Source organism: Desulfitobacterium sp., assembly GCF_982384815.1.
In genome coordinates this window covers 1-57,671 of sequence record NZ_CEVWNY010000002.1, presented here as the reverse complement: position 1 = coordinate 57,671, position 57,671 = coordinate 1, and the positions used below count along the sequence as shown (strand labels likewise).

51 protein-coding genes, 1 other RNA gene and 2 riboswitches (1 of these 54 running past the window's edge) are annotated in these 57,671 nt (G+C 43.2%); of the genes, 41 read left to right on the top strand and 11 right to left on the bottom strand.

The window, feature by feature from the left end:
- A protein-coding gene (gene glpK, locus AC1U9U_RS00840) for a glycerol kinase GlpK (RefSeq protein ID WP_479958652.1) crosses the window boundary here: on the top strand, positions 1-1,473 show its 3' portion. Its footprint begins 12 nt before the window's first position; 1,473 of the gene's 1,485 nt are visible here — the last part of the coding sequence; the start codon falls outside the window, past its left edge; its stop codon occupies positions 1,471-1,473.
- Positions 1,474-1,540: 67 nt separating this feature from the next.
- Positions 1,541-3,154: a hypothetical protein gene (locus AC1U9U_RS00835; protein WP_479958651.1), complete on the top strand. Its 1,614-nt coding sequence runs from the start codon at positions 1,541-1,543 to the stop codon at positions 3,152-3,154.
- Between the two features lie 107 nt (positions 3,155-3,261).
- Here the strand turns inward: AC1U9U_RS00835 and AC1U9U_RS00830 are convergent, their stop codons facing one another.
- The 4 genes from AC1U9U_RS00830 to AC1U9U_RS00815 all read right to left on the bottom strand — a co-directional run bounded on the left by AC1U9U_RS00830 (position 3,262) and on the right by AC1U9U_RS00815 (position 8,456).
- Positions 3,262-4,593 (bottom strand): efflux RND transporter periplasmic adaptor subunit, encoded by a 1,332-nt coding sequence (locus AC1U9U_RS00830; RefSeq protein ID WP_479958650.1) that lies wholly within the window; start codon positions 4,591-4,593, stop codon positions 3,262-3,264.
- Positions 4,594-4,620: 27 nt separating this feature from the next.
- Entirely contained in the window at positions 4,621-6,996 is a 2,376-nt protein-coding gene (locus AC1U9U_RS00825) for an ABC transporter permease (RefSeq protein WP_479958649.1), read from the bottom strand.
- Positions 6,990-7,694 carry an ABC transporter ATP-binding protein gene (locus tag AC1U9U_RS00820; RefSeq protein WP_479958674.1) on the bottom strand — a complete coding sequence of 235 codons (705 nt, stop codon included), beginning with the start codon at positions 7,692-7,694 and terminating at the stop codon, positions 6,990-6,992. Before AC1U9U_RS00820 ends, AC1U9U_RS00825 begins: the two co-directional genes overlap by 7 nt.
- Positions 7,695-7,799: 105 nt before the next feature.
- A complete protein-coding gene (locus AC1U9U_RS00815; RefSeq protein ID WP_479958648.1) occupies positions 7,800-8,456 on the bottom strand; it encodes a TetR/AcrR family transcriptional regulator in 657 nt (218 codons plus the stop codon).
- 201 nt (positions 8,457-8,657) lie between these two features.
- On the opposite strand from AC1U9U_RS00815, the gene AC1U9U_RS00810 reads away from it, so the two are divergent.
- The 3 genes from AC1U9U_RS00810 to AC1U9U_RS00800 all read left to right on the top strand — a co-directional run bounded on the left by AC1U9U_RS00810 (position 8,658) and on the right by AC1U9U_RS00800 (position 15,189).
- Positions 8,658-8,993 (top strand): mannosyltransferase, encoded by a 336-nt coding sequence (locus AC1U9U_RS00810; protein ID WP_479958647.1) that lies wholly within the window; start codon positions 8,658-8,660, stop codon positions 8,991-8,993.
- Positions 8,994-9,207: 214 nt separating this feature from the next.
- Positions 9,208-9,557: a transfer-messenger RNA gene (ssrA, locus tag AC1U9U_RS00805) on the top strand.
- A gap of 484 nt (positions 9,558-10,041) precedes the next feature.
- Positions 10,042-15,189: an NACHT domain-containing protein gene (locus AC1U9U_RS00800; RefSeq protein ID WP_479958646.1), complete on the top strand. Its 5,148-nt coding sequence runs from the start codon at positions 10,042-10,044 to the stop codon at positions 15,187-15,189.
- 46 nt (positions 15,190-15,235) lie between these two features.
- Here the strand turns inward: AC1U9U_RS00800 and AC1U9U_RS00795 are convergent, their stop codons facing one another.
- Both AC1U9U_RS00795 and AC1U9U_RS00790 read right to left on the bottom strand, forming a co-directional pair.
- Positions 15,236-15,805 (bottom strand): GNAT family N-acetyltransferase, encoded by a 570-nt coding sequence (locus tag AC1U9U_RS00795; RefSeq protein ID WP_479958645.1) that lies wholly within the window; start codon positions 15,803-15,805, stop codon positions 15,236-15,238.
- Positions 15,806-15,835: 30 nt separating this feature from the next.
- Positions 15,836-16,018 (bottom strand): hypothetical protein, encoded by a 183-nt coding sequence (locus AC1U9U_RS00790; RefSeq protein ID WP_479958644.1) that lies wholly within the window; start codon positions 16,016-16,018, stop codon positions 15,836-15,838.
- Positions 16,019-16,455: 437 nt separating this feature from the next.
- Between AC1U9U_RS00790 and AC1U9U_RS00785 the strand changes: the two genes are divergently transcribed.
- The 4 genes from AC1U9U_RS00785 to AC1U9U_RS00770 all read left to right on the top strand — a co-directional run bounded on the left by AC1U9U_RS00785 (position 16,456) and on the right by AC1U9U_RS00770 (position 18,544).
- Positions 16,456-16,686 carry a hypothetical protein gene (locus tag AC1U9U_RS00785; RefSeq protein WP_479958643.1) on the top strand — a complete coding sequence of 77 codons (231 nt, stop codon included), beginning with the start codon at positions 16,456-16,458 and terminating at the stop codon, positions 16,684-16,686.
- A 408-nt stretch (positions 16,687-17,094) separates the two neighbouring features.
- Positions 17,095-17,781: an HAD family hydrolase gene (locus AC1U9U_RS00780; RefSeq protein WP_479958642.1), complete on the top strand. Its 687-nt coding sequence runs from the start codon at positions 17,095-17,097 to the stop codon at positions 17,779-17,781.
- A gap of 11 nt (positions 17,782-17,792) precedes the next feature.
- Complete coding sequence (locus AC1U9U_RS00775; protein WP_479958641.1) at positions 17,793-17,933, top strand: hypothetical protein; 141 nt, start codon at positions 17,793-17,795, stop codon at positions 17,931-17,933.
- 110 nt (positions 17,934-18,043) lie between these two features.
- Positions 18,044-18,544, top strand: a complete 501-nt coding sequence (locus AC1U9U_RS00770) for a hypothetical protein (RefSeq protein ID WP_479958640.1) — start codon at positions 18,044-18,046, stop codon at positions 18,542-18,544.
- Positions 18,545-18,729: 185 nt separating this feature from the next.
- On the opposite strand, the gene AC1U9U_RS00765 is transcribed toward AC1U9U_RS00770, so the two are convergent.
- Complete coding sequence (locus AC1U9U_RS00765; protein WP_479958639.1) at positions 18,730-19,269, bottom strand: cupin domain-containing protein; 540 nt, start codon at positions 19,267-19,269, stop codon at positions 18,730-18,732.
- A gap of 216 nt (positions 19,270-19,485) precedes the next feature.
- Positions 19,486-20,496: a uroporphyrinogen decarboxylase/cobalamine-independent methonine synthase family protein gene (locus AC1U9U_RS00760; RefSeq protein ID WP_479958638.1), complete on the bottom strand. Its 1,011-nt coding sequence runs from the start codon at positions 20,494-20,496 to the stop codon at positions 19,486-19,488.
- 767 nt (positions 20,497-21,263) lie between these two features.
- Here AC1U9U_RS00760 and AC1U9U_RS00755 point away from each other — a divergent pair.
- From AC1U9U_RS00755 to AC1U9U_RS00660, 20 genes are all read left to right on the top strand, one after another.
- Positions 21,264-22,274, top strand: a complete 1,011-nt coding sequence (locus AC1U9U_RS00755) for an MBOAT family O-acyltransferase (protein WP_479958637.1) — start codon at positions 21,264-21,266, stop codon at positions 22,272-22,274.
- A gap of 41 nt (positions 22,275-22,315) precedes the next feature.
- Complete coding sequence (locus AC1U9U_RS00750) at positions 22,316-23,632, top strand: hypothetical protein (RefSeq protein ID WP_479958636.1); 1,317 nt, start codon at positions 22,316-22,318, stop codon at positions 23,630-23,632.
- Positions 23,633-23,776: 144 nt separating this feature from the next.
- Positions 23,777-24,847, top strand: a complete 1,071-nt coding sequence (locus AC1U9U_RS00745) for a PrpR N-terminal domain-containing protein (protein WP_479958635.1) — start codon at positions 23,777-23,779, stop codon at positions 24,845-24,847.
- Positions 24,848-24,925: 78 nt separating this feature from the next.
- Positions 24,926-25,351: a universal stress protein gene (locus AC1U9U_RS00740; RefSeq protein WP_479958634.1), complete on the top strand. Its 426-nt coding sequence runs from the start codon at positions 24,926-24,928 to the stop codon at positions 25,349-25,351.
- 252 nt (positions 25,352-25,603) lie between these two features.
- A complete protein-coding gene (locus tag AC1U9U_RS00735) occupies positions 25,604-25,972 on the top strand; it encodes a type 2 periplasmic-binding domain-containing protein (RefSeq protein ID WP_479958633.1) in 369 nt (122 codons plus the stop codon).
- Positions 25,973-26,051: 79 nt separating this feature from the next.
- A riboswitch (cyclic di-GMP riboswitch) is annotated at positions 26,052-26,135 on the top strand.
- Between the two features lie 100 nt (positions 26,136-26,235).
- Positions 26,236-26,790, top strand: a complete 555-nt coding sequence (locus AC1U9U_RS00730; RefSeq protein WP_479958632.1) for an RNA polymerase sigma factor — start codon at positions 26,236-26,238, stop codon at positions 26,788-26,790.
- On the top strand, positions 26,774-27,523 hold the full coding sequence (locus AC1U9U_RS00725; RefSeq protein WP_479958631.1) for a DUF4367 domain-containing protein: 750 nt from the start codon (positions 26,774-26,776) through the stop codon (positions 27,521-27,523). Before AC1U9U_RS00730 ends, AC1U9U_RS00725 begins: the two co-directional genes overlap by 17 nt.
- Positions 27,524-27,664: 141 nt before the next feature.
- Entirely contained in the window at positions 27,665-28,093 is a 429-nt protein-coding gene (locus AC1U9U_RS00720; RefSeq protein ID WP_479958630.1) for a hypothetical protein, read from the top strand.
- Between the two features lie 273 nt (positions 28,094-28,366).
- Entirely contained in the window at positions 28,367-29,362 is a 996-nt protein-coding gene (locus AC1U9U_RS00715; protein WP_479958629.1) for a M23 family metallopeptidase, read from the top strand.
- Positions 29,363-29,475: 113 nt separating this feature from the next.
- Positions 29,476-30,612, top strand: a complete 1,137-nt coding sequence (locus tag AC1U9U_RS00710; protein WP_479958628.1) for a hypothetical protein — start codon at positions 29,476-29,478, stop codon at positions 30,610-30,612.
- A 326-nt stretch (positions 30,613-30,938) separates the two neighbouring features.
- On the top strand, positions 30,939-31,334 hold the full coding sequence (locus tag AC1U9U_RS00705) for a rhodanese-like domain-containing protein (protein ID WP_479958627.1): 396 nt from the start codon (positions 30,939-30,941) through the stop codon (positions 31,332-31,334).
- A 60-nt stretch (positions 31,335-31,394) separates the two neighbouring features.
- On the top strand, positions 31,395-31,604 hold the full coding sequence (locus tag AC1U9U_RS00700; RefSeq protein WP_479958626.1) for a DUF362 domain-containing protein: 210 nt from the start codon (positions 31,395-31,397) through the stop codon (positions 31,602-31,604).
- On the top strand, positions 31,594-31,806 hold the full coding sequence (locus AC1U9U_RS00695; RefSeq protein ID WP_479958625.1) for a histidine kinase: 213 nt from the start codon (positions 31,594-31,596) through the stop codon (positions 31,804-31,806). The genes AC1U9U_RS00700 and AC1U9U_RS00695 overlap by 11 nt, the downstream gene beginning before the upstream one ends.
- A 159-nt stretch (positions 31,807-31,965) precedes the next feature.
- Positions 31,966-33,114, top strand: coding sequence for an isochorismate synthase (locus AC1U9U_RS00690; RefSeq protein ID WP_479958624.1), 1,149 nt, complete (start codon positions 31,966-31,968; stop codon positions 33,112-33,114).
- 15 nt (positions 33,115-33,129) lie between these two features.
- The gene (menD, locus tag AC1U9U_RS00685; RefSeq protein WP_479958623.1) at positions 33,130-34,782 is read left to right on the top strand and encodes a 2-succinyl-5-enolpyruvyl-6-hydroxy-3-cyclohexene-1-carboxylic-acid synthase; all 1,653 of its coding nucleotides are present in this window, start codon (positions 33,130-33,132) and stop codon (positions 34,780-34,782) included.
- A 24-nt stretch (positions 34,783-34,806) separates the two neighbouring features.
- On the top strand, positions 34,807-35,613 hold the full coding sequence (gene menH, locus AC1U9U_RS00680) for a 2-succinyl-6-hydroxy-2,4-cyclohexadiene-1-carboxylate synthase (RefSeq protein ID WP_479958622.1): 807 nt from the start codon (positions 34,807-34,809) through the stop codon (positions 35,611-35,613).
- 48 nt (positions 35,614-35,661) lie between these two features.
- Entirely contained in the window at positions 35,662-36,501 is an 840-nt protein-coding gene (menB, locus tag AC1U9U_RS00675; protein WP_479958621.1) for a 1,4-dihydroxy-2-naphthoyl-CoA synthase, read from the top strand.
- Between the two features lie 183 nt (positions 36,502-36,684).
- Positions 36,685-38,046: an o-succinylbenzoate--CoA ligase gene (gene menE / locus AC1U9U_RS00670; protein WP_479958673.1), complete on the top strand. Its 1,362-nt coding sequence runs from the start codon at positions 36,685-36,687 to the stop codon at positions 38,044-38,046.
- Positions 38,036-39,142, top strand: a complete 1,107-nt coding sequence (gene menC / locus AC1U9U_RS00665) for an o-succinylbenzoate synthase (protein WP_479958620.1) — start codon at positions 38,036-38,038, stop codon at positions 39,140-39,142. Before menE ends, menC begins: the two co-directional genes overlap by 11 nt.
- A gap of 204 nt (positions 39,143-39,346) precedes the next feature.
- Complete coding sequence (locus AC1U9U_RS00660) at positions 39,347-40,534, top strand: methyl-accepting chemotaxis protein (protein WP_479958619.1); 1,188 nt, start codon at positions 39,347-39,349, stop codon at positions 40,532-40,534.
- Here AC1U9U_RS00660 and AC1U9U_RS00655 read toward each other — a convergent pair.
- From AC1U9U_RS00655 to AC1U9U_RS00645, 3 genes are all read right to left on the bottom strand, one after another.
- Positions 40,524-41,039, bottom strand: coding sequence for a hypothetical protein (locus tag AC1U9U_RS00655; RefSeq protein WP_479958618.1), 516 nt, complete (start codon positions 41,037-41,039; stop codon positions 40,524-40,526). The two genes, AC1U9U_RS00660 and AC1U9U_RS00655, sit on opposite strands and share 11 nt — an antisense overlap.
- A 150-nt stretch (positions 41,040-41,189) precedes the next feature.
- Complete coding sequence (locus AC1U9U_RS00650; protein WP_479958617.1) at positions 41,190-43,409, bottom strand: sensor domain-containing diguanylate cyclase/phosphohydrolase; 2,220 nt, start codon at positions 43,407-43,409, stop codon at positions 41,190-41,192.
- A gap of 146 nt (positions 43,410-43,555) precedes the next feature.
- Positions 43,556-44,659, bottom strand: coding sequence for an aminotransferase class V-fold PLP-dependent enzyme (locus AC1U9U_RS00645; protein WP_479958616.1), 1,104 nt, complete (start codon positions 44,657-44,659; stop codon positions 43,556-43,558).
- Between the two features lie 168 nt (positions 44,660-44,827).
- On the opposite strand from AC1U9U_RS00645, the gene selD reads away from it, so the two are divergent.
- The 12 genes from selD to AC1U9U_RS00585 all read left to right on the top strand — a co-directional run.
- On the top strand, positions 44,828-45,850 hold the full coding sequence (gene selD, locus AC1U9U_RS00640) for a selenide, water dikinase SelD (RefSeq protein ID WP_479958615.1): 1,023 nt from the start codon (positions 44,828-44,830) through the stop codon (positions 45,848-45,850).
- A gap of 107 nt (positions 45,851-45,957) precedes the next feature.
- On the top strand, positions 45,958-46,551 hold the full coding sequence (gene yedF / locus AC1U9U_RS00635; RefSeq protein ID WP_479958614.1) for a sulfurtransferase-like selenium metabolism protein YedF: 594 nt from the start codon (positions 45,958-45,960) through the stop codon (positions 46,549-46,551).
- 10 nt (positions 46,552-46,561) lie between these two features.
- Entirely contained in the window at positions 46,562-46,810 is a 249-nt protein-coding gene (locus AC1U9U_RS00630; RefSeq protein WP_479958613.1) for a putative Se/S carrier protein, read from the top strand.
- Between the two features lie 157 nt (positions 46,811-46,967).
- Positions 46,968-48,740, top strand: coding sequence for an aminopeptidase P family protein (locus AC1U9U_RS00625; protein WP_479958612.1), 1,773 nt, complete (start codon positions 46,968-46,970; stop codon positions 48,738-48,740).
- A gap of 38 nt (positions 48,741-48,778) precedes the next feature.
- On the top strand, positions 48,779-49,531 hold the full coding sequence (locus AC1U9U_RS00620) for an exodeoxyribonuclease III (RefSeq protein WP_479958611.1): 753 nt from the start codon (positions 48,779-48,781) through the stop codon (positions 49,529-49,531).
- 94 nt (positions 49,532-49,625) lie between these two features.
- Positions 49,626-49,736, top strand: a riboswitch (SAM riboswitch).
- Positions 49,737-49,801: 65 nt separating this feature from the next.
- Positions 49,802-50,719, top strand: a complete 918-nt coding sequence (metA, locus tag AC1U9U_RS00615; RefSeq protein ID WP_479958610.1) for a homoserine O-acetyltransferase MetA — start codon at positions 49,802-49,804, stop codon at positions 50,717-50,719.
- A gap of 51 nt (positions 50,720-50,770) precedes the next feature.
- Positions 50,771-51,373 carry an HDIG domain-containing metalloprotein gene (locus tag AC1U9U_RS00610; protein WP_479958609.1) on the top strand — a complete coding sequence of 201 codons (603 nt, stop codon included), beginning with the start codon at positions 50,771-50,773 and terminating at the stop codon, positions 51,371-51,373.
- A gap of 491 nt (positions 51,374-51,864) precedes the next feature.
- A complete protein-coding gene (gene serC, locus AC1U9U_RS00605) occupies positions 51,865-52,953 on the top strand; it encodes a 3-phosphoserine/phosphohydroxythreonine transaminase (protein WP_479958608.1) in 1,089 nt (362 codons plus the stop codon).
- 166 nt (positions 52,954-53,119) lie between these two features.
- Positions 53,120-54,283 carry a phosphoglycerate dehydrogenase gene (locus AC1U9U_RS00600; protein WP_479958607.1) on the top strand — a complete coding sequence of 388 codons (1,164 nt, stop codon included), beginning with the start codon at positions 53,120-53,122 and terminating at the stop codon, positions 54,281-54,283.
- 53 nt (positions 54,284-54,336) lie between these two features.
- Positions 54,337-55,572: a DUF1015 domain-containing protein gene (locus AC1U9U_RS00595; RefSeq protein WP_479958606.1), complete on the top strand. Its 1,236-nt coding sequence runs from the start codon at positions 54,337-54,339 to the stop codon at positions 55,570-55,572.
- 237 nt (positions 55,573-55,809) lie between these two features.
- Positions 55,810-56,463: a DUF1847 domain-containing protein gene (locus AC1U9U_RS00590; RefSeq protein WP_479958605.1), complete on the top strand. Its 654-nt coding sequence runs from the start codon at positions 55,810-55,812 to the stop codon at positions 56,461-56,463.
- A gap of 239 nt (positions 56,464-56,702) precedes the next feature.
- Positions 56,703-57,671 (top strand): PucR family transcriptional regulator (locus AC1U9U_RS00585; RefSeq protein ID WP_479958604.1); only part of this gene is annotated, 969 nt, incomplete at its 3' end.

Sequence of the window (57,671 nt, the reverse complement as noted above, 5' to 3'; positions counted from 1 at the left end):
ATTCTTGCCCTAGATCAGGGAACTACCAGTTGTCGAGCTATCCTCTTTGATCAGGAAAGCCATATCGTAGGTGTAGCCCAAAAAGAATTTACCCAGATTTATCCTCACCCCGGCTGGGTAGAACATGATCCGGAGGAAATTTGGAGCACCCAATATGGAGTCGTCGCTGAGTTACTGGCTCGTTACCAAGTAAACATCGAAGAGATTTCCGGAATCGGGATTACCAATCAGCGGGAGACCACAGTGGTATGGGATAAGCATACGGGAAAACCCATTGCCAATGCTATAGTTTGGCAGTGCCGGAGAACAGCCCCTATCTGTGATGAGTTAAAGACCAAGGGACTAGAGCTTATGTTTAAGGAAAAGACGGGCTTAGTACTTGACGCTTATTTTTCAGGGACTAAAATTCGCTGGCTTCTTGATCATGTGCCCGGGGCCCAAGAAAAAGCCGAGCAAGGAGACTTACTATTTGGCACCATGGATACCTGGTTGGTTTGGAAACTGACCAAGGGCCGGATTCATGTGACCGATTATTCCAATGCTTCGCGGACACTGCTCTATAATATTAATACTCTACAATGGGACACAGAGCTACTCCGAGTGCTCAATATTCCCGCTAAGATGCTCCCCGAGGTTAAACCTTCTAGTTTTATCTACGGAGAAACTGCCCCTGAAGGTTTCTTTGGTTATCAAATACCTATCGCTGGAATCGCCGGAGATCAGCAGGCGGCCTTATTTGGTCAGGCTTGCTTTGAACCGGGGATGGCGAAAAACACCTACGGAACCGGCTGCTTCATGCTTCTTAATACCGGGGAAGAAGTCTATGCATCTCAGCATGGTCTTGTAAGTACCATCGCCTGGGGAATCGATAATAAAGTTGTCTATGCCTTAGAGGGAAGTGTATTTATCGCCGGAGCTGTAATTCAGTGGCTGCGAGATGAACTAAAGCTAATCGAAACCGCGGCGGATTCCGAATATTTCGCTGCAAAGGTTCCCGATAATGGTGGGGTCTATGTGGTGCCTGCCTTTACAGGACTAGGTGCTCCTTACTGGGATATGGATGCTCGGGGGGCGATTGTAGGACTCACCCGGGGCAGCAATAAAAACCATATCATCCGCGCTGCGCTCGAATCCATGGCCTATCAGACGAAGGACATCTTGGAGGCTATGGAAGCTGATTCTAAATTACCACTCCAGCTTCTCAAAGTCGATGGGGGTGCGGTAGCCAATAATCTCCTTATGCAATTCCAAGCAGATATTCTTGGCGTAGAGGTGGAAAGGCCTCATTGCATTGAAACCACGGCCTTAGGAGCCGCGTATCTAGCCGGTCTAGCTACGGGTTTTTGGAGTGATAAAGAGGAGTTAAGGGGAAAGGCAAGGATTGACCGCTCCTTTAAACCCCAGATGAATAAGGAACTTAAGGAGAACTATTATCAAGGCTGGAAAAAAGCTGTCAGGCAGGTCATGGATTAACCGACTAACATTATGAGAAGATTAGGGTCTTTTGGCTATTGCCCAAATGTTAAAGGAGGGGTCCTTCATGGGAGGAAATCTAAAGAAATTGATGCTCGTAGAACGCTTCCTTTTACTTCTTTTTGTTGTTGGCATTCTCACAGTCGCTTTAACTGCTTGCGGCCAACTACAAAAAACACTTCCCCCTGGGGAGCAACAACAGACTAGCGAAGATAGGCAAGAAGGGACTGCGAATCCGGTAGAGGACAAGGTTTATGAAGGCAAAATCGAAGTGGCCAAGAAATATCTCCTAGAAGCAGGGTTAATTCTCCTTGATCCCATTACCCAATCCCCTGAGGGTGATGAAAGAACGATAACCTGGGAGGATTTAGCTACTAAACAGGAAGCAACGATCCTTGATGCATTTTTGGATAAATCAATCCAAAAGGCTTCTGCGAAAAAGGCCTATGGACCAGTCGATCTGCGAACCGTAGCTTTTCAGCTGGAAAATGATCGTCTTGCCGAAGTGTATTTTTATGAGGATAAGATCTTGGGTGGAGTAACCTATCCTAAAAAACAAGCTGGGCTGGAGAAAAGAGATTATCGGACCTTAAAGGGAGAGACCCTGGCCCAAATACGTCAGATCGATTATCCAATATGGCGGGCTGGCGAGGCCCAACCCAGCAAGCCTTCGATCTTTTACCTTCAAGCTGAACAGGCCTTAAAAGACGGCTTTGAACATGCCCTTCAAGTTTTTAGCTTAGGCCAGGGGAAAACTCTAATCGTTTTTAAAAATGAATTAGAAATTCGTGCCTATGTCTACGATCTTAAAACAGGTTCGGATTTTTATACTGGGATATCCACTAGGGATGACTATTTACCCATACGAGTTAAGTCCCTTCAAAATAATCAAATTGCTGTAATGCTTAAAGATAAGATGTTGATCGTCAACCGAGAAGACTTCAGAACCATCAAAGCAATGGATTACCCGGAGAAGGATGTTAGTATAGATGACATAGATATTACTCCCGATGGTAGGACCATTCTCTTTGCTGGTAAAAAGGGCCTAGCAGTCTATGACGGCAATTTTCAAAAGGGCAAAATTATTGTTCCTGCCAAGATCGGAACAGATTCTAATGGTATGGACTCGCAGGCTCCACGTTATCCGGTACTTTCCCCGGATTCCAGCCGCATCCTATATCGTATGTGCGGTTATGAATGGTTAGTGGGAACAGGGACAATTGCCTTAGATGGTTCAGATCATCGCTATTTTGCAGCGGATCAAGAAGAAACCACCTATGTCAAATGGTATGACGATACCCATATTTACAGTATGGGCGCTCCTTTTGCGGGGTACGAAAACCCAGTCATCCGGAATATCAATACTAATGAAGAAACCCGTCTCGTTAAGGATGTTCCTCAAGACAGGAATTTAAGATATTTCCAAGGCAAGGATCAGCAGAAGTTGTTCACCCTTGAAACAGCCTTGGATGAAGACTACAATCCCAAGACCGCAAAGATTGGCTATTATGACCTGGTCAAGGGAACCTGGCACACACTAATAGAGAACAAATCCCTTCATAACTTAGATTGGTACTTTTCAGCCTATGATCCCCAAGAAGATGTGTTTGTTTTTGTTCTAGGTAATCATCCAATGCCATCGAAACCAGCAATCTTGTCAGGACTAAAAGAAAAAACTTAATTTTTTTAAGTTAGGTTAATACATACTAGATACAAATCTGATCAAACAAATAGCCCGTAGCGTCAATTGATTGATAAAGACGCGGCGGGCTATTAATTTATTTTTGGCTATAAGACTTTGATAGCTTTCCCTTCTTTAAGACCAGGCAAATCTGTATCAAGAAGAACCTGATCCCCGCCGATAAGCCCTTCAAGGATAATGACTTCCCGGTCATTTTCCATTCCTTTTACCACCGGTTGAATTTGGGCTTTTCCCTCTCGAAGCACCCAAACTGCTTCGCCATCGGCGTAAGGGAAGAGGGCTGTCTTGGGTACCATGATCTGATCCGCTTCACGATGGGTTGTGAAGCGCACATCCAGAGTGCTGCCGATAATCAAGGGAGATTCGCTGGACAAAAGAATGGTTACCTTAACTCTATTCTCTTTAAGTCCCAGGGGGGAGATGCGTTCTACTGCAGAAGGGTCAATACTTTCCACTTGCCCGGATAGAACTTGCTCTCCGATGCTGCTATCTTGAAGGACTTCTACTGAGTCTCCTGGCTTGATAGCTGCTGCTTCACTAGCTAAAATAAAACTTTCAACCTTATAAGCAGAGTTTTGAAAGAGATTCAGTAAAAGCTGCCCCGGAGTAACCCATTCACCTTGCTTGAGGTTCAAGTCTTTGACCAAACCATCCTCCGGCGCAACCACGCGACTTTGGTCAATCTGACCCTCCAGTTGGGCGATTTGCGCGTTGAGGGCTTCTATTTGACCGCTGAATAATTGCTCAGTGCCTTGTTGAGGCTTATGTTGCTCATAAATCAATTCTAGGGCAGCCTTTTGTTGCTCTAAGAAATTCTTAGCCTTTTCCGCCTGTAGTTGGGCTTCTTCGTATTGAACCAGGGAAAGTGCCCCGGCTTCATAAAGAGCCTTCTGGCGGGTGAGATTCTGTTCTTGAGTCAAATTGTCCTTCTCTGCTTGTGCAATCAGCAGGTTTTGCTGCTTTATCAAGGCCTGATAGGGGTCACTGTAGGCTTGGAGGCGTTGCCCTTCCACGCTCTTTCGCTGTGCTTGCAAAGCCTCCAGCTGATAAGTCAAGTCTTGGGTATCCAACTGTAGAAGAGCTTGCCCTTTCTTAACCTGATCACCATTTTGGACTGGGAGTGCGGTAATTTTAGCGTGCAATGAAGTATAGAGCGGCCACTCCTTGGCAGCTAAAACTTGCCCCTCCTCGGTGAACCCTTTTACAAATTCTTTAGGCTGGATTGTCATAACAGTCCCTTCAAGGGGCTTGAAGCTGGAAAAGGCGACCGCGGCAAGAACGAGTATAGCGATAATTCCATAGATCAGGGCCTTTTTTCGTTTTGATTTTTTGGAGTTAGGTTTCTTAGCTTTGTTGTTAGGGTTTTTCCTAAGCAATGAAAAGGGAAAGTTTTTCGAGAGGGAGGGACGTTCAAGCATAGGATTACCTCCTCAATATATTTACTCTTACTCTTTAGTTGCCAGAATCTCTACAAAAGGCAGTGTCTTAATTTTTCGATAGGCATGGGTTTGCGCAATCCACACCGAAAGCGCTGTTCCAACTACCGCCCCTAACAGAGCAGTTAGCGGAATCTCTGTCGGAAGAGAGTAGAGGTCTGAACTCATGGACTGTCCCATAGCTTCCAAAAGGCCAAAGGAAAGTGGTATACCTAAGAGCACTCCTAAGAGAGTTAATAACCATTGTTCGGAGGTAATGACTTTCAAGACTTCTTGCGGTGTCATTCCCAACACTCGTAAGGAGGCTAGCTCTCTTTGCCGCTCGGAGAGGGAGATGATACTGGAGTTGTAGATTAAAGCGAAACCGGCGATTCCGGCTAATACCGCGAGAAAATAGATGGTAAAGCCATAGGAGCCGATCATTTCCTCAATTTTGGCCGCGCTTTCTTGGACAGATTCAATGTTTCCCACTTGGCCGGCATCGCGATATTTGCTCTTAAGGGCGGGAATGCCTGCGGTATCCATCTCGATGAGCATCGAGGTAGCAATTTTACCTTGCTGGAGAAAATCCTGTAAAGCCCCGATTTCCATAAAGGCATTAAGCCCTACATATTGGGGAATAATCCCCCGCACTATCAACGTCTCCTTTTGTTTTGCATTAAACTCACGGCGCAAAGGGCTATCTACTTGGATAGTATCTCCTATCCCTACTTGGAGAAGGTTGGCTAAACGTTCTGAGAGTAAGATTCCGTCTTTGGAAATAGGTACTTTTTCACCTTTTTGATTCAGGACATTATATAAAGTTGAATCCTGGGTTATGCCAAGCACCGCTGTTTCTTTTTTATGCCATTGATTTTGAAGTGTGGCAGGGATTTCTAAGAGAGGTTCTACCTTCGCTATTCCCGGTTCATGAGCCAAGGTATATTGAATGGAGCGTGAAGCCCCTGGATTATTCAGAGAAATCTTCACGTCATAGGTTTGAACTTCTATAAATTGAAACGTTGTGAGTTTATCGATCATGTTATTCATAGACCAGGAGACAGTCATTAGGCTAAATATTACTGCCATACCGATAATCGTAAAAATACTGCGCACAGGGGAGCGGAAAACATTGCGAATTCCCATCTGACTTTGGGAAGATAAATCCTTCCATAACCAAACCTTCTCCAAGGGTATTTTGCCTGAGGCACTGGGAGCAGCCGGACGCATGGCTTCGGCAGGTTCCAAGCGCAGTATATCTAAGCTGCTCTTAACACCGCTGAGTAGACTAAAAGCCAAGGAAAGGGCCATCCCTAAGAAAAGATATTTCCAAGAAAAGCTGCTTTCCAGACCGGGTAAAGCGAAAAACTCCTCATAGAGAGAGGTTAAAGGAAAAGAAAGGGCGATACCGGCCAATCCGCCAAGAAGTCCTCCGACGCCGCCGATAAAAAGGGGATAGGATAAATAGTGAAGTATTATCTCTCGATTCATAAAACCAAAGGCCTTTAAGGTTCCGATATTCACCCGTTGCTGTTCAATTAGCCGCCGCAGCATCGTGTAGAGAATGATGCTAGAAACTGCTAGGAAAACGAGGGGCAAGGCTTTGGCGGTGCTGCGTAGGGAGCTTAGCTCCCCTTCGAGGATAGCATGGCTGCTCTGGTCTCTACGAGGGAATATACTTTGCAGCCCATAGGGCTTAAGTTTTGTTTCTAATTGTTCTTTACTATCATCAAAACTAGCCCCCGGCTCCAAGGTAAAAACGATATCATTGACCTGCCCCGCTTCTTTCACCAAAGTCTTAAGGGAGCTTTGGGGCACATAGGCGATGCCAAAGGTTTCGGGGTCAGGATAGAGTTCTTGGGCCGAACGCAAAGCATAGATAAACTCCGGACTCTGGGCAGTTCCGACCACGGTAAAAGTGGAGCGTTTACCTTCAAGTATCAAGGTTAATGTATCTCCTAAGGATAGGGAATTAGCTGTAAAAAATTTCGGATCGACAAGGATCTCCAGCTTGTTATCCTCCGGAAGACGACCGCTGAAGAGCTGAATTTGGTTCAGCTCCGGTTGGCTTGATGTATTCCTCGAGACCAAGCGTAAATAACGATTGCTCTCGGGAGCTTCTTCGAAGAGCCGTGCATCTTTTACGATCCGCCCTTCGACTTTTGCTAACCCTGGTAGATTAGCCAGGGCTGATATTTTGCCCTCAGGGTAACCGTTGAGTTTAATAAAACCATCGGCAAAACCGGTTTCTTCGTAAAAACGACTCTGGGCTCCCTCAAGATTTTCTAAGACAATGGACATAGAGGTATAGGTGAGCAGGCCAATCATAATGACCACAATGCAAGCAAGGTAAACGCCTTTGTTCTCTTTGATTTCTCTAAGCAGCTTCTTGCGTAGCACTACCATACTAGTTCCTCCGGTTCTAGAGGTTGCTCGTTGACTTGGACTTTCTCTAGCCTGCCATCCTTAAGATAAAATACACGATGAGCCATCTTAGCTATTTCGGCATTATGGGTAATGACGATGATGGTTTTGTGGTACTCCTGGTTGAGTTTAAGCAAGGCTTTTAAAACTTGGATTCCGGTCTCTATATCCAAGGCTCCGGTAGGTTCGTCACAAAGGAGCAAATCTGGATTTTTGACAATTGCTCGTGCAATTGCCACCCGCTGTTGCTGTCCCCCGGAAAGTTGGGAAGGAAAATGCGCTGCCCAAGCCTCCAGTCCCACATCCTGAAGCACTTCTTCCACGGACAAAGGATCCACGGCAATCTCTGCGGCCAGCCTTACATTTTCCGAGGCTGTTAGGTTAGGCATTAAATTATAATGTTGAAAAACAAACCCCACTGCATTGCGGCGATAAAGGGTTAATCCCTTATCGTCCATATCATGAAGAGGGTGTTCTTGGTAGTAAAGTTCACCTGAAGTGGGAGGAGTCATCCCGCCGATAATATTGAGAAGGGTCGTTTTACCGGAACCGCTCTGCCCAAGGATAACGATAAATTCCCCGGCCAGAATTTGAAAATCAAGTCCTTTTAGCACTTCTAATTCAATTTCCCCGGTTTGGTATACTTTGCGGACTTTTTTAGCTTCCAGCAGAATCATTATTACGCCGCCTCCTCGAGTCTCACGCAAATTTTGCTTTATTTGTCGTACTCTGCTCTTTATACAAATCACATTCAGGTTACTTTACTATGTTTTTCAACTCCGCCCTTACCCACCCGTAGTGCCCTTTTTCTTTAGACCCTGGGCAAAGAGGTAAAGAATCTTATCAACTAAGTCTAGGTAACTGCTATCTGCTAAGATCGCCTCTTTACTATCTAAGCCAAGGGCCAGGTAAGCGTCTGTAAAAGCGGTGTGTAAAGCTTGCATGGTAAGGAGGGCAGCGGTGAAATCTGTAGTTGGGTCTAGCTGCCCCAACTCATAGCCTTTGCGCAACATTTCCCCATAGATATTTAGAGATTTGGGGTTTTGCTCAGCAAGCACTTCTTCACGAAGTTGTAGATTATTATCTTTAATAAACCTATCTCCCAGTGCTAAAAGTTCTGGGTGTTCGCGGGCAAACTCGATTCCCACCACAAAAAGTCTATGCAGGGTAGAGAAGAAGTCAAAGCCATCACCGTGCAGATCCGGAACTCTATCCTCGAAGTACTGGAGCTTTTTTTCTACCGCCAAATTAAAAACATACTTATATAAATCCTTAAGGTTTTTGAAATATTGGTAAAAGCTTCCGCGCGGGATTTCTGCCTGCTCAATTATCCTGGCGATACTTGCTTGAGCAAAGGGATATGCGGCAAACTCTTGGATAGCTGCTTCGATTATCCGCTCCCTTTTTTCGTTTGGAAGATTAAAGAATGTTTGAGTAGGCAAGGTCTCTTACCCCTTTCTTTCTAAACTCAATATGTTGAACTTTAAAAAATATGACACTAGTGTCATCTAAATAATATGACGGCTGTGTCATGCCGTCAAGAATATATTTTTCTGGCTTTTAGCTAGCAAGCTTCCATGCTATAATTGTGAAAAGATGGAATATATATATAGGGATCATGGCAATTAAAGGGAGGTTTTAGTGTGGATAGCCTAAAAGAAAACCTTAATAAAGCCGTAGGGACAGCGAAAGAAGTGGTTAATGAAGCTGTGAGAAAAACGGAGGAATTTTTAGATAGTGCCGAAGTGAAGGCCAAGGTGGAAGAATTAAAGGATCTGGCTGAAGACAAAGCAGAGGTTATTGCGGATCGGGCAGTAGAACTAAAGGATGTCATTGAAGAAAAGTTGGAAGATATTGCAGAGCGGGCTGAGGGGCTAAAGGATAAAGTTGGGGATAAAGCCGAGGAGATAGCCGATAAGATTGAGAATAAGGCAGGAGAGTTCAAGGGTAAGATCGAGGGTCTATTTCGTAAGGAATAATTTGCCCTCCGATTGATAACAATAATCTTTACTATGCAAAAATCTATCCGGAATTAAAAATAGCAATTCTATAGAGATAAAAAATTAAATAATGAATGATATACAAGTTTTTTGGAATAATTATCAAAAACATCTAAAGAAAAGCTATAAAAGTAAGATGTTCCGCTATCAATTACGCAAAAAAATGATATACTATGATTGTGACATTAAACAAGGGGGCGTTTTAGACTCGCTCGGGGAAGCGGTGGCAAGAGTTGCGCGTCGAGATTCCACCTGGTCTCGTTAAACGGTGGACAACAATAGTTAACAACGAAAATTACGCTTTAGCAGCCTAAGGGCTCTAACATCCTGCCTTCAAGGCCTACGGTGAAGGGCCAGGGTGTCAAATTAGTAGGACTGCTCTAATGACAATTCTCGGAGTCATTAGCTAAGATTATCGAGATAGCCTCGGAAGGATCCTGCCTTCTGGAGACCAAGAGGCGAATTTTAAAGAGAAGGCTACACGCGTAGACGCTTTTGTGGCAGCTCTTCGATACAGGGGTGCAATTCCCCTCGCCTCCACCAAATAATTTGCAATTATGATTAAAAATTACATTGTATTTTTAGCTCGAATTACTTACTCTTTCAATATATGCAACTTGAAGAGGCTGTCGCAGTTAGACAGCTAAGAAAATAACAAAAGACGGCGACTGACGGAAGTCAGAAGCCGTTTTTTGTCGTAAAATATAAGCACTAGTGGCCAATGCGGCAAATACTCTATATTCAAGACTGAGGACCTTCTGTCTGCCGTTAGCTTTACATGTGAAACGCTGTTGTTTTTTAATACAAGGATTGTACGGAAAAATGTAGAATATCATGGTGTACAATGCTATCAAAATATAAATGTATAACCCAAACCTGCGCGCCATCTTTTAGTGAAAAATTTTTCGGGTAGGTGACTTTTCTAATGTCCAATACCGATTTGGTCCGTGCAAGCAGAGACGGTGATCAATTCCACTATTTGTGGGCTGCTCGTCGCTGCCTATTTCTCCTTTCACCCACCTCCAACTTGAAAGCGATTACAATTGAGGGACCGTCTTTATCTGAAATAGATGGGGAAACGCATATTGCGGCTGGTGAAGAACTGATCGACGTCGGCGAATATTATGGGAGTGAAAATCTTGAAGAAGCAACACTTGTCCGGTATATTCAAGTCAAACATTCAACAGTAAGAACAAATACAGCTTGGACACCAAGTGAGCTGGAAAGAACACTTAAGAAATTTGCCGAGCGATATAAAGCACTTCAACAACATCTTCAAATAGAGGGCTTAGATAGCAAATTAGAGTTTTGGTTTGTCTCAAACCGCCCAATCAGTGCCGATTTTTTAGAAGCTATGCATGATGCGGCTGAAGGCGCTCAAGCGCGGCATCCCGGCAACCTGGTGAAACTGAAGCAATTCACGGGTCTTAGTGGGGCGGCACTCACAAGCTTCTGTAAACGGCTGCGTCTCGAAGGAGATCAGGAGGGGTTATGGGATCAACATAATCTATTAGCCCAAGATATTAGTTATTACTTGGTTGATGCCGATGTTGATGCACCCGTTCAATTGAAGGAGTTAGTAACCAGAAAAGCACTTTCCTCAAGCGCCGATAACCCGACTATAACGAAATCGGATGTGCTGCGTGCGCTCAAAACGTTCGAGGATCGTCTGTTTCCCGCACCATGCCTTATCAAAGACATTGAAAATGTGGTGCCGCGAGAGCAGGAAGCAGAGTTCTTTCAAACAATCATAGAGACAAGCGGTATTCCTATCATCATTCATGCTGCCGGCGGAGTGGGAAAGTCGGTTTTCGCATCGCGCATCAAGCTAGGATTGCCAGAGGGCTCCTCAAGTGTTCTGTATGACTGTTTTGGCAACGGTCAGTACCGCAGCGCCAGCGGTTATCGCCATCGCCATAAGGATGCGCTCGTTCAGATTGCCAATGAGTTGGCCTCTGCGGGATTGTGCCACCCGCTCATCCCCAGTCCCTATGTTGAACCATCAGCCTATGTGAGGGCTTTTCTTTATCGTCTGGGTCAAAGCATCACTTCGCTTAGGTCAAAGAATCCACAAGCGATTCTTTGCATCATTATCGATGCCGCCGACAATGCGCAAATGGCGGCTGAGGAAGCCGGCGAAGCGCGTTCCTTCGTGCGTGATTTAATCAGAGAGAAACTCCCGGAAGGTGTTCGTTTAATTGCTTTATGCAGAACGCATCGACAGGAATATCTTAATCCCCCTCCCGAGGCATTACCACTCGAACTCAAACCTTTCAGCCGAACCGAAACTGCTGCATATTTGCGGAATGCTTTCCCTGACGCCACGGATCAAGATGTGGACGAATTCCACAGTTTGAGTTCTCAGAATCCCCGTGTTCAGGCGCTTGCGCTTACACAAAAAGTTTCTTTGAGCGAGATTCTTCGTTCCCTTGGGCCCAATCCTACCACTGTCGATGATACAATCGGAAACTTGCTCGATAGCTCTATCGTAAGATTACGTGATTCAGCAGGACGTGTTGAAGAGAAACAAATAAATAAAATATGCGCAGGATTGGCGGCTTTGCGTCCCTTGATTCCAATAGCTGTTTTGGCGTCCATATCCGGGGTTGATGAGACGGCAATAAAGAGTTTTGCCTACGATCTGGGGCGGCCTCTCGTCGTAACAGGCAATACCATTCAATTTTTTGATGAGCCCGCCGAAACCTGGTTCAGAGAAAGGTTTAAGCCAACGGCAGGCGATTGGGCGGCTTTTGTGGCAAGTCTGAAGCCGCTTGCATCAAGCAGTACTTATGTTGCTTCCGTGTTACCTCAGCTAATGCTGGAGGCAGGGCATATCGCAGATCTTGTGGCCCTTGCTTTATCCTCAGACGCACTGCCAAGTACCAGTCCAATTGAGAGACGTGATATTGAATTGCAGCGTCTTCAATTTGCCCTTAAAGCGAGCCTACGTGCGAAAAGATTTACCGATGCAGCAAAACTGGCGTTGAAGGCTGGTGGGGAAAGCGCTGGTGATGAACGGCAGCGCAAGTTGCTACAAGCAAATACAGACCTAGCCGCAGACTTTTTGGAAACCGACCGTATTCAAGAACTTGTTTCACGAAGGACGTTTGGTTCAGGGTGGATTGGATCCCACCATGCCTATGAAGCGGCGCTGCTTTCCGGACGGAGTGAATTGCTGGGTGATGCCCGTTCCAGGCTGCGGATGACCTACGAATGGCTGGGAAATTGGAGCCGGTTGCCTGCTGAGGAACGGAAACGGGAAGAAGTGTTGGATCAGGATATTCTTGAAATAGCGACAGCCTCTTTCAATATCCATGGTCCCAAAACCTGCGCACGCGAAATCGGAGGATGGAAACCACGCGAAGTTTCATTTCGCGTTGGAAGATTGTTAGCCAAACAGTTCATTGATCATGGTCGCTATCAAGAACTCGATGAGCTTGCGCTGGCTGCAGGAAAAAACCTGCATCTTATGCTCGCCATTGCACTGGAATTACGAGAGGTTCATAGAATACCACCCAAAAATGTGGTGGAACGCTTGTTTCGCCTAATGATTAAATCGCGCACTAAATTTAGCGACGGCAGTCACTGGGATTATGAAGGAACCACTATACGAGCAGTTACTGCGTTTGTAGAGGCTGCACATAGACTATCTACTGGTACAGCCGAAGAACTGATCTCAATTCTGACAAACTACCTACCGGTATCGCCCCCCAGGGGTCTTTCCTCACGCTTTGACAGCCAGAGGCCTCATCTGCTTCGAGCATACGCCTTACGATCGGCTCTGGGCAATCAAGACCTAAATTTAATTGATTTGGCACACGATGAATTACGCAAAAAATTGGAAGAATCAAAACCTTACTCCGAATCTCAGGAAACGCGGGAATTTAAAGAATATGTCGGCTCACTTCTCCCCTGGCATCGTTTGTGGGCGGCGGTCTTTGTGGGTCAAACATCTGCGGATCTTACGGAAGCTATCGCCCAAACCAAAGACGAGTCGGCCAAAGCAAAGGGGATCAATTACTGGGAGGAATCAAATACATCGGATGAAATGGCTCGGGTCTGGTTTGATATCCTGGTGACAGCGGAAAGAACTGACGCCGCATCGGTTGAGCTATTTGACCAATGGATCGCCAGCCTTAAACGCCCGTTATTTACGACAACACTTACCTACCTTGCACGATCGGCGGCGCGATTTCCATCGTTGGCAGCACGGGCCTTGGTTTATGCCGGCAAAGCCTTTGGTATAGTCCAAAATGAACGCGAAGACGCAGAGTCCAAAGCGGACAGTTATGTCAAACTGGCAAGAGCAGTCTTGACGGTAAGCAGCTCAGATGCAATCGCTTATTTCAATCAAGCGGTGGAAGTTGCCGGCAAGATTGGCGATGAGAACCTGGAACGATGGGGGGCGCTCTTGGAATTGGCTGGCCATGCTGCCTCCAAGGACAACTCGGAGCCGCTGATTGCATATCGGCTTGCCCGTTGTGCAGAATTAACCTATGCTTATGTCGTCCGGGATAAGTATTTTGATTGGCGGGCTACTGTCAAAGCGATATCCGGGTTATGCGGGAAGTCTTCCCTGGCAATTATCAGCCGTTGGCGGGATCGGGATTTTGGGTCGGTGGAACGGTTATTGCCCTTTGCAGTCAACTTTCTGGTCGCACGCGGTGACCTTGAGCCCAAAAACGCTCTGGTATTAACCTGTTTTCGCGCTGAATGGAACGAGCCCTTCCTGCTCAAGAGCGCTTTGATGACCTGTGCAAGCAAAGCCGAAAAGGAAAATATCATAGATTTTACCTATCGATACATGACGCTGAACTGGCAAAGCGCTGATAGATGGCGGGAATTTAAGGATATCATAGGCAAGCACGGCATAATACTTCCTGAACTTGATGAACGTATCACTTTGTGCGAACGAGAGGAGCAATCCAGTAAACCAAAGAATAGCCATGGCATGGATTATGCTGCTATCCGTGAAAGCAAAGATGCGCGTGACTGGGACAAACTCTTTGAGGGCATTGACTTAAGCAGCGCCAATGATATTTCAAAAGCATATCATCGGTTCAAAGATGTCGAGCCACCGTATTATCATGATCGATTTTTTGAAGAAGCCTGCCGTCATGTACAAGTTGGCAAAGAGGCTGAATTTATCGTTGCTATTTCAGATGTAACTGAATTTGACCTTTATCGTTTACGCATTCTTCTTGAACGGCTTCCGGAGAAATGGAAAGGTAGGCTTGCCGTCACATCTGCCATTGCCAAAACCTTGAAAGCATTTTGTCGTCGATTCTGCATGTCTATTACAAAAAGTCGGTACTATGAAGAGCTTCCGTTAAAGAGTGCTTGCCAGTCAGCAGGAATTCCTGAAGAAGAGGTTATTGATGAAGTCTTGACTGCTATTGGTGAAGTGGCCGAAGTCGCTGATGCAGGCCGTCTGTTTACATTGGTAGGACTCCTTGCAACAAAATTGACGAAAGAGGAAGCGCTGGAAGCGCTCTCCTTCGGACTCGATCTTTTCGAGCCTCTTCTTGAAGATACCGATGGTGATGGCCCATGGGCATCTAAATTTCAACCGCCTACTGAAATTGAAGGTTCAGTCGCCGGTTACATCTGGAGTTGTCTTGCAGCCCCCCAGGCAAGTTTGCGTTGGGAAGCCGCTCATGTGGTTCGAGGGCTATGCAACCTGGGAAACGAAAAAATTCTCAGTCACCTTATGCTACTGGCCAAGGGTGCCTCAGCCGGTGCTTTTTACGACGCTCATCTGTATTTTTATGAGCTGCATGCCCGCCAATGGCTTTTATTCGCTTTGGCCCGTGCCGCCAAAGAGTATCCAAATCGCGTTGCCCCTTATGGAGACTTTTTGCTTAAGCTGGCCTTTACCGGAGACCCCCATGTCCTTATTCGTGAGTTAGCAAAGAGAACGCTCGTCGCGTTACTGGATGCAGGATGCTTAGAATCCCAAGCTGATTTGCGAACTGAGCTTGCTGCTGTCAATGTATCGCCTTTTCCCACAATCGAATCGAAGTCTTATCGCCGCTTGGAAAAGGGGAAGACTGATACTGAAGAAGAGGACGATACCGAAAGCCATGGAAAAAGTGGTAAAAGACCCGACAACATATCAGGAGCAAATAAGCATATTAAGATGGGATACGCCTGTAAGCGGCTCGACCTGGCATAGACATAGCAAAGCCCTCTCTCGCTTAGTGCGGAGGAGGGCTTATTTTTTATTTTCGATATTTGAGCATTTGCACATAGTATTCAGCAGTTTCAATTCCTTTTTCACCGCGATCTAAAAACCGGTTTCCGATTTTGAAAAATCCATGGGATGTGTAGAAGTTAATTAACTTAGCAACATCCTCGCATTCTAAATAAACAAACTTTCCACCACTATCAAATTGTATTTGCTGGATTTTATCTAGTGCCATCTTCAATAGTTCATCGCCGGAAATCAGGTCTTTGCAGTCATTAGCGAAATTTTTACCGAGTTGGGCAACGAGTAAAGTAGGGATTATGTAGCCTGAGTCATGAGTCATTCCAAATCGCTTTATTTTCTTCTGGTATGTTGAGTTTAGAGATTTCTTTGGGATATAAATTGATTTATTTGTTAGGGCGAAATACCCCACAAGTACGGGTTCTTCTTTTAAATGAGTAAAGACCAAATGTGTTGCTGCAATTCCCTGCTTTGCAAATTCAATAGCTTTATCCTTTAAAAAATATTCGATATCTGCATTTTGAGGGCATAAATAAGAAGAGAGGATGCGTTTTGTTTCGTCCTCTCCGATTTCTGCGACCATATCCCTAAGATTTACTTGATAATATCCCATTTAGTCTTCCTCTGTTTTACTGAACATTTTTTTAATGCTCTCACCTTTTAATTCTTGGACACGTTTTGATAAAGTGACCTCTTTTGCAGGCATATTTTCAGCATTCTCCAAAGCCTTAACAAAATTACGGCCTAAGGCTTTACCTTTGATTCGGACTTCTTTATAAATGCTACTCGTTGCCATAATAATCTACCTTTCTAAATGTTTCTCCTATTATATAGTATGCCAGGCTGTTAAAACTTATAGCCTAAATGCACCATGTTTTTTGAAGAAACAAAAGCCCTACATTGGTATGCGTTCGGCTAAGCTGCTGTAACATCGTGTAGGAACTGTCACTTACAGTATATGTTTGAGCTGAAAATATGTCAACGAAAAAAATGAACGGTCGTTTGTCTAAAAACATAGCCATACGCCGTGAATAGATTGATTTATCCGTTGAGGAGCTGACACAGCAGACAGAGCTTTCAGTGAGGAGCATATGCCGAATAGAGGCAGGGGAGAGGCGTCCAGATATCGCTGTATTGGCACATATTGTTTGGGCTCTGGGGATTACTTTTGAAGAGATGGTGAAATAGTCCCCGGTGCTTGTCACACATCTCCAGTCAACTACATATAGTGTAGTGAGCCGCTTTATTTGTGGATATAGCCGTAAGTCTCTTTTCTTTGGAGCAGAAACCCTGGCAGCCGGAGCCGGGGTTTCTGCTTTTTTGGGGATAAATTGTGAATATGTTGGGGATAACAGATTGATAAGGGTACTGGCAGGTATTGTCCTAACCAACGGAAAATTACGTTCGTTAGAGTTAGGTTTGCAGGCAGTAACGCCTCGCCTCCACCAATACATAACTCAATAATTGATACAATTACAGAATATAAAAAAGCCCAGTAATACTGGGCTTTCCGGCTATCTAGGGGAATATTAAAGCATCGTTTTAAGCAGTGCTTTTTCCATTTTTGCACCCTATCGTTAGAAGATGCCCCCCTATCTGATAATATATGGAGTAATCGTTAAATAGTATAGGCATCGTTAAAAGGTTTGATAAATCAAAGGCAGACTAAGAGTAAAATTATCGTAGGTTTCGTTTTTTGGTAAGGTAGCTTTATGAGACATTTTACTTCCTTCGTGGGATGGATTTGTTGTGGTAGACTTATTTTATACCACGGAAGGAAGCGGATTGTCTCTATTTATTTTTGAAAAGAATGGAAGCAATTTTGCTCATTTATATATGTATTAATAAATTTATGAAATGAGGGAAAACATCATGATGAATAAAGTTCTATTTTGGGACTTTGATGGCACATTAATTTATCCTAATGAATCATTTTTGTGTGCACTAAAAAATTCACTGGAAAGTTTGCAGTATAAAGCTGATATCGAGGCCATCAGAGAATTTTTACATTCAGTTTGCTCTTGGTATAAGCCTGAGATATCCTATGAAAAAGACACTGGATTAAAATGGTGGGAAGCACTCTTTATGAACTATGATATTTTTTATGATCATAATGGAGTAAATAAGGCAGATAGAAAAGAATTAAACAGATTATTTAAAGATTATATCTTAAATTTTGAAAACTATGTTTTGTATGATGATTCTAAAGAAGTTTTAGATAAATGTAGAACCATGGGCTACAAAAACTATATTTTATCCAATAATTTTCCTGAACTCCCTGATATAGTAGAAAAGCTCGGGTTATCAGGATATTTTAGTGATTATGTTATTTCATCAAATGTTGGATTTGAAAAACCAAGGATAGAACTTTTTCAACATGCCTTACGCATTGCTGATTATCCAAATATTTGTTATATGATAGGAGACAATCCAATAGCAGATATACAAGGAGGAAAAAATGCCGGTATGAAAACCATCTTGGTGCATAGGGGAAAGAATATTGAAGCTGACTATACATGCAATAATCTATCGTATATACCGGCATTATTATCAAAGTAAAAAGAATGGCTGTGAGCATCGGAATGGGAAATGATCTATTACCAATCGGATTTGCAATTAAAAATGAAGATGGTTATTCTGATAGCTGGAGTTACAATATTATCGATGAGCGGCTGATTGCCTATACGCATGGGAAGATAACCAGTGTTTAGGTTCAAAATATCGAAAAGAACCTCAACACAATTATTTCTCAGTTTGAAGAAATGAAGAAAGACCTGCTTTTTATATTAAGCGAAAACGCCGAACAAGAGATCTAAATTATTTGAGTACGCATTTTCGCTGGATTCAGATTCGATGCGGGATCTATGTCTTTAATGGAAAGCTAAGAATTTGTATTCGCAAGGGTAAATATTTCAGGGACACAGATACGGTCAATGTCGAATCCAGGCTCGGAGATATGCTAATCGATCTTTATGAAGAATCCGAAGTGATTCGCCTTGACCGGGAAGCGCGTGAGGAAGCCAGGCGCAAACAACAAGAAGAGGAAAGGTTGCGCCAAGAACGGCGGAAACTCTATAACGAAGAAGTTGAGCGGACAATTGCGCTGACCAATATGGCACAGGATTATGATACTGCCTGCAAAATTAAAGCCTTTGTTTATGCTTTAGAGTCAGCAGAAAATATAGATGAGGAATGGATTGATTGGGCTAAGAAGAAAGCTGACTGGTTTGACATTGCTGGCGTTGGGTCGATATTTCTAAAACGAGTATCAAAAATCACAGCATTATGTGCTATAGCATTGCGAAGATCTTTTAGTGTGTAGATGTACTTGTATACTAGTTCGCGGTTTGTGTCTCCTGCAACATTTAGGCCGATTTTGCGGGAGATGGTGTCGCGTGTATCAACATAATGAAAGCCTTGAAGTAAGGCGAAAGATAAAAAAAGAGATCACTGCAGAAGGCTTTCCTTGCAGTGACCTTTACTATTGGTAAGAATTATAATTATTAATTAGTATGCGTGATGTTTCTCAGCATCCGCCTTTGTTGGATGAACAGTGCCGTGCGGATGTTGAGGAGGTGCATAGATAGAATACACTTTAAGCGGTACATGGCCGGTATTTATAACATTGTGCCACTTACCTGCCGGTATCCATATGGCATAATTATCTCCCACTCTTTGCCGGTAATAAAGATTGTCTCTAGTGTCTCCCATAAGAACAAGGCCTTGACCTTGTTCAATGCGAATAAACTGATCTGCATCTGGATGAATTTCCAATCCTATGCTATCCCCCACATTGATGCTCATTAAGGTAAGCTGTAAATGGGTGCCGGTCCACAAAGCGGTACGGAAGGTATTGTTTTGCAGCGTAGCTTCTTCAATATTTATAACAAAGGGATTTGGTCCGTAGTCCCTTAAAGGAGGAATTCTACTCCAGTTGCCTGGATTCATTGGTACCCAAGCATTGCGAGGGTAGGGATAGCGATAGGAGTAATAGCCATTATACATTTTACTCCACCCTTTCATATGGTTCATAACATTGGTAAACATTGGCATACAGCATTATATGATGTCACTGGCTCAGTGTGTATGGACTATATAATCCTTAATTAAGCTATGAGGTGTCTTTGCGCCCGTACCAGCAGACTGTCTTTATTTCTGATAGATTAATAAATAAACACCCCTTGTCTTGATTAGGGGTGTTTTCATGTAAAGGATTAGATTCCTAGATAATGATATTTAGTTAGCTTTGATGGTACTTAACAACTAAATATTTCTTATCCTTAGAGATAGATCCTTGAGAATCTTAAAGGAACGCTCGACACTTTCGACCCCATCTGCATTAATCAGACAGCAGCGTGACGGAGCTAGCCAGGAACGGTCAAAGATGAGTTCTTCACTTACTCCGCGGCGACTTAAGAATTCCCAAGATTCGAGAAGTCGGCGATAGATAGTTTCGGTACTCTCTTCATCAAGCTCCGAAGTAAGGGTTGGGGTAATTCCATAGGCAATGATATTACCCTGCTTAAGAAATTCATGAACTTCATCAACGTAGCGAGTAAAAATATGGCCCCAACTATAAGAATCGAGGGACAGAATATTGATTCCCGCTTTTAATAAGAAAGACCAATCGGGATTGCCGCAGAGGTGTACCCCTTTAGGGCCGGGTAATCCGGCGAGAAATCTATAGAATTCCGTTTGCGCCAGTTCAGAAGTATAGGCGCTGAAGGAATTAAAGATCATCTCCAGTCCCGGCTCATCCAACCAAACAAAGGGTTGAGAATGTACTTCTGCTAATCGCTCATATTGCCAGGTGATTTTTTTCTGTAAAAAATCATAAAGGAGTTCGCGGACAAAATCATTGTAAATCATAGGCTTTAGTTCTTCATCACAGATTTTTAGCCCGAAGCTTACAGGGCCAACGACTTGCCCTCTAACTAAGGGGTAACTGGAAAGATCCCGCTTAAGAAATTCTCTAAAGGTACTAGAGTATTCTTCGGATAGAGCAAAGTAATCGGGATTAAAACTGTTCTCTAGATAGGAATCCAGTTCGACCGCAAAGGAAGCATTAGAAAAACGTAAAAGTTTGTTAGGCACATCAATAATGAGGCCCGGAAAATGTTCCGCAAACTGAACATACATATCTTCCTTAAAAGCCCATTTTGGCAGTTGAGGCCAAAAGGGTATATCTACGGTTAAGGCTAAATCAATGGCCTGAGCTTGATTAAGATGAGGAAGGATCCCCATCGCTGTGGTTAAAGCTCTTCCGGGAAGCATCAGAATCGCCCCTCTCAGATTCGGAATATTCATTATATTAGTTAATATAAGAATAGCATCTAATCTAATCATTCTGCGTGACTTTAATCACGGTTAAGACCCGAATTATTACGGCAACTCTCATTTCTGATTATATTAATTTGTCTAATTTGAGGAAGTACGACCCCAAAAACGACCCCTAATCAGAATTCCGCACACCCAAGTGATCAACATACCCACTTCGTGGTTCGGGAAGGAGCAAGGAAGATTTTCATCCCCGTTTAAAAAAATATTGGTTGAGGATGAATTTTTGAAAAACTCTTATTTAAAGTATTGAGGGATTATTGTAGTATGTAAAAGTAATCCAATACTTATAGCTTAAGGAGCACCAAATGGTATTTAGCAGTTTGAGTTTTATCTATGGATTTTTGCCACTGGTATTACTACTTCATTTTGTAACAACCAATATCAAATTAAAAAATTTTATATTGCTCGTTTTCTCATTGATTTTTTACGCCTGGGGTGAACCCGTTTACGTCGCGTTAATGATCTTATCGATATTTACTAATTACTTTCAGGCAATCAAAATAGAGAAGTGCTTAAACGATGGGAAGAAATCTTTGGGGAAGTTCTATATAATATTTTCCATCGTATTTAATTTACTTTTAATTGGGATCTTCAAATATACGGATTTTATTATAACAATAATAAACAGCATCCTAAGAACCGACATTGCCCTCTTAAATATTCCCTTACCCATCGGTATTAGTTTTTACACCTTTCAAGTCATGTCCTATACAATTGATGTATATCGGAGAAAAGTTCCTGCCCAACATAGTTTTCTAACCCTGGCAACCTATGTCTCCATTTTCCCTCAACTCATTGCCGGGCCCATCGTCCGTTATGAGACAATTTATCAGGAGCTGACAGCGCGCCAAGTAACACTTGATAATTTCACAAGCGGCATTAATAGATTTATCAGGGGTTTAGCCAAAAAAGTACTAATCGCTAACAATGTAGCAGTTATTGCCGAATCGGTATTTACAAGTAATATTAATGAACTGCCGACTTTAATCGCTTGGTTAGGCATCATCGCCTTTACCCTCCAAATTTATTTTGACTTCTCCGGATATAGTGATATGGCTATCGGTATGGGTAAGGCGTTTGGATTTAAATTCCCTGAGAATTTCAATTACCCTTATATCTCCAAATCAATCACGGAATTTTGGCGCCGATGGCATATTTCCTTAAGCTCTTGGTTTCGGGACTATGTGTATATCCCGCTTGGTGGGAACAGAGTTAAGCCGGGTCGCTGGATCTTTAATATTCTGCTTGTATGGATGCTAACCGGACTTTGGCACGGCAGCTCATGGAACTTCGTCATTTGGGGTCTTTATTACGGTGTTTTACTTGTTATTGAGAAACTAGTCACTAAAGTTATAAAATTTAAGGCCCCAACCATATTAAGGTATCTATATACGATCCTTCTGATTATGATTGGCTGGGTATTTTTCAGAATTGAAAATATGGGAGATTGCCTGGTATTCCTCCAAAGACTATTTATCGATTATAAGGCTTTGGATTTAAGCAGCGGTTACATTTACAACTTCGTAGGCAAACTGCCCTTTATCGTCTTGGGAATTGCCTTTTCATTCCCTTTAGCCAACAATCTCTTTATGAAACTAGAGCAAACAAAGCATAATTATATCTTTATCCTCACCCACCTATTGCTCCTATTGGTTGCCACATTTACTCTAATCAACGGTTCCTTTAATCCATTTATCTATTTCAAATTCTAAATACATACTTGTGGGTAGCATTTTGCTCAGGAAGGAACGCCATGAAAAAAATCTACGTAATACTGTTGTTATTAATTACTATAGCCGTTAATATCGTTGTGTTTGCTCAGCAATCAAAAGAAACCTTTTCCGAAACTGAGCAGCGTTATCTAACTCATTTAGAACCTTTGACCTGGCCAAAATGGGTAGATGGTCAAGTTCAAAGAAATATTGAAGCGACCTATATTGATAATTTTTACCAACGAAACGAGATTATCGATTGGCTTCAACAGGTAAACACAAAGCTTTCCTTCATTGATTATCAGCTCTTTGATAAATTAATTAGTTTGCAAGGCTCACATAAAACCATTGGTACAATTGAAAATACTAATTCTGATTCGCAAGAGCTGGACACCCCGGTTGATCCGGAACCTGCTAAACCGGAAAAGAGGTTCTATTCAGTACCCCTTGCCGATGCCGAGGTTTCTTATGTAAAAGAATTGAATCGGCTGATTAAAACACCGGAAGCCCCTAATGAAGAACGATTGGCTACAGTAAAAAGCAATATCAATAAAATAAAAATGGTCAAACAACGCTATCCCCAAGTTGATTTCTATGTATACCTGCCCTTATTCTTGAATGATTTGTCCTATTTCGATATTACCGGAACTTCGGCAGAGTATATCGACTTGTTCAAAACACAGCTTGATCATTTTGCCTGTTCAAAATACAATTCCTTGGAAAACGCTTTAGATTCCTACTTTCTAACCGACCACCATTGGAACCATATTGGCGGGAAAAAAGGTTACGAGGAAATTATCAGTTTGATTTACGGAGATACGGTTAAACCAAGAGAACCAATCGATGTCGCGGATTTTAATGACGTTACCTTTTATGGATATTTGGCAAGACGGATTGAATACAGTATTGATATCTCAGATACAATTTCCAAAGTTGTCTATGACTTGCCGCAGATGAAGATTTATTACAATGGCGAGCCGCAAGAGCAATATGGAAGGCTTGACCTGTACAAGGCGAAAAAATTCAGTACCGATAGAGGAACTGATCACTATGCAAGCCTCTATCACCCCCGTGAAGCGGAGATTGTCTTTGAACAGAATAATGAGAACCTGGATAACATTTTGATCTTCGCCGATTCATTTTCCAACATCAATCGTGATGTCCTTGCCTCACACTTTAACAAAACCATCTTTATCAGTCCGGGACTCTTTAAAGACAAATACGGTGCATTTAATTCAGAAGTCTTTGAGAAATACCTGGCCGACAACCAGATCACGAAGGTACTTTTCATGTCCTCGCTAATTTCTTATTACGATATTGGTGATATAAAAGTTTTATTTGAAGATATGCAGTCCTAATCCGGCGAAGCCAACAAGAAGTTATCAAATAGTTGCAAAGAAATTATATTTTCCTAACCACTCATTTCGAATATGAAGGATTTGGCATGAAAAAAGGAGAATATTCCTATTCAAAGGGAAAAGGGTGATGGAGGTATTAGAACTATGGAATCGATCTTTTTCGTAGCACTGACTCCTGGTATGGCGCAAATCGCGGAACAAGCAAAGCTGGAACTCAATGTGTCTTTTCCCATTGAAGTTGTGAGTTTTGAAAGGGGTACAGAGGTAATTCGCAGTAATCCTGAAACTGATGTTTTTATCAGCAGGGGCCTTATGGTTGACTTACTGCGAAAAAATACGGATAAGCCCATAGTGGGGCTTACCATGACTATCGATGAGATGTTAGAAGCGGCTCAGCGGCTGATTGTTAATGGAGCGACTAAAATTGGCGTGGTAGCCCATAAGGGTTTTTTGGAAATAGGCAATTCGGATTTTAACTTAGGTGATCTTGTGATCTATATTAGATCATGGAATACTCTTGAGGAAATACCAAAGATTCTCGAACAGTTGCAAAAGAATGGTGTTGAAGGCATTGTTGGGGATAAAGGAGGGTACACGGCAGCTGAAGAGCGGGGGTATTTGGTGAGTCTTCTGGAGTCGGGTTTACCGGCTATGAAAAGAACCATCAATGAGGCGTTAAAAATCGCCCAAGCTCAGGAACGAGAGCGAGATAAGGAGCGGGAAAAGACTCGTCGCTTTGAACAGGTGTTAGCTGAGCTGTATTCCGGGTTAGAACAGGCTGCCGCTTTCGTTGAGGAACTAGCAGCTTCTTCGGAGGAACTTGCTGCGTCAAGTCAGGAATCGTCCACTATTGCCCAAACAACCACCCAGGAGATGAATAGAATCTCGGAAATATTAGATGTCCTTCGACGGGTTGCTCAGCAAACTAACCTGTTAGGTCTTAATGCAGCTATTGAGGCTGCGCGGGCAGGTGAACATGGCAGGGGATTCTCAGTAGTCGCCGAGGAAGTGCGCAAGCTAGCGGACGAGAGCAATAGATCTGCCAAGAATATTGAGGAGATGCTCAAACGATTCCATGAATCTGTGGTTAGGGTTCAAAATAATGTCGAAGGAAGCAGCGCGATTACCCAGGAACAAGCAAAAGCAACACAAGTGATTGCTCAAAATTTGGAAACCCTTAAAGGAATAGGGGACAAGCTTAGGGTTATGGTTTAAGATAAGGCGAAAAGCTTGACGCAAGCTAAGTCTCCTTAGTAAAATATAGGGAGAATTACATAAAAAGGAGTGACGTAGATGCTTCACAAGATTTTGCTCGCCTTTGATGGTTCAAAACACGCCATGAAAGCAGCCGAGTACGCATTAATCATGGCCAAGAATAATAATGCAGATGTTGAGATTGTTCATGTCCGGGAATCGGTAACCCCCCATTCAAGTCGGGTGGTTTACGATGCAGTTGAAATGGAAAAAGAATTAGTCGCGGAGGCAGAAGCAATAATCGCCAAGGCAGTTGCCAAATTTAAAGATTCCGGTGTTGCCTTCGAGGCCAAAACATTGATCGGTGATCCGGCAGAAGCAATATGCGATGAAGCGGTTAAAATTGGAGCCACCGAAATTGTCATCGGCAGCCGCGGTATAAATGCTGTTTCAAGGTTTTTTCTTGGCAGCGTAAGTCATAAAGTTATCGCCCATGCCAATTGCACGACTGTTGTTGTCAGATAAGCCCTCATAGCCCGTCATTAAATAATGGCGGTTTTTTTTACCCCTCGATTAGCGTTGGCTAACCGGCAAAATAAATATAATAAATTTCTCTAAGAAATTTATTATATTTACGAAGGGGGGAAATTACTTATGAAAAAAAAGCGCGACTTTGCAGGTTTACTTGCTGTAATGACATTGGCTGGAGCGGTACTAACAGGTTGTTCTGCAAGTTCTTCCACTTCAGGCTCATAGCAAGGTGGGGATGAAAATCAAGTGGTTAACATTTATTCCGACCGTCACTATGAAACGGACAAGCAGCTTCCTGATCAATTTGCCAAGGAAACGGTGATCAGGGTTAATATTATCGAGGGAAAATCTGATGAATTGATCGAGCGTCTTGCGCGGGAAGGGAAGGATTCCCAAGCAGATCTCCTCATCACCGCTGATGTTGGAAGACTTTATCGGGCAAAAGAAAAGGGATTATTACTGCTGGTAGAATCCGAGACCTTAACCAAGAACTTCCCTGAGAATCTTAAGGATGAGTACAATCAGTGGTACGGTTTAACGGTTCGGGCACGGGTCTTAGCTTATGCTAAGGATCGGGTAGATCCCTCCTCAACCAGCCATATTCTCGTAAATTGATCTGAGTATTAAAGATAATTATGAGTATTCCAAATTTCGACAATATACTCGACAAAAAAATGGTATTATATACCTAAAAAGATGATAAGGGTAAACTCGTCGAAAGATGGGGGCGCAAAGCTATGGGTCTAAGGCTATTAGCTATGACTGCCAGGTTGCCATTATAATTCAGGTTGTTAGCCTTTCTTTCGCTTTGGAGAAGGGCTTTTATTGTGAGTTTTTCAGTTTAAATTATTTTAAATTACTATAGGGGGAATTTATATATGGATTTCAGTTTAGATTCCTTGGAACTATTCGAAATCTTGTTCAGACAGTACTATAGCAAGTTATACCAAATCGCTTATTCGATAACCAGAGATAAAGAACTCAGCAAGGATGCAGTCCAACAGGCTTTTTTGCAGGCGTATCGAAAATGGAATCAGCTTAAGGATAAAGCTAAGTTCTCCGCTTGGGTTACTACAATAACTGTTAATGAAGCGAAGAATCTGGTCAAATCATCAAGCCGTTTTAAAGGTATTCCTATTACAGATAATATTAAAACATTCCTGGTAGAAGAATCCTTTGAACATGCTTATTCAATTAAGGATCAAGTAGAACGAGTCCTAAATGTTCTATCGGCACATGATTCCGAAATATTGGTTTTAAAATATTACTTAGACTTGACATTAGAAGAGATTGCGTCTATTTTGAAGTTAACTGTACCAAATGTAAAAATCCGTTTGTATAGGGCAAGAGGCAACTTTAAAGAAGTTATGTCTATACAAGAATCTACAGATGACGTCTTGAAAAGGGGGGGGCCCTATGAGATTAAGCGATGAACAACTTGATAGGTTAATTAAGGAACGCATAACTTCGGAATTAGAACAAATACCGGTTCCTTCTATAGATGAAGAATGGCTTAAGTTTAAGAACATTGTTTTAACGGAGAAAAAGAAACGCTGGATAATGCCAAAGACCTTGGTAGCTGCTTTGGCGGTGTTTATTTTAACCATTAGCTCTGTGACATTATTTAAACCGGTTCAAGCTTATGCTTTCGGTGAACGTTTTCTCCAAATGCTCAGTCATATAGTAGGTGAAACTACACAAAACAAAACCGAGACGATTAATAGCAATCCTACCGTAACGAAAACTCCCACAGTTAACAATCTTGGGGCACTTGTTGAGGAAGAGATCACTTTGGAGGAAGCCCAAAAGAATGTTTATTTTAAAATAGCGGAGCCTAAGTATCTACCACACGGAACAAAGACTAAGAAAATTTCAATTTCCAACCTTAGTTCAGATGTTAAGAGAATAACGATGGATTATGATGTTCAGGGTCAATTACTGATTTTAACCCAGCAAAATACAATATCAACAATTTCCCAGGGCTCATTATATGACACCGATGATGCGGTCAACAAAGATATTATGATAAATGGAACACCGGCGACTCTATTACAACAGAAAAATGGCATCAACGTTTTAACCTGGTATCAACGTGGACTTTTGTTAAGATTAACGGGGCAATTATCGACGGACGAATTCTTAAGAATCGCAGAATCTATCAGTTAGCATGAGAGTAAAGGGGCTTTCTCTTATTAAGAGAAGCCCCTAATTTTTTTCTAAAAAATACTTTTCGGATAGCATTTTTTGTAACCTTTGCTTTATTTCGGTTGTCTTAAGAGTGAAAGTACTTTTAAGGAGGAATTATCCGTGAAAAGAGTATTACCCGTGTTTTTAACCTTGCTATTACTTTTGATTCCTTTAACAGCTCAGGGTGCTACTAACGACATAAGCGTCGGCAAGTTAGTACAGCCCCTAACCTACCAAACCATTTCAGGGGGAGGCAGCCAGCTATCAGACAATGGAAATGGGAAAATTACTATCTCAGGTTATACTTCAACTTATTACCCGGTTTTACAAATCGGAGTAACCCTGCACCTTCAGTATTTATCAAATGGGAATTGGTATAATCTTCAATCTTACGACTACACATCTTCCACCTCATCATATGTGTCCGGAGGCCAAAATTTAAGTGTGTCGTCCGGGTATTATTACCGGGTGTTTGCGGAACACGCTGCATATAACGGATCAACTTATGAAAACGGTTATTCTTATACTGAAGCGGTTTATATTCCATAGTATAAAGCCGCTATTGCAGCTATAGAGTAAACCCTAGTATTTAGATGGCATTTGCCATTTAAATAAGAGACGCCATCAAATCAATCATACCCGCAAAGTAGCAATTGATCTGTTGGCGTCATTGCCCCTACACAAATTGTAGGTGTCTTTATGGTACACCTTCTGGGGATGTTTGTGAAGGGAGATTCATTAAAAGGAGGGAATTTGTGCCTGCTTTAATCCCTTCAGTTGTATAATAGATTGGTGAAAAGGAGAAATATAAGGAGAAATATTATGAAAAAAATAATAGCATTGGTAACTTGCTTAGTTTTAATTATGGGGTTTTCGAGTAATTCGGTTTTCGCAAATCAAACTAATATTTCAAAAAAATTAACCGAAAATCAAATGAATATTCTAAAAGCTTATGGTTTGTCTGAAAAGGAAATATCAAATATTACTCTAGATACTATTCGTGATACTCTTAAAAATGGCAAAATTGTTGATGCCTCAGTCTTTGGTATGGCCGCTATCGATGATGACACGAATAAAATACCCGAGCGTTTAAAAGAAAGATTTAATAACTTAAATCTTTCTGAGCAGCAAATAGAAGGTCTTCGTCGAGCAGGTTATACATTTGATGAGATAGCAAATAAAGATGATAGCACAATAAATTCTATGCTTGCTGCAAGTACTTTGATGGCAACTCCTCCTTATGGTTATAACAATTATCCAAATATTCCCGATGGTGGCGGAGCAGTTAACTATTTTAATCCAGCCGTATCTATTACATCTAGTGATATAGCTTGGTATGTAAGTGCTTCTAAGCAATATACAAAGCATATCTTTAACTTATCATCTGATCCGGCGTACGGAACATACTCTTATTATCTTTATGGCGAATGGGATGGTGCCTTTGTAGACCCATATGGTTCCTACGATGGGATTCCGGGTGGAACCCATGAAGGGGTAGACGTAAAGTATTATAATGGTGCACCAGTTAAAAGTGCAACTAATGGTCCGGTTTTAACAGCTGTTATTGGAGGAGATCTTGACGGTTATGTACAAGTTTATGATGATTACTTGGCTGAATCAATTACGTACATGCATGTAAATAATACCACTCTGAGTAAAAATGACACTGTGAGCACTTCAACCCAATTGGGGACACAGTCTACAAAAATGGGACATGTACATTTTCAGGCATATGATTCCGGTACTTATATGCCTTCAGGTAAAGATGATATACTTGAATGTAGAATTCCATATGGCTTTATGACTTGGCACATTTAACAAAAAGGTTAAAAATATATTCATTTATTTTATCACTTGCGTTCATGAAGTAAGCAGTACCATCATACCACTGTGCTGCTTACTTCTCGTATCAAAGAAAGGAACTTAATCATATGAAAAAGATAGTTCTTTTGACGATCATCACTGTCTCACTACTTGTTAATGGATGTTCGAAAAATGCGGAATGGGTGAAAAACCCCGTATTTGAGAAAAATAATAATGCAGAAGTCCAAATTTCCGATATTTCCCTTAAAGGATATGATTTTGAGAAATTATCATTTCCAGTTGCAGATAATTATAGACTTCAAAGTGTTAGATGGATAGATGATAGATCAATGTTGATAATCTTAGATGACCGTTCACCTACACATCAAGATAATCTTACCTCTCGCATTTACTACATAAACATTCAAGAAGATAATAAACCTCATTTAATTTATGATGGTTTTTTTATAGGAATGGACCAAATTATTCGGCTTAAAAAGTTAATCAATGGTGACCTAATTCTTCAAGGACTCGACAGAGCCCTGCATATTGACTTACAAACATTTACAGTTACCGGAACAATCAAGTATCCAGAAGGAAGTAATATAGCGGATATAAGCTTTGATGGAAAAAAGATTGCATATGACAATGAACAAGGTCTTTTTATAGATACCATTCCATATTCAACTCCTGTTCAACTTTTCGAAAGCAATTATAGTGAAAAGGAAAAACAAGTACCGGGTGAACCAAAATGGTCAAATGATGGACAAATACTTTGTTATACGATAAATGGGGTAAACCCTTTTAAATATGTATTTGTTACGGTAGATGGAAAGAAGATTTGGGAGTATCCAGTGGAAGCCCACGGTTTCGGATGGTGGTTTGAAGATAATCGAAACTTTGCATCTGTTAGTCTAGGTGAAAACTTTGGTAAAATTCCTAAACTTTATACTATTAATGTAAATAACAAGACTGTAGATGAATCCTTCGAAAGTGGAGCCCTTCTCATAGATACTCCACCTCTTAAGGACAGATTATTATATATTCAATACTTAACAGATAAACTTTCAGAACAAAATTATTATCCGCAAAGGTTAAAGGTATTAAACATTACTACAAAAGAAGAAAAGGTAGTTACTCCAGACTTTCAAAATATTTCTAGTCCTACTATCTCCCCAACTGGGAAAATTGCTTTTATTGGACTATACAGTAAGTCTGAACCTGAAAATGTCTATAATATCTATCTATTAAAAAATAATATTTAAATTACGGATTAGTACAATACTAGATAGGATAATGATGCCGGAGCCGGGAATACGAAAAAGGGTACTGTATAAAGAAAAACTGGTTCAGCTTCAAAAGTAGCTTGCAGTTCTTAAAGCTCGTTGACCCGCTCACTCTGTCAAGCCGGAGTTAATTAGAAAATGGGAGTGCCAACTGTGTGTACGTGAAGTAAAAGCTCCTCTCAAATTAAACAGTAAAAAACTGTTTAGTTTGAGAGGAGCTTCTGTTTTTATAATTGACAAATTAGAGAGTGCCGATTTATAATTTCTATATACCCTATAGGGGTATCTAGAAAGGAGCTTGAGTTATGGATCCAACTTTAGCAATAATTGTCCTAGTGATATTAATCTTGGTCTGGAAGCTGGTTAAAAATTCCGGTGATAAGAAGTTAAGAATCAGTCCCCAAGAGGCTAAACAACGCTTAGATTCGACGAAAGGCATTGTGCTGTTGGACGTTAGAACTAAGGAAGAATATGAGGAAAAGCGTATTCCAAGGAGCATTTTGCTGCCCCTGAACAGTTTAAAAGTCCAAGCTGCCAAGAAACTGCCTAATAAAGATGCGGAAATATTGGTTTATTGCCGGAGTGGTAACAGGAGTGCCGCCGCCGTGAGAATTTTAACCAAATTGGGCTATACCAATGTGAAGAATTTAGGTGGTATTGTCAATTGGCCTTTTGAGATTGTATCGGGTAAGAAAAGATAATCGGAAGATAGGGAAACGAAAGCAGTTATGTAGTTTTTCGGCTAATGCAGGAGGAAAAGGATGGGTGGTTGGATGGCGGCATATGTATTGGAAAAACTCTGCCGAGGGTGTCAGCGTTGTGTTCATGCTTGTCCCAGTGGGGCCATAAAGATGGTCGCCCACCTGCCGGTGGTCAATCCAACTTTGTGTGTTGAGTGCGAGAATTGCATGGAAGTTTGCATGCAAGGGGCGATAACCTTTCAGGCAAAGGAGGATTCTTGTGGAGGGTAATGATGTTGGAGCAGCGGATAACGAGATCAGGGCGCTATATCAAGAAAAGTTAGTTAAGCTTCAAAAGGAGCTTGCAGATCTAAAAGCCCGTTGGCCGGCTCACTCCGTCAAGCCGGAATTAATCAGGCAATTGGAAGAACTGGAGGAAGAAATTGCGAAGGCGGAGGAACGATTGATGCCTTCTGGAAATGGTACAGCTTAAAAAATATGATTCGCCATGAAACTGTAATAACAACAGCTTCATGGCCTTTTATTTTTTGATTGACAAAAAATAGGAATGGGCGTAAGATCCTAATTAAAGAAGTGAACCTGGGTTCATTGCTTGGGTTTGAAGAATATTTTTGAACGGGAGATAATTGTTTTGGAATACCGAAAGAGGGAATTAAATCTAAAAAGCGTGCTTTCTTTTTGGCAGAACTTTGCGGATGAGGAACGGATTTTGTTTTATCATCCCCTCGACCAACAGCTTATTATGGGGGCCAAACGCTTAAAAACTTTTGGTAGAGGAGAAAGTTATCAGGGATACCCTTACGTTTTTTCAACGAGAACCTTCTTTCCTACTCTTAAGGATCAAAAATGGTCCGGATTAGGTAATGAGACAATTGCTTTTCAATACTACCTGGTTGTGGAGAAAGGGGAACAAAGGCTTTATTACCCTAATGAGATGCCCTGTATTCAAGAAAAAGAGTTTATCTCCCATAACCATGTTTATGAGGTCTTTGCTGATGACTATGAAGAGTGGCAAGAACTATTCAAGCATACGAAAGAAGAAATCCTTTTGAAGAAAGTAAAGAAAGTGGTGATTTCCCGCGAGATAAAAATTCGATGTGAAACGGTCGTAGCTATTGAATGTGTGTTAAAAAACCTTATGGACAAAAATCCGAACTCCTTTGTCTTTGCCTACTTCAAAGATGGGAAAACCTTTTTAGGTGCTACTCCGGAAATACTCGTGCGCAAGGAAAGGGAGCGGATTTTTAGTTATGCCTTAGCCGGTACGATTTCACGGAGCGATCATGAAGCGGATGAGAAACTAAAAGCATTACTTCTTAACGATCCTAAAAACCGCCGTGAGCATCAAATCGTTATCGATTATATAGCCACGGTGATGAAGTCTTGTAGTGATGAAGTCATGATCGGAGCGACTACGACTTTGGAACTTAAGAATTTGTATCACCTAAAGACTCTTATAACCACAAAGACAAAGGAGCATTCCCTAATCGATTGGGTTTCGCGTTTGCATCCTACACCTGCTTTAGGCGGGTATCCAGTGAAGGAGGCTTTAGATATAATTGCTCGCTATGAAAAGCATGAGCGGGGGTTATACGCCGCTCCGATTGGGATTATGGATGAAGATGGTGATGGCGTCTTTGTAGCAGGAATCCGTTCGGCCCTTATTGATGGGAATACACTTTACGTTTACACAGGTTGTGGTATTATCGCAAGCTCAGACTGTGCTGAGGAATATCTGGAGACCACCAATAAAGCAAAAACAATCTTGGAAAGTCTGTAATGAAGGTGAACAATTATGACAAATTACATCGCGGCGTTGGTTGACGAATTATACCAGCTGGGTGTACGTGAAGTCGTTATTAGTCCGGGTTCACGTTCTACCCCCTTATCCGTTCTGTTTTGTGAACACGGCTTTCAGGTCTATGTCAGCGTCGATGAACGATCGGCCGGTTTTTTCGCCCTCGGCATAGCTAAGGAAAATGAACGTCCTGTGGTCCTGGTGTGTTCCTCCGGTTCCGCCGTTGCCCATTATTTTCCGGCTATTGTTGAGGCAAAGCACTCCAATGTCCCCTTAATCGTCCTAACTGCTGATCGCCCTCCGGAATTGCGTCAAGTAGGGGCGCCCCAAACCATCGATCAAATCAAGTTTTATCATGAATACGCTAAATATTTTGAAGAGCTGGCTCTTCCTGAAGAGACTAAAAGCATGTATCGGTATGTTCGCGGGGTCATGCGTAAAGCTTATGTCGGTTCCATGACGGGCGGATATGGTGTATCCCATATAAATATCCCATTGCGTGAACCCTTAAGTCCGAATTTAGATGAAGTGGATTTTACCTTGGGCCGTTTAAGCGATCCTTTTGCATGGAAAACAGGGGAGAAGCTATTAGATATCGATAATTCAGTCTTTCTGGATAAGAAGGGGATCATTATCTGTGGTGGTGATGCTTACGCGGATTACCATGGTGAAGTTTTAGCGTTGGCGGAACGCCTGAGGACTCCCCTGCTTGCCGATCCTATTTCTAACTTTCGCAATTATGACAGTCCCCTTATTATCGACAGCTATGATGCTTTTCTGAAGAGGGATACGGTTAAGACGGAATTAAAGCCCGATTTTATTATTCATTTTGGCCAAACCCCCGTTTCCAAGCGTTTACAACATTTTGTAGCTACCCATCAGGATGTTCGGTATTTCCAAGTCAATGAAATCTTCCAATACCGGGATCCTTCTTTATCCATCAATCGGTATATCATTGCCTCGCCCAAAGCTTTTGCCCGGTCCATTGAGGTTCGTAATACAAGTGATGAATACTTGGGTCAGTGGCAGCATTACCAAACCAAAATGCGCCAACATCTGAATCTCGCTCAGGATGAAGAGGGTCTATTTGAAGGGAAACTGGTGCAAAGGCTGCAAGAGATTCTGCCTGATGAAAGTCGCTTGTTTGTCGCCAACAGTATGGCGATCCGTGATCTGGATTACTTCTTAGAGGCACGCCGGCAACAGATTAAAGTCTTGTGCAACCGCGGCGCCAATGGAATCGACGGCATGGTTTCCACCGCTCTAGGAGTTTCCACCAGTCAGCATCCTACAGTGCTCTTAACCGGAGATTTGGCGTTCTTTCATGACTTAAACGGCCTGCTTATTGGCAAAAACCATCAACTGAATTTAATCATCATCCTTTTAAATAATAATGGCGGGGCGATTTTTAAGTATTTACCCCAAAGTGAGAACAAGTATTTTGATTTTCTGTTTATGACCCCTCATGGTATCGATTTTAGCGGGCTTAAGACACTCTATGGGCTCACTTATTATGAGCCCGCTGATTATAAAAGCTTTGAGCAGGATTTTCAGGAGGCACTTACCTTAAACGGGGTTAAGATTCTCAATGTGAAGATTAATGCCGAGCTGAGCAAAGATTTGCATGATCGATATACGAATCTTGACTAAGGACTATAGTCCAGGAGAACAAGCATGCTAATTACGATTGAGGACCTCCAATACTCCGTGGAAGTAAAGGGTTCCGGACAACCCATAATTTGTTTCCATGGTTTTGCGGAAAATTCGGGCACCTGGGAATCCATTCAGCTCAATGAATATCAAATGGTTCTTGTGGATTTCATCGGACATGGTAACAGTGAGAAGCCTCACTCCCCTAAACCCTATAAATTACCCATGCTTCTAGGGCAGCTCCATGAATTGCTTCACCATCTAGGTTTTACTAAATACTGTTTGCTCGGATATTCCATGGGTGGACGTATTGCCTTGGCCTATGCTCTAACTTACCCAAGAGAGGTTCAAGGACTGATCCTTGAGAGTTCATCTTACGGTGTATGCGATGTCAATAATCGAGCACAGCGGCGACGGCAGGATGTTTGGCTGGCCAATGCTATTCAAGAAAGGGGGGTGGAGTGGTTTAATCAGTACTGGTCCAACCTGGATCTTTTTGTTTCTCAAACCCAATTGCCCCAGGAAATCCGCTTTAAAATCAGGGAAAGACGCTTAAAAAATGCACCTCATGCCCTTGCCAATACTTTGCTGGGAAGCGGACAAGGGATCTTCCCCTGCTTAAAAGATCGAATCACGGATTTATCGATGCCGACCTTGTACATTAATGGGGAGTACGACGTGAAGTATAAGGAAATTGGGCAAAAATTCCTTGAGCTAAACCCCAAAATTAAAAAGGAAGTTATCCCTGGCGTTGGACATAATACCCATATTGAAAATCCCACTGCGTTTACAGAAGTGGTCAAAGGCTTTTTATCGACTAACCTTCGGTAGGGGCCAAAATCCCCCACAGAAAGAAAAAACTAATCGGGAGGAACTGTTATGAAATTTCCTTGGGAACCATCAAAGATTAATTATGAAGACATTATTTACGAAACCTATGAAGGGATTGCTAAAATTACGATCAACCGACCGGAAGTCCGTAATGCCTTTCGCCCGAAAACGGTCATGGAACTGATCCATGCCTTTACGGTTGCCCGGGAAGATAGCCAAGTCGGTGTAATTATTTTAACAGGTGCGAACCATGGTCAAGGTCAAGATAAAGAAGCTTTCTGTTCCGGCGGGGATCAACGGGTACGGGGCCATGGCGGGTATGTAGGAGAGGATCAAATTCCCCGGCTTAATGTCCTGGATCTCCAGCGTTTAATCCGTGTGATTCCTAAACCTGTGATTGCCATGGTCAATGGCTTTGCCATTGGGGGCGGCCATGTCCTTCATATTGTGTGTGATCTAAGTATTGCTTCAGAGAACGCCAGATTCGGTCAGACCGGACCGCGGGTCGGCTCCTTTGACGCCGGTTACGGTGCCGGATATCTCGCTCGTATCGTCGGTCACAAAAAAGCCCGGGAGATCTGGTATCTATGTCGTCAATATACTGCCCGGGAAGCCTTGGCCATGGGGTTAGTGAATACGGTAGTTTCCTTTGAGCAGTTGGAAGCGGAAACGGTAAAATGGGCCAAGGAGATTTTACAGCATTCCCCCACAGCCTTGCGTTTCCTCAAGGCCTCTTTCAATGCTGATACAGATGGGTTAGCCGGTCTGCAGCAATTAGCCGGAGATGCAACCCTCTTGTACTATACAACCGATGAGGCGAAAGAGGGACGGGACGCCTATAAAGAGAAACGCAAGCCTGATTTTCAGCAGTTTCCGAAGTTTCCTTAAGAATTCCAGCCTATCCCTTCGCTCCTAAGTTGGAGCGATCTTGGGGGACTTTGGTTTTAGCTTATTAGATTTTTATGCTGCCTTGGGCAACATCGTCGAGGAATGGAGAGATTCCTGTCACCCTGAGCATGTGCGAGGGATTTTGTTTTCTTTATGGATTAAGTAAAGAGTATGAAGCAGGTGATGTGGGTGAATTGGCTTAAAAAGCATGCCCTGGAAAAGCCAAATCAGAAGTTTTTGAATGAGCTTACCTTTAGAGAAGTGGACCGTCGCGTCACCGACCTGGCCGGCCGCTTGGCACCCTTTGTCAAAGATGAAACCAGAGTTGCTCTTTACGCGCATAACTCCGTGGAAATGGCCCTATTTTATCTGGCCTTGCAGGCTTTGCAGATCGAAGTGTTGATGATGAATACCCGTTTAACTCCGGAGGAAAGGGCAAAGAAGTTAAAAACCTTAAACATCCGGGTGGCTTTTTCCGACGATGATACCTTTATCTCCTTTCAGAACGTGTTTAACAGTGAATTCGATAAGAATGTGAAATGCGTGGAGGAATATGATCCGGAACACATTGCAGTCATGATGGCTACCAGTGCTACCGGCGGCGAATACAAGTCGGTCCCTTTGCGCTGGAAGCAGTTTTTTGCTCATGTGCTGGCCTCTCAGCAAACCCTTGGAGTAACGGAAGGGGATAACTGGCTCCTGGTACTTCCTATGTATCATATCGGTGGCTTAGCCATCTTAATGCGCAGCTTATATAACGGCACCGCAGTTACCTTGATGGAAAAGTTCGATGAAGAGCAGGTTCTAAACTGGATCGCAGAGGGATCCATTAATATGCTTTCCCTTGTCCCCACCATGTTTAAGAGGATCGTCGATCGTATCCACCAACATCATTTACGCGTGGTTCTGGTGAGCGGTGAATTCATTCCCCAGTCCTTGGTCGAAACCTGCCTGCAAAAAAAGATCCCCATCTATAAATCCTACGGGATGACGGAGACCACCAGTCAAGCCACGACCTTTTGCGTGGCAAGGAATCCCGCGAAGCTTCATTCCGTGGGCTTGCCCTTACCGGGAGTCACCATCCGTATTCATAACCCGGATGGAGAGGGAATCGGTGAAGTGCTTATCCAAAGTTCCCTGGTTATGGATGGCTATCTGGGCAAAGAGCCTGTGGAGGGGTTTATAAGCACTCAAGACATTGGGTATGTGGATGAGGAGGGTTATCTCTACATTCTCGATCGGCGTAAGAACATCATTATCTCCGGAGGAGAAAACATCTATCCTCAGGAAATCGAGAACATTTTGTATACCCATCCCGATGTATCGGAGTGTGCCATTGTCGGAATGAAAGACGAAAAGTGGGGACAGGTACCTTGCTTATTTGTGGTCTCCTCTTTGGATGATGAGGGCATCATAAACTATCTTTCAAAGAAACTGGCCAAGTATAAACTCCCTAAAAGGATAGTCCATTTATCAGAACTCCCGAAAAATGCCACAGGGAAAATACTCAAAAAGAATTTGGCAGGGATGATCCATGCAGATTGAAAAAATAGCAGTATTTCATTTAAGCTTGCCTATGAAGTTTGCCTTTAAATCCTCTCAAGCCATGCTGAAGCATCGGGAAACTCTCGTGATTAAAATGACCGATGAGTTGGGGAATTCAGGGTTTGGGGAAGTAGTTGCCTTCAATGAACCCTTTTATACTCAGGAGACTCTTCCTCAGTCCAAAGAGGTACTGCTTAAGGGTGTTCTCCCCCGGCTTCTGGAAAAAGAAATCCAACACCCTTTTGAGATTCACTCCCGGCTGGACTTGACCTGCCCCATGGCCGGAGCGGGAGTGGAGAATGCTCTTTTAGATGGGTTTGCCCGGCGTCAGGGTCAGTCCGTTATGGAGACTGTATTTAATGAGGAAACCCAGGATAGGGTCTATGGGGGTATGGTCCTGGGAGATCTCGATCCTAGGACCTTGCTCAGTCAAATTGAAGAATATCGCCAAGAGGGTTATATCCGTTTTAAAATTAAAATCAAGCCCGAAGACGGCTTCGCCAAACTAAAGACGATTCGCGCAAGATACCCTGATCTTATGTTATTGGCCGATGCGAATCGAAGTTTTAATGCTGATCAGATACCTGAACTCATGAAAATCGATGAACTGGGACTCATGTGCCTTGAGGAACCCTTAGTAGCAGGAGATCTATTCGCTTATCAAAGACTTCAGGAGCAAATGAAAACTCCGCTCTGTCTGGATGAAAGTATCCAAACCATGGAGGAGTTGACTGGGGCCATGGAGTTGAGGGCTTGTCAGGTTGTGAATCTTAAGGTGGGCCGGGTTGGGGGACTGGCTTATGTTAAGCAAATGATTGAGGCTTGTCGAAAGCATAAGGTTCATTATTGGATCGGCAGCATGATGGAAAGCGGGATATCTAAAATTCTCCATGTCCATTTAGCAAGCTTAAAGGATAACTATATCCCCGGAGATTTATCCTCATCCCGACGATATTTTGCCAAAGATGTGATTCAGCCGGAGATAACAGTCGATAAGGGTCGCATCCAAGTGCCGAAAGGGCCTGGCTTAGGTGTAGAAATTGATGAAGAGGCTTTAAAGTATTATTCAATTGACCATGTGAGAGTCAGGAAATAAGTTCTATCATTGATGCCTTCATAAATTGTTTCCAAACTGCTGGCTTGATACCAGCAGTTTTTTATTTAACCAGGGGTATAAGAACCAATCTTTTGTCGAGCAGATATTACAATTGAAGCATTAAGAAATATTATCGATAAAAACAAAGGAGATCTGAAAAAAATGTCAAAATAGTAATATACTTCACAAAGACTGAGGTGCCGTATGAAAAATCTAATGAAAGTCTCGACTATTGGAAGTTCACAAGCGGTAGCGGATGAATTATACCGAGTAGCTTCCTTGTATTTTGGGGAAAAAGTTCAATTGCGTCATAGGTACTATATTAAACAAATGCCACCAAATCTAAATGAAGATCTTTTTCTGGTCCTTCCGACTCGGGTGGAAGAAGCGTCAAAATATGTAGAAAGAAACAAAATCTTTCCTCTAGAATTGATTCCCGAGGATATTTTTTACATTAGAGCTGCCCGCATTTCAGCAGGTTCTAAAGTTGTAATTTTTAATAATAACTCTTCCCAAGGTAAAGCCATCGAGAGATATCTCCTTGAGCATGAAGTCAATCATGTCCAATATGAAATCATACCCTTTACCGAAATGGAAAAACAACAGATTGTCGCAATTCTTAACTCTGCTGATTACATCGTTGGTATGCAGGGCTACGTAGGGCATAAAGGGATACTCTGGACTTCCTATGGTCAATACATTGATAAAACGAAGGTAAAAGTAATCGAATTCAATCGAACCATAAAACCCGAAGATATTCTGCATCTTACCGAAAGAGTAGTAGAGTTCAACTTTAACCAGATAATTTCAAATACCCAAAATATGAGTTTTGATTTGAATGCTCATATCCAAGAAGTAATGGGTTCAATGGAGGGTATAGTTAGTTTCTTGGAAAACACTAACACAAGTATTATTGAAGCTGATCGCCGGGTAAAAAAACAAGTAGAGCGCATCGATGAAACAATTCATATCGCCGAAGAATTGAATACCAATGCGCTAAAAATCGATGAATTAATTAATACCATTAAGATGATTTCCGATCAAACCAACCTTTTAGCCTTAAATGCCGCCATTGAGGCGGCGCGTGCCGGAGCAGCGGGAAGGGGATTTGCCGTAGTTGCTGATGAAGTAAAGAAATTGGCTGATCGAAGCAAGCAGTCGATCCAGTTCATCCAACAACTTGTAGTTAATATTAAACAGACTAATAGCCGTACTGTGCCCCTGCTTCAGTTTTTAGCCACTGAGATATCGGAGATGGATGAGATCATCAATAAAATCCTCAATAGTTCTACGCTAAACCAAGCAGAAGCAAAGGTTATCTCCGAAGCCTTAAATCGGGTGACAGGGATAAGTGAGCGGCTTTCCCATGAATTTATCTCTTTTAGTTTTTAGGCAAACTAAAAACTAATTTTTGGCCATTGGCCTCTTCGATCGGCCCCACAACCAAATAGTCGTATAAGGTAATGTCAAATTTCTCGCAGTTAAGGATGATCTCGCTTTGACCGTTAGCCCCATCTACTAAAAACATGCGAATATCCAAATTGGCTTTTCGATCTTTAGCGGTATAGAACTCAAAGTAGAGGGCATCATTTAAAGCCTCTTTGGTGATTTCTAAAGAATCCGCACTGGTGATAACTACTGCATGCTGAAGGGTTACATCGGTTAAAGCCCGCTCCTCTTCAACCTTAAGATCGGTGAAATTGATGGACATGAAGCTGCCATCCTTATGCCTAAATTGATGATCCAGCAAATAGTCTTTGTTAAATTCGCCTATGGAAAAGCCTTTCTTCTGAGCGAATTCCTCAGGACTTAATATCTGATTAGAAGAACCCAGGGAGCAGCCGGACAAAGTAATGACTATTAGTAGGGTGAGTAAGAAAACAACTTTTTTGTACATAATCACTAGCTCCTTATAGATGCAAAATAATAGTCTCTTTGTTTTTTCGCTTTTCCTAAGCATTTTCCTGCCAATTCGACAAAAGATTTTCAGTATTTAATCAGCCCCTTAAGTCTGATCAAGACCTAAGGGGCTGATTCTAGCAACTAACTAAAGATGCGGGTTGTCTTTTAATAATTCAAGGAAAACCGGGGCGATATTCGGGTCAAATTGAGTGCCGGTATTATTTCTGATTTCAGAAATGGCTTCTTCCCGGGATAAGGCCTTCCGATAAGCACGGTCTTGAGTCATGGCATCATAGGCATCAACAACTGCTATAATACGGGAAAGAAAGGGAATATTTTTGCCGGCCAGTCCGCGGGGGTAGCCTTTACCATCCCAACGCTCTTGGTGGGAGAGGATAAAATCAGCTATGGAACTGAACTCTTGGCAAGACATAGCGATTCGATAGCCGATTTCAGGGTGTTTCCGGATTTCTTCCCACTCTTCCGCTAAGAGCTTACAAGGCTTATGGAGGATTCTCTCTTCGATGCCCACCTCCCCGATATCATGCAGGGTGGCGAGAAGTAAAAGATCATCCAGCTCCATTTGGGAAAGGCCTAGTTTGTTACCAAACTTTCTGGCTAATAAGATAAGACGCTCCATATGCTCTTCTGTTTCCTGAGTGCGTTCTAGTAAGGCTTTCTTGATCGAGGAAACAATCATGCTGCGTGAGCTGTTATGCACCAATAATTTGTGCTTATACATATTATCTTCAGCCATCTTAATAATACTGTTAAGATCTTCGGAAGGCTTCGTTTTGGTGCTGAAACCTAAGGCGATATCCACACTATAGGCTTTATCTTTAAGCCCGTTGTTAAACTTGGCGCAGCACTTTTGAATCATCTGAATCCTCTTGGTAGCCGTAACAATGTCGGTCCGGGGCAAAAGAATACAGAATTCGTCGCCCCCGGTTCTGGCTACCACATCATTTTCGCGACAGCAGCTTTTTAAGATTTTAGCAGTATCCTGGATGAGGCTGTCGCCCATATCATGGCCAAAAGCGTCATTGATCAATTTTAAGCCATTAATATCGCCAATGATAACGGAAAGAGGAAAAAACTCCCATGAATCAAAAGAGTTAACCGCTTGTTGATAATAAAATCGGTTGTAAAGCCCTGTCAAGGTGTCGTGATAGGTTAAGAAGAGGTTTTCCTCCTCTTTAAGTTTGCGGTCGGTAATATCAATGATTAATCCCTCAAGTGCTAAAAGCTCGCCTGCTTCGTTGTAGATTCCTTTGCCATGGTCGAGAACCCATTTTTTTTCGCCGGAAGCGGTAGTTATAAGGTATTCGTCTTTATACTCCGATTTGCTGATTAATACCTCGGCAATTCTATTTTGAAGTCTACTTACCAGTTCAATACATTTTAACGTGGGATCAGGTTTAGCAAAAAAAGAATTAACATTCTGTTGAATCATTTCCGGTGTATAGCCTGTCAGGTTAAAACAGCCGTCGGAGATATAGTCCAACAACAATTTCGGGCCATTATTAACCTTATAGGCCATGCCGGGCAAGTTTGCTAATAAGATTTCCTTAAGCCGCTCGCTATAAACTAAAGCTTGCTTCGCTTTTCTTTCTTCAGTAACATCATGGCTTACTCCGAGAAAACCAATCGGTTCGGAGTTATGATCTCTTAATATGCGTATAGTGCTTTTAGTCCAGTTTTTCTTTCCGTTCTTGCACGTAGACTCTGCTTCAATTACCCAGGAGCGTGCAGGGTCTCGATCTCCGGATCTATCTGCCCTTAGGGCCTCTTGGAACAAATCCATCATCTGCGAAAAGTATTCTTCGGTGAGGATTTGCTCCGGTCGCATAGAAAGAACTTCCTCGGCAGTATAGCCTAAGATATTGTGAACAGAGGGACTAACATAGGTAAAATTATTGCTTAAATCAATAGTCCATAGATTTTCGGCCATATTATCTACGAGCATCTTGAATCTTTGTTCACTTAAACATAGTCGTTCCTCGTATTCGGATACTGCGGAAAAAACAGTAACAAAATAATATTTTTGGGGTGAAAAGACTTTAATTCGATAGGGAATTTTTAAGGCTTGGGGACAAAGCTCAAATTCCCAAATATCACCGTTTAAAGCAACCTTTCCGAATTCTTCGAGCCAATTGTAGGGGCTTTTGTTCATAATCGGAATCATATCGGTAATTCTATACCCGATTATTGCCTGGGTCTTTAGGCCGATAATGTTTGCAAAGGCTGCATTTATATCAATACACCTAAAGTCCAAAGGATTATCCCTATCATCACAAATAATTTTATGACTTGCATAAGCATTTGGGCTGGCGGCTATGATCGACTTGTAGTAACTAGCTTTCATAGTCTCACTCCTCAAACTATAACTGTAGGAACCAAAGCAATAACACCGAAGCTCTATTTTAATTTTATAATATACGTATAATTTTTTCTATCTTTTTGTGCCCGCAAGCACGAGCTTTTCTAGGTCCTAAGCAACCCCCATTGTTGTTAGGCAGTACTGAGTTCTTTTACCGCAGTGATGGCAATTTGCGTTTCTTCTAATGTATTAAAATGAGAGAAGGAAAAGCGCACCGAGCCCTCAATATCGCAAGCTTTATGCATGAGCGGGGAGCAATGGGCACCTGCTCTGACACAAATACCATACCTTTCATAAAGTATGCTTGCCGCCTGGGAACAGTCATAGCCTTGGATATTAAGGGAAACAATAGGCACACGAATTATAGCATTCAGGTCGCCATAAACTTTAACCCCTGGTAACTTGGACACCTCTTGACCGAATTTCCGGGCTAAAGTATCTGCTTGCCGGTGAATGTTGATTAAACCCGTGGAGCGAATATAGGATAAACCGGCTAAAAGACCGGCGATTCCGTGAGCGTTCTGGGTTCCCGCCTCTAAGGCATCCGGTAGTTCCGCCGGATGATGAGGATCAAAGGTATGATGACCGCTTCCTCCCACGATCAGGGATTGGGGTTGGAAACCTTGCCCTAGACAAAGCCCCCCCGTACCTTGAGGACCATATAGAGACTTATGGCCGGTGAAGCAAAGGGCAGAAATATTTTTCATTTGAATAGGTAAAAGCCCGGCACTTTGGGAAGCGTCTACAATCAAGTGAATCCCCCGCTCCGCACATAATTCTCCAACACCCTCAATGGGAAAGACATTGCCGGTGACATTGGAGGCGTGGGTGAGGACGACGGCTTCCGTATCCGGACGCAGAGCCGAAGCAATTTGCTCAGCAAAGATACGTCCTTTCTCGTCACAAGGTACTACAGTATAGTTGCCGTGGCGATAAACAGGACGCAGAACGGAGTTGTGTTCTGCTGCCGAAGTGACAATATGCCCGCGGATGCTGCTGATAACAAGGTTTAAGGCGGCAGTGGCATTAAGGGCAAAGACCATCCGCATGGGGTCTTCAAGACCAAAGAAGGAGGCAAATTCCATCCGTGTCTCCATTAAGGTGCGCAATGCATCCAAGGCAGGGGGGTGGGCCCCTCTCGAGGCATTGCCAAAAGTATCCATCGCCTGTAAGACGGCCTTTTTGACCTCAGGGGGTTTTATCAATGTAGTAGCGGCATTATCTAAATAAATCATTTTTGTTATTCTCCTATAGTACATACTAATTGTCAGGGGGACGGGGTTGTTGACACATTTTTGGACCCGCAATATCCCTTAGTCTATAATCTAGTATAATCCAAAAAAAAGAGTTATGATAGAATAGTTAGGTTTTTTATACATGCTATATTGGAGGGTCTTTAAGCTATGAAGTCATTCTTATCCAGCTGCACAACTGGAGGATGTGGAGCCAAGATTGGCCCCGGAGAGTTGTCCAAGGTGCTATCGGCCTTGCCTGCTTTTCAAGATCCACATCTTTTAGTAGGCTTCGACGCTTCAGATGATGCGGCGGTTTACCAAATCAGTGCTGAAACAGCAATCGTTTCCACGGTGGACTTTTTCACCCCAATGGTCGAAGATCCCCGGACCTTTGGCCGCATAGCGGCGGCTAATGCCTTGAGTGATGTTTATGCTATGGGAGGGACTCCTCTTTTTGCCCTGAATCTAGTTTGTTTCCCGGAACGGGAGGAGATTCAGGCTTTGGGAGAAATATTGGCTGGAGGGGCGGAAAAGCTCCAGGAAGCAGGAGCGGTTCTTTGCGGAGGGCATTCCATCTATGACCGTGAACCCAAGTACGGACTGGCAGTTACCGGTCGACTTAATCCCCAAAGGATCTGGAAAAACAATACCCCACAGCCGGGGGATCAACTGATTCTCACCAAACCTTTGGGAGTGGGCATCGTTATGGCTGCTCAGCGGGGAGAAATGGCAAACCCGGAGGCGGTCGAAGCTGCCCTTGCATCAATGCAGCGGTTGAACAAATACGCAGCCGAAAGAATCCATGATTTTCCTGTTCATGCTTGTACCGATATTACCGGCTTTGGCCTTCTGGCCCATGCTCGGGAAATGGCAGGGCAAGGGACCGCGATCGTTTTGTATCCGCAACAACTACCCTATATACCTCAAGCTTATGCTTATGCGGAAGACTATCTGTTGACTGCCGCCGGCCAAAGAAATCGCAATTTCATGGCGGGTGCGGTGGAATTCGGCGATACACCTTTCCCTTTACAGGAGTTGATGCTTGATCCTCAGACTTCCGGCGGCTTACTTATCAGTGTACCTAAAGCCAACGCAGAGGAAGTGTTAAAGGCAATCCAGGAGGCGGAACCCCGGGCAAGAATCATCGGTGAAGTAATTTCTCGTCAAGCTCTGCCGATTATTCTACGGTAACACAATAGAAAGCCATGGGGACGCTTCGCGTGCTCGCTCCTTGAAACAGTGTTCCTGTCCCCTTGTTTCACCTGATCTCGAAATTCGACTCGCAAGGAGGAACTAGCGTGATTAAAATAGATGCCCTTGGCCAAGTTTGCCCCATCCCGGTGATTCGAGCCAAAAAGGCTTTAGCAGGATTAGGTGAGGAGGGCGGCGTGGTCACTATATTAGTGGATAGCGATATCTCACGTCAAAACCTGCAAAAGATGGCTTCCGGAATGGGTTTGCAAAGTGAATATGTAGAAAAAGAAAAGGGAGTCATCGAGGTGACTATTGTTGCCGGAGATGGATGTTTGGTTGAAGAGCAAGGCTCTGCCGAAGACTCCGGATTAGTGGTTGCGATCGGCCGCGATACTATGGGAGAAGGCAGCCTTGATCTAGGCCGGGTCCTCCTAAAAAGTTTTATTTATTCCTTAACCGAGCTGAACCCTCCCCCTAGCCATCTTCTTTTCTTTAACTCGGGAGCCTACTTGACCAGTAATGACTCCAATAGTTTAGCAGACCTTAAGGCCTTGGCAGAAAAGGGAACAATTATCCAAACCTGCGGTGCCTGCACCAATTTTTATGAACTTACTGAAAAGCTGGGAGTGGGCGAGATTACGAACATGTATAGCATCGTATCCACTATGGCAGGGGCTAAGCGATTGATCAATATCTAGGAGGTATTGTGTGTTTTATATAATAACCTTTCCCAACACTCATATGGCGATCTTCGCTGAAAAGTCCCTGCTTGAAGGAGGCTTTTCCGTAGGGGTCATGCCCGTACCGTCAAGCATCAAGGCCGGTTGCGGCATTGCCTTAAGGGTAGCGGATTATCAATCGGCAAAAGCCCATTTAATTAAGAATAATATTATTATTGCCGACATTTATCAAGCAGTAACCAACGGACAAGGCACTAAGTATCATCCGGTTAATTGAAACAGGGGGACAGGTTCCTTGTTTCAATGGGAGTTGTAAATAGAAGACGAAGTAATTGGCGGCCCTTGTGCGCAGAATACAGTTTACTATGTTACTGGGGAAATCTAATAGGAGTGCCGGCGTGGCTCTAAATAAATAGTAAATGAGGGATATTAGCATGCGAATTCAAGAACGGATTGAGAAACTAAGAAAATTAATGCAAGAGTATCAGATGGATGCTTACATCATTCCCAGCTCTGACCCCCATCTCAGTGAATACGTAGCAGCTCACTATAAATGCCGGGAGTGGATTTCGGGCTTTACGGGTTCCGCCGGAACTGTGGTCATTACGAAAAATGATGGAGGGCTTTGGACCGATGGCCGCTACTATATTCAAGCTGAAAGGCAGCTTCAAAACTCCGGTATTCGTTTGTTCCGCGCCGCTGAACCGGGAGTCCCTACTTTTACCGAATGGTTGCAGAAAGTCCTGCCCCAAGGCAGTGTCATAGGCTTTGATGGCAATGTCTTTTCCGCCAAACAAGTCATAGACATGGAAAAAGATTTTCAAGGGAAGACAACCTTAAAATTCGACCAAGATCTTGTCGGCAGGCTTTGGAAAGACCGACCGGCTATACCGGCTGAAAAAGTTTTTATCCATGAAGTAAAATACGCCGGGCGGTCCCGGGTCGAAAAGCTAAATGAACTACGTGAACAGATGAGTGCCAAGGGGGCAAATATTCATCTGCTTTCATCCTTAGATGACATAGCCTGGCTTTTGAATATTCGGGGAGGGGATGTCCCCAATAACCCGGTGACCATCGCCCACGTCCTAGTAACCCAGGTAAGCTGTTATTTATGCATTGATGAAGCTAAGGTTCCCGCTAACGTGAAAGCCGAGCTTGAAAGGGATGGAATTAAAATCATGCCTTATGGAGCGGTAGGCGAGCTTCTGCAAGGACTAAGAGACGAAGATGCTATCCTCTTTGCCCCTGAGGGAGTTAACGCCTTACTTTATCACGCTATTAATCCCCAAACTAAAAAAGTGGAGGGATCGAATCCTACCACATTGCAAAAAGCGATAAAGAATAAAGTTGAATTAGATAACCTAAAGTCCAGCAATATCCAAGATGGGGTTGCTATGGTGAAATTTATCAAGTGGCTCAAAACGAACGTTGGTCAGGAGCCTATTACTGAGCTTTCCGCTGGGGATTATCTTGAAACGTTGAGAAGAGAAAGCAACGATTGTGTTGGTTTAAGCTTTGACACTATCGCCGGGTATAAGGATCATGCTGCCATGATGCATTATAAGGCAATGCCGGAGAGTGCCTATACCCTAAAAAATGAAGGGCTTTTGCTCGTAGATTCCGGTGGTCAATACTTTGGCGGTACCACCGATATCACCCGTACCATTGTTTTAGGACCTTTGACTGAAGAAGAGAAAAAAGATTATACCCTGGTGTTAAAAGGACATATTGCTTTGGCAACCGCTAAATTCCTCTACGGTGCCACGGGCTCCAACTTGGATGTCTTAGCCAGACAGCCCATCTGGAAATACGGCATAGATTATAAATGCGGGACTGGTCATGGGGTAGGGATTTTCTTAAATGTTCATGAAGGACCCCAAAGATTGAGCCAAGTTCCCAATACGGTAAGGCTTGAGGAAGGTATGATCCTGACTAATGAGCCCGGTATTTATCGTGAAGGGAAACATGGTATCCGTACCGAGAATATGATGGTGGTGGTCAAGGACGAGGAGACTGAATTCGGCCAATTCCTAAAGTTTGAGCCTCTTACCTATTGCCCCATCGATATGGCTGGAATCGACCAAAGCCTGCTCACACCGGAAGAGCAGAAGTGGCTGACCGAGTATCACCAAATGGTTTATACCGAGCTGGAACCCTGCTTAAATGCTGATGAAAAGGCCTGGTTGGCTCAAGAGATCGGTATGTAGATAAGATATAAGTGCCAATGATAAGAGGAGAGTCGGGGATGAAATTAATATCGTGGAATGTCAACGGCTTGCGGGCCTGCTTAAATAAGGGCTTCATGGATTTTTTTCAACAAGAAGAAGCCGACATTTTTTGCCTTCAAGAAACCAAGATTCAGGAGGACCAGATCCCTTTTCAACTTGAGGGATATCATATGTATTGGAATTTTGCCAAGAAAAAAGGGTATTCCGGAACCGCTGTATTTTCCAAGACTAAGCCTCTCAATGTAACTTATGGGATTGGCAAGGAGGAACATGACCAGGAAGGTCGGGTCATTACCCTAGAATTCGAGAAGTTCTTCCTGGTTACGGTCTATACCCCTAATTCCCAAAGAGGATTAACCCGTTTAGATTATCGGATGACTTGGGAAGAGGAGTTCTTAAGCTATCTAAAGGGCCTTGAACAGTCCAAACCCGTGATTTTCTGTGGTGATCTTAATGTAGCTCACACCGAGATCGACCTCAAAAACCCTAAATCCAATCGGCAGAATGCAGGCTTTTCCGATGAAGAAAGAGCCAAATTCAGCCAAATCGTCGATAACGGCTTTATCGATACTTTCCGTCACTTTTACCCGGATAAGACCGGGGCTTATACTTGGTGGTCCTATATGTTTAATGCCCGTGCCAATAATGTGGGCTGGCGTATTGACTATTTTTGCGTTTCGGAAAGCCTAAGAGATCAGCTTAAAGATGCAATTATTTATGATCAGGTACTTGGTTCCGATCATTGTCCGGTGGGTCTGGAGATTTTTTAGTTTTTTGTTATAGATCAGATTGACTTTGGTGAATAGATGTAATAATATAGTGACAATGACCCATGGGTTTGCCTTAAATTGAATAGCATCCAATTTCTTATCAAGAGTGGCGGAGGGACTGGCCCTATGAAGCCCGGCAACCGGTATTCGACCAATGGAATACAACGGTGCTAACTCCTGCAATGGATTCATTGCAAGATGAGGGAGGAACTTATGTTGTTATCCTCTTTCCTGTGAAAGAGGTTTTTTTATTTGAGAGGGGGAGAGTGAGTGCCAATTAATGTGCCCAACGGCTTGCCTGCAGCGGAAATACTCATCAAAGAAGATGTTTTCATTATGGAAGAAAGGCGTGCGGAACACCAAGATATCCGTCCCCTTAGTATAATTATCCTAAACCTCATGCCCAATAAAATTGTCACAGAAACCCAAATCCTTAGGCTCTTAGGTAATTCCCCTTTGCAAGTGGATATTACCCTGCTCTATCCGGAGACCCATCTCTTCAAGAACACTCCCGAGGAGTATCTGATCAAGTATTACCAGACCTTTGACAGCATTAAGGATCAAAAATTTGACGGCATGATTATTACCGGTGCGCCTATTGAGCTGCTGCCCTTTGAGGAAGTGGATTTTTGGCCGGAACTGCAAAAGATTATGGATTGGAGCCGGCACAATGTTTTTTCCACCCTTTTTATTTGCTGGGGAGCCCAAGCGGGGCTTTACCATTTCTTTGGGATACCTAAGTATCCTTTGTCGGCTAAGATGTTTGGCGTCTTTCCCCATACCCTTAACCGGCGGAATGTACGGTTGTTCAGAGGCTTTGACGATGTCTTTTATGTTCCTCATTCCCGGCATACGGAAGTCCGCAGAGAAGACATTGAAAAAGAACCGGAGCTGGAGATTCTTTCTGAATCCGAAGAATCTGGGGTTTATATTGTCGGGACCAAAGGAGGACGGCAGATTTTTGTCACCGGTCACTCTGAGTATGATCCAATGACCTTAAAAGGGGAATACGACCGGGATGTTTCCCAAGGACTACCCATCAATATCCCACAGAATTATTATCCCGGAGATGACCCCGCCAAGACCCCTGTTGTCAAATGGAGGGGACATTCTAACTTGCTTTTTGCCAATTGGCTGAACTACTATGTCTATCAAGAAACCCCATACAATCTTGAGGAAATAGAGTAGGGAACGGCCCCTCCGTATCGTTGCGCAAGAAAATAGAAAGAAGGATGCTGGATGCTGGATTACGCAAGGGATCGAGAGGCTGCCTGGCAGCTTCTCAACGAGTATGTTAAAAGTGAGACCTTATTACGTCACTCCATTACGGTAGAAGCCGTCATGCGTCATTTTGCCGCCCTTTATCAAGAGGACCCTGATCTATGGGGCAATATTGGCTTATTACATGATATTGATTTTGAGATGTATCCGGATCAGCACTGCCGTAAAACCCGGGAAATCCTGGAGCCCAGGCAATTGCCGGAAGAATTTATTCGGGCTATCGAAAGTCACGGCTATGGACTGGTATATGATGTGGAGCCAAAAGAAAATGCAGAAAAGGTCCTCTACACTATTGATGAATTAACAGGACTGATCTCCGCTACGGCCTTGCTCCGCCCCAGCAAGAGTCTCTTTGATTTAACTGCCAAATCCGTAAAAAAGAAATGGAAACAAAAAAGCTTCGCCGAGAATGTTAATCGCGAAGTGATTGAGAATGGGGCCAATCGTTTGGGTAAGGACTTAAATGAGATCATTGAGGAGACCATCAAAGGAATGCGCAATATTGCTGCCGAAATCGGCCTGGAGGGAGATCTCACAGCAGGGGAAGAAGCCGGGAAATAATTAATTAAAAAACCTATTGACAGATATAAAAGAATGGATTAGAATCATAACAACATTAAATCTATTGTTTAACACGATGAAGGGGCGTCCACTGCTGATATAGTATAGAGAGCTGACGGTTGGTGCAAGTCGGTCTATGAAGCGATATGGATTCCACCCCGGAGTGGCCAATGATGAATTGTGACGGGTTCCGCCCGATAACGCGGACATAAGTTGGCCGATTACGGCAACATGGGTGGCAACGCGGGAATACCTCTCGTCCCTGATTGGGATGAGGGGTTTTGTTTTTTACCGAGAGTTATAAGTCGAATTTTGACTTAGGCTAAGGAAAAGACAACATAGTTGTTTCCCACTAGTAACTGTAACGGCTGAAACTTGGGTGGCACCGCGGAATTACCCGCCCCAAATATTGGGGTGGGTTTTATTTTTTTACACGGTAATCCAATAAAGCCATCAGGCATACATCTTATAAAATAGGGAGGAAATAGACAATGAAAAGAGTTTACAATTTTTCAGCCGGACCTGCTGTTTTGCCGGAAGAAGTACTAAGAGAGGCCGCAGAGGAGATGCTTAGTTACCAGGGCACCGGAATGTCCGTTATGGAGATGAGCCACCGCACCAAAACTATTGAAAGAATGATGGCTGAGGCGGAGCAGGATCTAAGGGATCTCCTGAATATCCCTGATAATTATAAGGTCCTCTTCCTTCAAGGAGGGGCATCTCAACAATTTGCTATGGTTCCTATGAACTTGATGAAAAATAAGGTAGCCGACTATCTCAACACCGGACAGTGGGCAAAGAAGGCCATCCAGGAAGGAAAGCTCTATGGCAAGATCAATGTGGTCGCCTCCTCAGAGGATCGGAACTATACCTATATTCCTGAGCTTAAGGATCTCAAGTTCTCCGAGGATGCGGATTATGTGTATATTTGCCACAACAACACCATCTTCGGCACCAGGTTTAACGAGCTTCCGGAGGTAGGGGATAAACCCTTAGTGACCGACATGTCTTCCGATTTCCTTTCCGAACCTGTGGATGTGAGCAAATACGGCCTGATCTTTGCCGGAGCACAGAAAAATGTAGGACCCGCCGGGGTGGTTATCGTCATTATCCGGGAAGACTTAATCACTGACGACTTTTTGCCGGGAACCCCCACCATGTTAAAATATAAGGTTCATGTGGACAATAACTCCGCCTATAATACCCCTCCCGTATATGGAATTTACATCTGTGGTAAGGTATTCAAATGGCTTAAGAAGCTAGGCGGACTGGAAGCAATTAAGAAAATCAATGAGGAAAAAGCCGCCATTCTCTATAACTACCTTGATACCAGTGAAATGTTTAAAGGCACCGTTGAGAAAAAGGACCGCTCTTTGATGAATGTCCCCTTTGTCACCGGCTCTGAGGAACTGGATGCCAAATTTATTAAAGAAGCGAAGGCCGCCGGCTTTGAGAACCTAAAAGGCTATCGCACCGTTGGCGGAATGAGAGCAAGCATCTATAATGCTATGCCGGTCCAAGGGGTTAAAGACCTCGTAGAATTCATGAGAAAATTCGAAGCAGAGAATAAGAAAATTTGAAGCAGTGAATAGAAAAGATGAAATCTATTGCGAAGAACATCATTACGTTGTCATACTGAGCGAAGCGAAGTATCTTGACCGGAAATATCGATCTGACCAGGGGCCTTAGGTGCTCGTAAAAGAAGCTAAAGAGTTTAAAAAGACAAATAAGAGGAGTGTGTAGAAAATGTTTAAGATTAACTGCATGAACAATATTTCTGAGGCAGGATTAAGCCATTTTACCGATAATTACGTGAACGTGGACCGTCACGAAGATGCCCATGGAATCCTTGTCCGAAGTGCCGCCATGCATGACCTTGAGCTGCCTCCTACTATCGAGGCCATTGCCAGAGCCGGGGCCGGGGTCAATAATATTCCCCTAGATAAATGTGCCGAAAAGGGAATTGTCGTCTTTAATACTCCCGGTGCTAATGCCAACGGGGTCAAAGAGATGGTTATCGCAACCATGATTATGGCCGCCCGCAATCTTGTGGGTGGGGTGAACTGGGTCAACTCTTGCCAGACCGACCCGGATGTAGCCAAGCTTGTGGAAAAGAATAAAGCCAAATTTGCCGGTATGGAAATTAAAGGCAAAAAGCTGGGAGTTATCGGCTTAGGAGCTATTGGCGTCTTGGTAGCTAATGCCGCCAATAAACTGGAAATGGATGTATATGGCTACGATCCCTATATCTCCGTTGAGTATGCCTGGAGGTTATCCAAGTATATTAAACCCATCAAATCAGTGGAAGAGATCTTCCGTGAATGTGATTTTATCACCATCCATGTCCCTTTAACCGACTCCACTCGCGGGATGATCAACAAACGTGCCATCGAGCAAATGAAAGATGGAGTGATCCTTTTAAACTTCTCACGGGATGTCCTAGTTGACGAAGAGGCCCTCATCGAAGCAATCAACACCGGCAAGGTAGCTAAATATGTTACAGACTTCCCCAACCCGAAAGTCTGCGGGGTAGAAGGTGTGATCACCATCCCTCACCTGGGAGCTTCTACAGCGGAATCTGAAGAAAACTGCGCCGTTATGGCTGTTGAACAGCTGATGAATTATCTAGAGAATGGCAATATTAAAAACTCCGTCAACTATCCCAATTGTGATATGGGAGTATGTACCCAAGCAGGACGTATTGCCATCAATCATCGTAATATTCCTAATATGTTGGGCCAATTTACCTCAACCTTAGCCAAAGAGAATGTCAATATCTCAGACCTTATGAATAAGAGCAAAGGCCCCTGGGCCTACACCTTGATCGATGTGGAAACATCCCCAAGTCCCGAAATCATCAATAAACTCGGGGAGATCGAAGGCGTATTACGGGTCAGAGTCATCAAGTAGAAACAGAGGTGAAACAGTGTACCTGTCCCCTTGTTTCAAAAGGAGGGAAAGCAGTGGCAACGATTAGACCATTTCAGGCTTTAAGGCCAAGGGAGGATGTAGCGGGCAAAGTGGCCGCTCTCCCTTATGATGTCTATAACCGTGAGGAAGCCTTAGCCGAAATAAAAAAAGAGCCTTTATCTTTTTTGCAGGTGGATCGGGCTGAAACTCAATTGCCTGAGGATATAGATCCTTATAATCCTCAAGTATATGCAAAGGCTAGAGAAATCCTGCAGGAGATGATTAAGGAAGGAATTTTCATCAGAGAAGAAAAGGCCTGCTACTATATCTATGAGCTTACCATGAATGGCCGTTCTCAGACCGGCTTAGTCGGCTGTGCTTCCATTGATGATTACCTTAAGGATGTCATTAAGAAGCACGAAAAAACCAGGGAAGACAAAGAGATTGACCGCATTAATCATGTTGATATATGTAATGCCCAGACCGGCCCCATCTTTTTGGCCTATCGCTCTCAAGCCGGTATTAATGAAGTAATCGAAAGGGCAAAACAGCAGAAGCCCCTTTATGATTTCCTTTCCCCAGACGGCATAAAGCATACAGTATGGGTAATCGCCGAGGATGAGTACATTGCCAAGATCGCGGCGGGCTTTCAGGAGATTCAAAGCATTTACATCGCCGATGGTCATCATCGCACCGCCTCGGCTGTAAAAGTGGGCCTCAAGCGGAGGGCCGAAAATCCCGGATACACAGGGGAAGAAGAATTTAACTATTTTCTCTCGGTACTCTTTCCTCATGACCGGCTGATGATTCTAGACTACAATCGGGTAGTCAAAGACCTTAATGGCTTAAGCAAGGCAGAGTTTCTTGAGAAGATTGAAGAAGCTTTCGCTGTGGTTGAGCTGGGGGACGCCCCCTATAAACCTACGGAAAAGGCCACCTTCGGTATGTATTTAGAAGGTACATGGTATAAGCTTGCCGCCAGGGAGGAAATCCGCTCCAATGACCCTGTGGAGGGACTAGATGTGGCTCTACTACAGAATCACCTCTTAACACCTATTCTTCAGATCAAAGATATCCGGACAGATAAACGCATTGACTTTGTGGGTGGGATCAGAGGACTTAGAGAGTTGGAGAAACGAGCCAACAGTGATATGAAATGCGCCTTTTCCCTGTTTCCTACCTCCATCGAAGAGCTGTTTGCCGTATCCGATGCAGGCCAACTGATGCCGCCCAAATCCACTTGGTTTGAACCAAAATTAAGAAGCGGATTATTTATTCACGAGCTTTAACATAAGGGATTTTTACGGTAAAAGATTACTTCAAGAAGAAGCAGGGGAACAGGTCTCCTGCTTCTTTCATTCAGCTAATCGGAAAATATAAGTCCGCGGGCGCTAAAGGCAACGAAGTGTTCCATATGCTAAAATAAAAGTCTATCTTGAGTTAAATTGTCTATAAATCTATAATAAAAAATAACAGTAAGATTTGGGAGAAGAAAATACACAGACCTTTTTGAAGGGGGAGGTATAATGAAAGAGGAGAAGCGTTTTAGCTGTACGGATTGTGGGGTGTTAAATTGCTACAGAAAAGAGGGCAGTTTCCCCCAATTCTGCTTGACAACAAATACGGATCAGGCAAAAATCGAAGGGATTAATGAACTCTATCGTAAGGATGAGGTTGTAGCGAAACTTTCTGCGGCTGCGGCGGAAATCGAAGGTACTTATTATGGAAAGCTTACTAGAGTTGAGGAAATTATTGCCTTCGCCAAAAAGATTGGGGCTAAAAAAATCGGTATCGCTACTTGCGTGGGTTTAATGAGCGAAGCTAAAATTTTTGCCAAGATCCTTAAAGCCAAAGGCCTGGAAAGTTATGGAACTATCTGTAAAGTTGGCGCGGTGGATAAGACTGAAGTTGGAGTTCCCGAAGATCTTAAGATCAGCAAAGGCTGTCATGAATCTCTATGTAACCCCGTACTCCAAGCGACTTTGCTTAACGAAGAAAAGACAGATCTCAATGTAATTGTTGGTCTCTGTGTTGGTCATGACTCTTTATTCATCAAGTATTCTGAGGCTCCAGTTACCACTCTTATTACCAAAGATAGGGTGCTGGGCCACAATCCGGCGGTAGCACTATATACGAGCGGTTTTTATTACAAAAAGTTGCTGCAAGAAGGGGATCTTTAAATTGGCCTATTCTAATTAGAAGAAAGATAATTAAAATTTACAGCTAAGTGATTTAAGCCACATAATTATAGGTAAAAATGGTATATCCTAAAGGAGTGTTGCTAACTGCTTAAGTGGTAGTTATCGACCCTCCTTTTTTGGTGCTTTTGAATATTATCAGTTTTAACGATATAATGTCTCTAAGCTATGAATAAGTAATCTAAAATTGGACTCCAAAATTCAGGGGAGGGGGATCGATTATGTATACGGAGGAAGCCCTTAAGCTACAAAATGACCTGCTGAACGGACTTATTAACGGAGGTGGTCTCAAAGAGGTTGCGGAAAGGGTTTCTCGTTTTGTGGAAAGAGCGGTTTTGCTCACAAGTCCCTCCTATCGTATCCTCGAGTCCACTATCAGTGAGCCCGACTTTTATGAAGGGGATTTTCTAAAGGCTACCCCGTTGAATCCGCCGGTACCCGGACGGGTCCAAATTCTCGCCGGAGAGAAAAGAATCGAGGCGCTTGCTCTCGGGCTAAGTCAGGGTACAAAACGCCTAGGCTTTCTCTTTATCTGCAATCCCGGAGCTGACGAAGATAACCGCCTCAAAATTCTCATCCATCAGGTGCGTAATATTTGTGTTCTTGAATTACAAAAGCGAGCAGAAATTCTTGAGAACAGCCGGTACTATCAGGACGCCTTTCTTTTCGATCTGCTCTACGGAAATATGGAGGAGAATGAAGATATCATTGCCCGGGCTAAAATCTGGAATTGGGATTTCACCCTCCCCCATCTGGTAATAGTATTTGAACTGGAGGATTACGAACCTTATTCTCAAGATCATCGCCTGGTCACCCTCCTTAGGGAGGTAGCTAATGGAGTTATGGAATCCTTAGCTAAACCCGGTATCATTATGGAAAAAAATGAAGAAGTTATTCTAATCTTACCTATAGAAGAAAAAAAGCGTCAGGCTTATAAGGCTTATCTAAACATGATCATAAGTCAAATTCTGGCCCAAGTGGGAGAACGTCTCGCACCACGGGTAGTACGCGTTGGTGTGGGCAGAAAATACGATCAGGCCGCGGAATTTTTTCGCAGCTATCAAGAAGCTAAAGTGGCCGTAAAGCTTAGTGCCTTATTAAAAGACAAAGGCCCCATAACCTACTTCCGGGAACTGGGAGTGGAGAGGATTCTCTACAGCCATGATAAACAAGAGTTGTTAGAATTTTAC

Coding starts and splice junctions, on each gene's coding strand:
- AC1U9U_RS00740 (WP_479958634.1), top strand. CDS start 24,926: ATGCTTCACAAGATTTTGCTCGCCTTTGATGGTTCAAAACACGCCATG.
- serC (WP_479958608.1), top strand. CDS start 51,865: ATGAAAAGAGTTTACAATTTTTCAGCCGGACCTGCTGTTTTGCCGGAA.
- AC1U9U_RS00750 (WP_479958636.1), top strand. CDS start 22,316: ATGAAAAAAATCTACGTAATACTGTTGTTATTAATTACTATAGCCGTT.
- menE (WP_479958673.1), top strand. CDS start 36,685: ATGTGGGTGAATTGGCTTAAAAAGCATGCCCTGGAAAAGCCAAATCAG.
- AC1U9U_RS00795 (WP_479958645.1), bottom strand. CDS start 15,805: ATGGTCGCAGAAATCGGAGAGGACGAAACAAAACGCATCCTCTCTTCT.
- AC1U9U_RS00715 (WP_479958629.1), top strand. CDS start 28,367: ATGAAAAAAATAATAGCATTGGTAACTTGCTTAGTTTTAATTATGGGG.
- menC (WP_479958620.1), top strand. CDS start 38,036: ATGCAGATTGAAAAAATAGCAGTATTTCATTTAAGCTTGCCTATGAAG.
- AC1U9U_RS00755 (WP_479958637.1), top strand. CDS start 21,264: ATGTCCTATACAATTGATGTATATCGGAGAAAAGTTCCTGCCCAACAT.
- AC1U9U_RS00660 (WP_479958619.1), top strand. CDS start 39,347: ATGAAAAATCTAATGAAAGTCTCGACTATTGGAAGTTCACAAGCGGTA.
- menH (WP_479958622.1), top strand. CDS start 34,807: ATGCTAATTACGATTGAGGACCTCCAATACTCCGTGGAAGTAAAGGGT.
- AC1U9U_RS00760 (WP_479958638.1), bottom strand. CDS start 20,496: ATGCTTCCCGGAAGAGCTTTAACCACAGCGATGGGGATCCTTCCTCAT.
- menD (WP_479958623.1), top strand. CDS start 33,130: ATGACAAATTACATCGCGGCGTTGGTTGACGAATTATACCAGCTGGGT.
- AC1U9U_RS00835 (WP_479958651.1), top strand. CDS start 1,541: ATGGGAGGAAATCTAAAGAAATTGATGCTCGTAGAACGCTTCCTTTTA.
- AC1U9U_RS00725 (WP_479958631.1), top strand. CDS start 26,774: ATGAGATTAAGCGATGAACAACTTGATAGGTTAATTAAGGAACGCATA.
- AC1U9U_RS00700 (WP_479958626.1), top strand. CDS start 31,395: ATGGGTGGTTGGATGGCGGCATATGTATTGGAAAAACTCTGCCGAGGG.
- AC1U9U_RS00655 (WP_479958618.1), bottom strand. CDS start 41,039: ATGTACAAAAAAGTTGTTTTCTTACTCACCCTACTAATAGTCATTACT.
- AC1U9U_RS00710 (WP_479958628.1), top strand. CDS start 29,476: ATGAAAAAGATAGTTCTTTTGACGATCATCACTGTCTCACTACTTGTT.
- selD (WP_479958615.1), top strand. CDS start 44,828: ATGAAGTCATTCTTATCCAGCTGCACAACTGGAGGATGTGGAGCCAAG.
- AC1U9U_RS00780 (WP_479958642.1), top strand. CDS start 17,095: ATGATGAATAAAGTTCTATTTTGGGACTTTGATGGCACATTAATTTAT.
- AC1U9U_RS00590 (WP_479958605.1), top strand. CDS start 55,810: ATGAAAGAGGAGAAGCGTTTTAGCTGTACGGATTGTGGGGTGTTAAAT.
- AC1U9U_RS00645 (WP_479958616.1), bottom strand. CDS start 44,659: ATGATTTATTTAGATAATGCCGCTACTACATTGATAAAACCCCCTGAG.
- AC1U9U_RS00830 (WP_479958650.1), bottom strand. CDS start 4,593: ATGCTTGAACGTCCCTCCCTCTCGAAAAACTTTCCCTTTTCATTGCTT.
- AC1U9U_RS00705 (WP_479958627.1), top strand. CDS start 30,939: ATGGATCCAACTTTAGCAATAATTGTCCTAGTGATATTAATCTTGGTC.
- AC1U9U_RS00825 (WP_479958649.1), bottom strand. CDS start 6,996: ATGGTAGTGCTACGCAAGAAGCTGCTTAGAGAAATCAAAGAGAACAAA.
- AC1U9U_RS00610 (WP_479958609.1), top strand. CDS start 50,771: ATGCTGGATTACGCAAGGGATCGAGAGGCTGCCTGGCAGCTTCTCAAC.
- AC1U9U_RS00600 (WP_479958607.1), top strand. CDS start 53,120: ATGTTTAAGATTAACTGCATGAACAATATTTCTGAGGCAGGATTAAGC.
- AC1U9U_RS00625 (WP_479958612.1), top strand. CDS start 46,968: ATGCGAATTCAAGAACGGATTGAGAAACTAAGAAAATTAATGCAAGAG.
- AC1U9U_RS00745 (WP_479958635.1), top strand. CDS start 23,777: ATGGAATCGATCTTTTTCGTAGCACTGACTCCTGGTATGGCGCAAATC.
- AC1U9U_RS00730 (WP_479958632.1), top strand. CDS start 26,236: ATGGATTTCAGTTTAGATTCCTTGGAACTATTCGAAATCTTGTTCAGA.
- AC1U9U_RS00765 (WP_479958639.1), bottom strand. CDS start 19,269: ATGTTTACCAATGTTATGAACCATATGAAAGGGTGGAGTAAAATGTAT.
- AC1U9U_RS00650 (WP_479958617.1), bottom strand. CDS start 43,409: ATGAAAGCTAGTTACTACAAGTCGATCATAGCCGCCAGCCCAAATGCT.
- menB (WP_479958621.1), top strand. CDS start 35,662: ATGAAATTTCCTTGGGAACCATCAAAGATTAATTATGAAGACATTATT.
- AC1U9U_RS00620 (WP_479958611.1), top strand. CDS start 48,779: ATGAAATTAATATCGTGGAATGTCAACGGCTTGCGGGCCTGCTTAAAT.
- AC1U9U_RS00790 (WP_479958644.1), bottom strand. CDS start 16,018: ATGGCAACGAGTAGCATTTATAAAGAAGTCCGAATCAAAGGTAAAGCC.